This window comes from Serinicoccus sp. CUA-874 (genome assembly GCF_001942225.1).
GTDB classification, from domain to species: Bacteria; Actinomycetota; Actinomycetes; order Actinomycetales; family Dermatophilaceae; genus Ornithinicoccus; species Ornithinicoccus marinus.
In genome coordinates this window covers 169,033-224,202 of record NZ_MKJZ01000033.1, presented here as the reverse complement: position 1 = coordinate 224,202, position 55,170 = coordinate 169,033, and the positions used below count along the sequence as shown (strand labels likewise).

54 protein-coding genes and 8 pseudogenes (2 of these 62 cut by a window edge) are annotated in these 55,170 nt (G+C 70.9%); 45 read left to right on the top strand and 17 right to left on the bottom strand.

The genetic code is table 11. The features are described from left to right. On the top strand, positions 1–292 hold the end of the coding sequence (locus BJF80_RS09965; RefSeq protein WP_075813267.1) for a DUF5701 family protein. It extends 302 nt beyond the left edge of the window; 292 of the gene's 594 nt are visible here — the last part of the coding sequence; its start codon lies beyond the left edge, outside the window; it ends in the stop codon at positions 290–292. Between the two features lie 2 nt (positions 293–294). On the opposite strand, the gene BJF80_RS19320 is transcribed toward BJF80_RS09965, so the two are convergent. From BJF80_RS19320 to BJF80_RS09955, 3 genes are read right to left on the bottom strand one after another with little or no spacing between them, the layout of a single operon-like run. Next, positions 295–603 (bottom strand): sigma-70 family RNA polymerase sigma factor family protein, encoded by a 309-nt coding sequence (locus BJF80_RS19320; protein WP_202817187.1) that lies wholly within the window; start codon positions 601–603, stop codon positions 295–297. Beyond that, on the bottom strand, positions 600–1,298 hold the full coding sequence (locus tag BJF80_RS09960; RefSeq protein WP_202817186.1) for an RNA polymerase subunit sigma-70: 699 nt from the start codon (positions 1,296–1,298) through the stop codon (positions 600–602). Before BJF80_RS09960 ends, BJF80_RS19320 begins: the two co-directional genes overlap by 4 nt. After that, the gene (locus tag BJF80_RS09955; RefSeq protein WP_187344359.1) at positions 1,295–1,714 is read right to left on the bottom strand and encodes a VOC family protein; all 420 of its coding nucleotides are present in this window, start codon (positions 1,712–1,714) and stop codon (positions 1,295–1,297) included. The genes BJF80_RS09960 and BJF80_RS09955 overlap by 4 nt, the downstream gene beginning before the upstream one ends. A 110-nt stretch (positions 1,715–1,824) precedes the next feature. On the opposite strand from BJF80_RS09955, the gene BJF80_RS09950 reads away from it, so the two are divergent. The 3 genes from BJF80_RS09950 (at position 1,825) to BJF80_RS20140 (ending at position 3,927) form a co-directional block, all read left to right on the top strand. After that, positions 1,825–2,265 (top strand): MarR family winged helix-turn-helix transcriptional regulator, encoded by a 441-nt coding sequence (locus BJF80_RS09950; protein WP_158068514.1) that lies wholly within the window; start codon positions 1,825–1,827, stop codon positions 2,263–2,265. A gap of 67 nt (positions 2,266–2,332) precedes the next feature. Beyond that, positions 2,333–3,409, top strand: coding sequence for an MFS transporter (locus tag BJF80_RS09945; RefSeq protein WP_075813263.1), 1,077 nt, complete (start codon positions 2,333–2,335; stop codon positions 3,407–3,409). Further along, complete coding sequence (locus BJF80_RS20140; RefSeq protein WP_075813261.1) at positions 3,409–3,927, top strand: MFS transporter; 519 nt, start codon at positions 3,409–3,411, stop codon at positions 3,925–3,927. The genes BJF80_RS09945 and BJF80_RS20140 overlap by 1 nt, the downstream gene beginning before the upstream one ends. 143 nt (positions 3,928–4,070) lie before the next feature. On the opposite strand, the pseudogene BJF80_RS09935 reads toward BJF80_RS20140, so the two are convergent. Beyond that, a pseudogene (locus tag BJF80_RS09935) lies at positions 4,071–4,777 on the bottom strand (IclR family transcriptional regulator). A gap of 213 nt (positions 4,778–4,990) precedes the next feature. Here BJF80_RS09935 and BJF80_RS09930 point away from each other — a divergent pair. The 5 genes and pseudogenes from BJF80_RS09930 (at position 4,991) to BJF80_RS19070 (ending at position 9,886) form a co-directional block, all read left to right on the top strand. Continuing rightward, the gene (locus BJF80_RS09930) at positions 4,991–6,379 is read left to right on the top strand and encodes an NAD-dependent malic enzyme (protein WP_075813259.1); all 1,389 of its coding nucleotides are present in this window, start codon (positions 4,991–4,993) and stop codon (positions 6,377–6,379) included. After that, positions 6,265–7,435, top strand: a pseudogene (locus BJF80_RS21590) (DUF6986 family protein). The gene BJF80_RS09930 and the pseudogene BJF80_RS21590 overlap by 115 nt, the downstream one beginning before the upstream one ends. A gap of 114 nt (positions 7,436–7,549) precedes the next feature. Next, positions 7,550–8,368, top strand: a complete 819-nt coding sequence (locus BJF80_RS09920) for a hydroxypyruvate isomerase family protein (RefSeq protein WP_202817198.1) — start codon at positions 7,550–7,552, stop codon at positions 8,366–8,368. Then, on the top strand, positions 8,365–9,315 hold the full coding sequence (locus BJF80_RS09915; protein WP_269087400.1) for a 2-hydroxy-3-oxopropionate reductase: 951 nt from the start codon (positions 8,365–8,367) through the stop codon (positions 9,313–9,315). Before BJF80_RS09920 ends, BJF80_RS09915 begins: the two co-directional genes overlap by 4 nt. Before the next feature lie 316 nt (positions 9,316–9,631). Next, a complete protein-coding gene (locus tag BJF80_RS19070) occupies positions 9,632–9,886 on the top strand; it encodes a hypothetical protein (RefSeq protein WP_075813253.1) in 255 nt (84 codons plus the stop codon). Here BJF80_RS19070 and BJF80_RS09905 read toward each other — a convergent pair. Both BJF80_RS09905 and BJF80_RS19315 read right to left on the bottom strand, forming a co-directional pair. Next, positions 9,855–10,436: a dihydrofolate reductase family protein gene (locus tag BJF80_RS09905; RefSeq protein ID WP_075813251.1), complete on the bottom strand. Its 582-nt coding sequence runs from the start codon at positions 10,434–10,436 to the stop codon at positions 9,855–9,857. The two genes, BJF80_RS19070 and BJF80_RS09905, sit on opposite strands and share 32 nt — an antisense overlap. Before the next feature lie 93 nt (positions 10,437–10,529). Continuing rightward, positions 10,530–11,057 carry a glycosyltransferase gene (locus tag BJF80_RS19315; RefSeq protein WP_202817185.1) on the bottom strand — a complete coding sequence of 176 codons (528 nt, stop codon included), beginning with the start codon at positions 11,055–11,057 and terminating at the stop codon, positions 10,530–10,532. 993 nt (positions 11,058–12,050) lie between these two features. On the opposite strand from BJF80_RS19315, the gene BJF80_RS09895 reads away from it, so the two are divergent. From BJF80_RS09895 to BJF80_RS09870, 6 genes are all read left to right on the top strand, one after another. Next, positions 12,051–12,368, top strand: coding sequence for a helix-turn-helix domain-containing protein (locus BJF80_RS09895; RefSeq protein ID WP_075813249.1), 318 nt, complete (start codon positions 12,051–12,053; stop codon positions 12,366–12,368). Positions 12,369–12,730: 362 nt separating this feature from the next. Then, positions 12,731–13,027, top strand: coding sequence for a hypothetical protein (locus BJF80_RS20130; protein WP_237767534.1), 297 nt, complete (start codon positions 12,731–12,733; stop codon positions 13,025–13,027). Positions 13,028–13,089: 62 nt separating this feature from the next. Next, positions 13,090–13,314 (top strand): integrase core domain-containing protein, encoded by a 225-nt coding sequence (locus BJF80_RS20125; protein WP_237767533.1) that lies wholly within the window; start codon positions 13,090–13,092, stop codon positions 13,312–13,314. A 697-nt stretch (positions 13,315–14,011) separates the two neighbouring features. Then, positions 14,012–14,227 (top strand): hypothetical protein, encoded by a 216-nt coding sequence (locus tag BJF80_RS09880; RefSeq protein WP_075813245.1) that lies wholly within the window; start codon positions 14,012–14,014, stop codon positions 14,225–14,227. Positions 14,228–14,329: 102 nt separating this feature from the next. Continuing rightward, a complete protein-coding gene (locus tag BJF80_RS09875; protein WP_075813243.1) occupies positions 14,330–15,025 on the top strand; it encodes an HAD family hydrolase in 696 nt (231 codons plus the stop codon). 367 nt (positions 15,026–15,392) lie between these two features. Then, positions 15,393–15,662, top strand: coding sequence for a hypothetical protein (locus tag BJF80_RS09870; protein WP_075812975.1), 270 nt, complete (start codon positions 15,393–15,395; stop codon positions 15,660–15,662). 1,080 nt (positions 15,663–16,742) lie between these two features. Here BJF80_RS09870 and BJF80_RS09865 read toward each other — a convergent pair. Continuing rightward, positions 16,743–17,246, bottom strand: a pseudogene (locus BJF80_RS09865) (ISL3 family transposase); the annotation flags it as partial. A 466-nt stretch (positions 17,247–17,712) separates the two neighbouring features. Here BJF80_RS09865 and BJF80_RS09860 point away from each other — a divergent pair. From BJF80_RS09860 to BJF80_RS09815, 10 genes and pseudogenes are all read left to right on the top strand, one after another. Beyond that, the gene (locus BJF80_RS09860; protein ID WP_321166379.1) at positions 17,713–18,588 is read left to right on the top strand and encodes an ATP-binding cassette domain-containing protein; all 876 of its coding nucleotides are present in this window, start codon (positions 17,713–17,715) and stop codon (positions 18,586–18,588) included. Then, positions 18,585–19,838, top strand: coding sequence for a DUF7224 domain-containing protein (locus tag BJF80_RS21795; protein WP_527251117.1), 1,254 nt, complete (start codon positions 18,585–18,587; stop codon positions 19,836–19,838). Before BJF80_RS09860 ends, BJF80_RS21795 begins: the two co-directional genes overlap by 4 nt. Before the next feature lie 1,400 nt (positions 19,839–21,238). Further along, positions 21,239–22,297: pseudogene (locus BJF80_RS09850) on the top strand (guanine deaminase); the annotation flags it as partial. Beyond that, positions 22,278–23,828 (top strand): NCS2 family permease, encoded by a 1,551-nt coding sequence (locus BJF80_RS09845; protein WP_083673590.1) that lies wholly within the window; start codon positions 22,278–22,280, stop codon positions 23,826–23,828. The pseudogene BJF80_RS09850 and the gene BJF80_RS09845, both read left to right, overlap by 20 nt. A gap of 90 nt (positions 23,829–23,918) precedes the next feature. Continuing rightward, entirely contained in the window at positions 23,919–25,133 is a 1,215-nt protein-coding gene (locus tag BJF80_RS09840; RefSeq protein ID WP_022925869.1) for a histidine kinase, read from the top strand. Between the two features lie 39 nt (positions 25,134–25,172). Next, positions 25,173–25,355, top strand: coding sequence for a type II toxin-antitoxin system Phd/YefM family antitoxin (locus BJF80_RS09835; RefSeq protein WP_083673589.1), 183 nt, complete (start codon positions 25,173–25,175; stop codon positions 25,353–25,355). Positions 25,356–25,382: 27 nt separating this feature from the next. Further along, positions 25,383–25,778 (top strand): type II toxin-antitoxin system VapC family toxin, encoded by a 396-nt coding sequence (locus BJF80_RS09830; RefSeq protein ID WP_075813235.1) that lies wholly within the window; start codon positions 25,383–25,385, stop codon positions 25,776–25,778. 40 nt (positions 25,779–25,818) lie between these two features. Then, on the top strand, positions 25,819–26,580 hold the full coding sequence (locus BJF80_RS09825) for a LytR/AlgR family response regulator transcription factor (RefSeq protein WP_083673615.1): 762 nt from the start codon (positions 25,819–25,821) through the stop codon (positions 26,578–26,580). After that, positions 26,577–26,951 (top strand): hypothetical protein, encoded by a 375-nt coding sequence (locus BJF80_RS09820; RefSeq protein WP_075813231.1) that lies wholly within the window; start codon positions 26,577–26,579, stop codon positions 26,949–26,951. The genes BJF80_RS09825 and BJF80_RS09820 overlap by 4 nt, the downstream gene beginning before the upstream one ends. 3 nt (positions 26,952–26,954) lie before the next feature. Continuing rightward, the gene (locus BJF80_RS09815; protein ID WP_022925864.1) at positions 26,955–28,466 is read left to right on the top strand and encodes a sodium/solute symporter; all 1,512 of its coding nucleotides are present in this window, start codon (positions 26,955–26,957) and stop codon (positions 28,464–28,466) included. Between the two features lie 9 nt (positions 28,467–28,475). On the opposite strand, the gene BJF80_RS09810 is transcribed toward BJF80_RS09815, so the two are convergent. Then, a complete protein-coding gene (locus BJF80_RS09810) occupies positions 28,476–29,303 on the bottom strand; it encodes a SurA N-terminal domain-containing protein (protein WP_075813229.1) in 828 nt (275 codons plus the stop codon). Positions 29,304–29,534: 231 nt separating this feature from the next. Here BJF80_RS09810 and acs point away from each other — a divergent pair, with 231 nt between their 5' ends. Further along, positions 29,535–31,508 carry an acetate--CoA ligase gene (acs, locus tag BJF80_RS09805; protein WP_075813227.1) on the top strand — a complete coding sequence of 658 codons (1,974 nt, stop codon included), beginning with the start codon at positions 29,535–29,537 and terminating at the stop codon, positions 31,506–31,508. A 202-nt stretch (positions 31,509–31,710) separates the two neighbouring features. After that, positions 31,711–31,842, top strand: a pseudogene (locus BJF80_RS20120) (sulfite exporter TauE/SafE family protein); the annotation flags it as partial. A gap of 14 nt (positions 31,843–31,856) precedes the next feature. On the opposite strand, the gene BJF80_RS09800 reads toward BJF80_RS20120, so the two are convergent. Together BJF80_RS09800 and BJF80_RS09795 are read right to left on the bottom strand one after the other, a co-directional pair. Beyond that, on the bottom strand, positions 31,857–32,288 hold the full coding sequence (locus tag BJF80_RS09800) for a pyridoxamine 5'-phosphate oxidase family protein (protein WP_083673614.1): 432 nt from the start codon (positions 32,286–32,288) through the stop codon (positions 31,857–31,859). Positions 32,289–32,426: 138 nt separating this feature from the next. Next, entirely contained in the window at positions 32,427–33,695 is a 1,269-nt protein-coding gene (locus BJF80_RS09795; protein WP_075813223.1) for an Nramp family divalent metal transporter, read from the bottom strand. Positions 33,696–33,755: 60 nt separating this feature from the next. Between BJF80_RS09795 and BJF80_RS09790 the strand changes: the two genes are divergently transcribed. Further along, positions 33,756–34,568, top strand: coding sequence for an MOSC domain-containing protein (locus BJF80_RS09790; protein WP_075813221.1), 813 nt, complete (start codon positions 33,756–33,758; stop codon positions 34,566–34,568). Positions 34,569–34,601: 33 nt separating this feature from the next. Here BJF80_RS09790 and BJF80_RS18840 read toward each other — a convergent pair whose 3' ends face one another. Next, positions 34,602–34,763 carry a hypothetical protein gene (locus tag BJF80_RS18840; protein ID WP_158068512.1) on the bottom strand — a complete coding sequence of 54 codons (162 nt, stop codon included), beginning with the start codon at positions 34,761–34,763 and terminating at the stop codon, positions 34,602–34,604. 464 nt (positions 34,764–35,227) lie between these two features. Between BJF80_RS18840 and BJF80_RS20115 the strand changes: the two genes are divergently transcribed. From BJF80_RS20115 to BJF80_RS09765, 6 genes and pseudogenes are all read left to right on the top strand, one after another. Further along, complete coding sequence (locus tag BJF80_RS20115; RefSeq protein ID WP_237767532.1) at positions 35,228–35,494, top strand: NAD(P)H-dependent oxidoreductase subunit E; 267 nt, start codon at positions 35,228–35,230, stop codon at positions 35,492–35,494. Continuing rightward, positions 35,491–35,787: a thioredoxin domain-containing protein gene (locus BJF80_RS20110; protein WP_237767531.1), complete on the top strand. Its 297-nt coding sequence runs from the start codon at positions 35,491–35,493 to the stop codon at positions 35,785–35,787. Before BJF80_RS20115 ends, BJF80_RS20110 begins: the two co-directional genes overlap by 4 nt. Then, positions 35,709–36,197, top strand: a pseudogene (locus BJF80_RS20105) (formate dehydrogenase); the annotation flags it as partial. The gene BJF80_RS20110 and the pseudogene BJF80_RS20105, both read left to right, overlap by 79 nt. A gap of 98 nt (positions 36,198–36,295) precedes the next feature. After that, positions 36,296–40,012 carry a formate dehydrogenase subunit alpha gene (gene fdhF / locus BJF80_RS09775; RefSeq protein ID WP_237767530.1) on the top strand — a complete coding sequence of 1,239 codons (3,717 nt, stop codon included), beginning with the start codon at positions 36,296–36,298 and terminating at the stop codon, positions 40,010–40,012. Continuing rightward, the gene (locus BJF80_RS09770) at positions 40,009–40,356 is read left to right on the top strand and encodes a formate dehydrogenase subunit delta (RefSeq protein ID WP_075813219.1); all 348 of its coding nucleotides are present in this window, start codon (positions 40,009–40,011) and stop codon (positions 40,354–40,356) included. The genes fdhF and BJF80_RS09770 overlap by 4 nt, the downstream gene beginning before the upstream one ends. Before the next feature lie 37 nt (positions 40,357–40,393). Continuing rightward, positions 40,394–40,843: a hypothetical protein gene (locus tag BJF80_RS09765; protein WP_075813217.1), complete on the top strand. Its 450-nt coding sequence runs from the start codon at positions 40,394–40,396 to the stop codon at positions 40,841–40,843. Between the two features lie 99 nt (positions 40,844–40,942). Here the strand turns inward: BJF80_RS09765 and BJF80_RS09760 are convergent, their stop codons facing one another. Further along, entirely contained in the window at positions 40,943–42,184 is a 1,242-nt protein-coding gene (locus tag BJF80_RS09760) for a multidrug effflux MFS transporter (RefSeq protein ID WP_075813215.1), read from the bottom strand. Between the two features lie 100 nt (positions 42,185–42,284). Here BJF80_RS09760 and BJF80_RS21585 point away from each other — a divergent pair, with 100 nt between their 5' ends. Both BJF80_RS21585 and BJF80_RS09755 read left to right on the top strand, forming a co-directional pair. Then, positions 42,285–42,401 (top strand): VOC family protein, encoded by a 117-nt coding sequence (locus tag BJF80_RS21585; RefSeq protein ID WP_414899290.1) that lies wholly within the window; start codon positions 42,285–42,287, stop codon positions 42,399–42,401. A 79-nt stretch (positions 42,402–42,480) separates the two neighbouring features. Then, positions 42,481–44,220, top strand: coding sequence for an alpha-amylase family glycosyl hydrolase (locus tag BJF80_RS09755; RefSeq protein WP_237767529.1), 1,740 nt, complete (start codon positions 42,481–42,483; stop codon positions 44,218–44,220). A gap of 7 nt (positions 44,221–44,227) precedes the next feature. On the opposite strand, the gene BJF80_RS09750 is transcribed toward BJF80_RS09755, so the two are convergent. Next, positions 44,228–44,899 carry a response regulator transcription factor gene (locus tag BJF80_RS09750; RefSeq protein ID WP_075813213.1) on the bottom strand — a complete coding sequence of 224 codons (672 nt, stop codon included), beginning with the start codon at positions 44,897–44,899 and terminating at the stop codon, positions 44,228–44,230. 309 nt (positions 44,900–45,208) lie between these two features. Here BJF80_RS09750 and BJF80_RS09745 point away from each other — a divergent pair, with 309 nt between their 5' ends. The 3 genes from BJF80_RS09745 to mobA are packed head-to-tail and all read left to right on the top strand — an operon-like array spanning position 45,209 to position 47,725. Next, a complete protein-coding gene (locus BJF80_RS09745; RefSeq protein ID WP_143554067.1) occupies positions 45,209–45,907 on the top strand; it encodes a glycosyltransferase family 2 protein in 699 nt (232 codons plus the stop codon). Between the two features lie 43 nt (positions 45,908–45,950). After that, on the top strand, positions 45,951–47,096 hold the full coding sequence (locus BJF80_RS09740; RefSeq protein ID WP_075813209.1) for a ThiF family adenylyltransferase: 1,146 nt from the start codon (positions 45,951–45,953) through the stop codon (positions 47,094–47,096). Positions 47,097–47,101: 5 nt separating this feature from the next. Beyond that, the gene (mobA, locus tag BJF80_RS09735) at positions 47,102–47,725 is read left to right on the top strand and encodes a molybdenum cofactor guanylyltransferase (RefSeq protein ID WP_075813207.1); all 624 of its coding nucleotides are present in this window, start codon (positions 47,102–47,104) and stop codon (positions 47,723–47,725) included. Here the strand turns inward: mobA and BJF80_RS09730 are convergent. Continuing rightward, positions 47,708–48,073 carry a hypothetical protein gene (locus BJF80_RS09730; protein WP_075813205.1) on the bottom strand — a complete coding sequence of 122 codons (366 nt, stop codon included), beginning with the start codon at positions 48,071–48,073 and terminating at the stop codon, positions 47,708–47,710. The genes mobA and BJF80_RS09730 overlap by 18 nt on opposite strands. A 172-nt stretch (positions 48,074–48,245) precedes the next feature. Here BJF80_RS09730 and BJF80_RS17775 point away from each other — a divergent pair. The 6 genes and pseudogenes from BJF80_RS17775 to BJF80_RS20100 all read left to right on the top strand — a co-directional run. Further along, positions 48,246–48,590: pseudogene (locus tag BJF80_RS17775) on the top strand (GNAT family N-acetyltransferase); the annotation flags it as partial. Positions 48,591–48,633: 43 nt separating this feature from the next. Further along, positions 48,634–48,873, top strand: coding sequence for a MoaD/ThiS family protein (locus BJF80_RS09720; protein ID WP_075813201.1), 240 nt, complete (start codon positions 48,634–48,636; stop codon positions 48,871–48,873). 126 nt (positions 48,874–48,999) lie between these two features. Beyond that, a pseudogene (locus tag BJF80_RS19305) lies at positions 49,000–50,402 on the top strand (ABC transporter substrate-binding protein). A gap of 11 nt (positions 50,403–50,413) precedes the next feature. Then, entirely contained in the window at positions 50,414–51,496 is a 1,083-nt protein-coding gene (locus BJF80_RS19300) for a hypothetical protein (RefSeq protein ID WP_075813199.1), read from the top strand. Further along, on the top strand, positions 51,433–52,215 hold the full coding sequence (locus BJF80_RS19295) for a purine-cytosine permease family protein (protein WP_202817182.1): 783 nt from the start codon (positions 51,433–51,435) through the stop codon (positions 52,213–52,215). The genes BJF80_RS19300 and BJF80_RS19295 overlap by 64 nt, the downstream gene beginning before the upstream one ends. Positions 52,216–52,748: 533 nt before the next feature. Then, complete coding sequence (locus BJF80_RS20100) at positions 52,749–53,177, top strand: GNAT family N-acetyltransferase (RefSeq protein ID WP_237767528.1); 429 nt, start codon at positions 52,749–52,751, stop codon at positions 53,175–53,177. 51 nt (positions 53,178–53,228) lie between these two features. On the opposite strand, the gene moaA is transcribed toward BJF80_RS20100, so the two are convergent. The 3 genes from moaA to BJF80_RS09685 all read right to left on the bottom strand — a co-directional run. After that, on the bottom strand, positions 53,229–54,260 hold the full coding sequence (gene moaA, locus BJF80_RS09695) for a GTP 3',8-cyclase MoaA (RefSeq protein ID WP_083673587.1): 1,032 nt from the start codon (positions 54,258–54,260) through the stop codon (positions 53,229–53,231). Then, complete coding sequence (locus tag BJF80_RS09690) at positions 54,254–54,787, bottom strand: MogA/MoaB family molybdenum cofactor biosynthesis protein (RefSeq protein ID WP_075813195.1); 534 nt, start codon at positions 54,785–54,787, stop codon at positions 54,254–54,256. Before BJF80_RS09690 ends, moaA begins: the two co-directional genes overlap by 7 nt. 152 nt (positions 54,788–54,939) lie before the next feature. Beyond that, on the bottom strand, positions 54,940–55,170 hold the final stretch of the coding sequence (locus BJF80_RS09685) for a MarR family winged helix-turn-helix transcriptional regulator (protein WP_083673586.1). Its footprint extends 237 nt past the window's final position; the window shows 231 of its 468 coding nt (coding positions 238–468); its start codon lies beyond the right edge, outside the window — the gene reads right to left on this strand; its stop codon occupies positions 54,940–54,942.

Here is a 55,170-nt window from a genome sequence, read left to right as displayed (position 1 = left end):
CGAGGTGGACCCGCGGATCAGGGCGGCGGGTCGGGACCTCATGACGGTCGCCGAGGGCGTCTGCTGGGCACTGCAGAGCCCGGAGGTGATCGAGCGCAACCACTGCTTCATGACGACGGGCTCCCGCCGGCCCAAGGCGTCTGGACTGGACGCACGGGTCCCCGCGCTGTGGATCAGCAACGGCACCGGCCGCGACGGTCGGGACCGCAAGGACGCGCCCAAGCTGGGGTGGTGCTGGGCCGGCAACCGGCATACCTGGCTCGGCATCGCCTCCGTCGGCGGTCGCTCCTGAGCTCAGCCGGCCGCGGGCAGCTGCTCGGGCAGCCCGGCGTGCGCGAAGGCGTCACCGTCGAAGAAGCCGACCACGCCGGTGATCACCCCGTCGCGGAGGTCGACCACGCACAGCTGGAACTGCTGGTATGCCCCGTCCGGGCCGCGGAGGTACATCCCGACCGCGGGCTGCCCGTTGGCGACCACCGGCAGCATCCGCAGGTCGCCACCCACGCGGGCGGGGCACTGGTGCTCGATGAGAGCGGCGATGTCCTCGCGGCCGACGTAGTAGCGGTCGAAGGGCGGCATCTGCCACACGGCCTGCTCGGTCATGACCCCCACGACGCGTCGATGTCGTGCCGCTCGAAGGCGTCGCAGAAGGCGGCGAAGACCTCGCGGTCGTGCGCGGTCAGCTCGCTCACCCGACGGCCCGCCCGGTCCAGTCCCTCGCCGATGGTCGCCCGGGAGCGCTGCAGCGCGGAGTTGACCGAGGCGACGGTGGTATCGAGGGCGGCGGCGGTCTCGGCGGCGGAGAACTGCAGCACGTCGCGCAGCACGAGCACCGCCCGCTGCAGCGGCGGCAGCTCCTGCAGCGCGGCCATGAACGCGAGCTGGGTGCCCTCGGCCGCCTCGGTCGCGTCGGCCGGGTCCACCGGCACCGCGTCCCGCCCCCAGACGAGCTGGTCCGGCAGCGGCTCCAGCCAGTCGTGGGAGCGGTCCTCGACCACCGGCTGGCGGGGGTCGCCGGGCGGGCCGCCGAGCCCGCTGGGCAGCGGGCGCCGACCCTGCTGCTTCAGCGCGGTGAGGCAGGCGTTGGTGGCGATGGTGTACATCCACGTCCGCACCGTGGAGCGCCCCTCGAAGCGGTGGTAGGCCTTCCACGCGCGTAGGTAGGTCTCCTGCACCAGGTCCTCGGCCTCGCTGGCCGACCCCAGCATCCGGTAGCAGTGGGCGATGAGCTCCCCGCGCAGCGGCGCGGTGGTCTCCTCGAAGTCGGCCTGCCCGGTCTGCTCCAGCTGCGTGCTCATGCTCGCTCCCTCGTCGCGCCACGGTCCGTCCAGTCGCGATCCATCCACATGACCTCCCACACGTGCCCGTCCAGGTCCGCGTAGGTCCTGCCGTACATCATGCCGTGGTCCGCCCGGCGCACGTCGGTGCCGCCGGCCGCGACGGCCCGGTCGACCACGGCGTCCACCGCCTCCCGGCTCGCGGCGGACAGGCACACCAGCGTCTCGACGGTGCCCGGCTCGGCGACGCGCGAGTCGTGGAACGAGGCGAAGTGCTCCCGGTCGAGCAGCATCGCGTGAAGGGTCGGACCGAGCTCGAGGCAGAGCGCCGAGCCGTCGCAGAAGTCGTCGTTGAAGGTGTAGCCGACCTCGGTGAAGAAGGAGCGGGAGCGCCCCAGGTCCTCCACCGGCAGGTTGACGAACATCAGCTGGTGCACGCGCGGTCCTCTCCCTCGGTATGCCCCATGCCGGCCGGCCCGGTCGGCGGGTCGTGCGAGGTGTGACGACCGACGGGGACAGAACTCATCGGTGCTATGATGTGTGCAGCATGCAACTATCTGATGAGCTGGCCCGCACCTTCACCGCGATGGGCCGTCTGCTGCGCGAGCGCGAGGGGGAGCTGTCGCGCAGCGACGTCGGGGTGCTCGTCCGGTTGGCCGGGCAGGAGTGCACCCGCTCCCGGGACCTGGCCCGGGCCGAGGGGCTGGACCCCTCGACGATGAGCCGCCGGCTCGCCTCGCTCGCCGAGCGCGGTCTCGTGCAGCGGCACCCGGATCCGGAGGACCGCCGCGCCCAGGTGCTCGGCCTCACCGCGGCGGGCCGCGCCGCCCTCGCAGCCGAGCGCTCCCGCCGCGTCGAGCTCGTGACCGCGACCCTCGCCGACTGGCCGGCGCACGACCAGCAGCGCCTCGCCGACATGCTCGCGCGCCTCGCCGACTCGATCGAGCAGGCGCAGGAGCACGCCACCCCGCCACGCACCACCCCCTGACCGCACCACCCCCTGACCGCAGCACTCCCTGACCGCAACCCCCCAGCACACCCGAGCAAGGAACCAGATGGCCACCCCCAGCACCACCGCGCCCACCAGCCGCAGCACCGGCGGCGACACCGCCGCCACCCCGTTCCGGCTGGGGCGGGAGCACAAGATCGTCTTCGCCAGCCTCATGCTCGGCATGTTCGTGGCCTCGATCAGCCAGACGATCGTGGGCCCGGCGCTGCCGCAGATCGTCGCCGACCTCGGCGGCATGGACCACTACTCCTGGGTGGCGACCGCGGCGATGCTCGTCTCGGCCGTGGTCGTGCCGGTGGTCGGCAAGCTGTCCGACCTCTACGGGCGCAAGACCTTCTACCTGGCCGGCCTCGTGATCTTCATGGTCGGCTCGGTCGTCTCCGGTCTCGCGGGCAGCTTCTGGGTGCTGGTCGCCGGACGCGCCATCCAGGGCGCGGGCATGGGCACCCTCATGCCGCTGTCGCAGACGATCATCGGCGACATCATCCCTGCCCGGCAGCGCGGGAAGTACCAAGGCCTCATGGGTGCCGTCTTCGGCGTCACCTCCGTCGCGGGACCGCTGGCCGGCGGGCTCATCACCGACCACCTGGGCTGGCGCTGGCTGTTCTTCGCCACCCTCCCCGTCGGCCTGGTCGCGCTGGCCTTCGTCGCCCGCTACATGCGGCTGCCGCACCAGCGCCGGGAGGCGCGGATCGACGTCGCGGGGATCGTCACGCTCTCGGTGGCGATGGTCGCGATCCTGCTCGCGACGAGCTGGGGCGGGACGGCATACCCCTGGGTCTCGGCGCAGGTCCTCGGTCTGTATGCCCTCGGCCTGGCCTTCGCGCTCGCCTTCGTCGTCGTCGAGCTGCGGGCGGCCGAGCCGCTGCTGCCGCTGCGGCTGTTCCGCAACAGCATCTTCAGCTGGGCCAACCTCGCCGGGCTCGGGCTGGCCATGGTGATGTTCGGCTCAATCATCTACATCCCGGTCTTCGCGCAGGGGGTCATCGGCGTCGACGCCACGCAGTCCGGCCTGATCCTCATGCCGATGATGCTCGGCCTCATCGTCATGGGCATCCTCACCGGGCTGCTGGTCACCCGCACCGGGCACTACAAGCCCTTCATGCTCACCGGCGTCGCGTGATGGCCCTCGGTGTGTGGCTGCTCACGCTGCTCTCCGAGACCTCGACGGCCTGGCAGCTCTTCGGCGCGATGGCCGTGGTGGGCGTCGGGCTGGGCATGGCGATGCAGCAGTTCACCCTCGTGGTGCAGAACGCCGTCGCCCGCCGCGACCTCGGCGTCGCCACCGCCACGACACAGTTCAGCCGCAACATCGGCTCCACGGTGGGGATCGCGGTCTACGGCTCGATCATGACCGGTGGGCTCGGCGCGGCGGTGGCCGCGCACCTGCCGGCGTCGATGCGGGACGCGGCGGCCGAGCGGGCCGCCGACCTCGACGTGGGCGCGGTGCTGGACCCCTCCGCGCTGGGTGACGTGCCGCCGGTCGTCGAGCAGGCGCTGCGGGCGGGTCTGGCCGACCAGCTCCACGACGCCTTCCTCGTCGGCCTGCCGATCCTCGCTGTCGTCTTCGTCGCCACCGCGATGATCCGGCACGTGCCGCTGCGCGAGACCCTCGAGGACGCCCCGCGCGACCACGGCTGAGCCCGGCCACCGGTCGAGCGGCGCGTGCCGCTGACGCGGCGCGTCAGTCGGTCGCCGTCGCGGGCACCCGCAGGAAGGCCGCGAGCAGGAACAGGCAGCATCCCGCCGCACTGGTTGCCGGCGAGGTCCCCACGATGGCGGGCTCAGCCAGCGGAGAAGTCCGCGGCGAGCTGGTCGGCCGCCTCGTGCAGACGGGGGAGCGCCCGGCCGATGAGCGCATCGGTCATCCGCGTGGCCGGCCCGGACATCGACAGCGCGAGGTTGAGGCGGGCCTCGGGCAGCGGCACGGCGACGCAGCGCACGCCCAGCTCCATCTCCTCGTTGTCCAGGGCGTGGCCGACACGACGCGCCTCGCGCACCTTCTCGAGGAAGCCTCCGGCGTGGTGATGGTGTGGGGGGTGCGGGCGGGCATACCGGTCCGGCGGAGCAGCGCCAGCACCTGGTCGTCGGGCAGCCGGCCGAGCAGGGCCTTGCCTACGCCCGTGGCGTGCGGCTTGATGCGGCGGCCGATCTCGGTGAACATCCGCACCGCGTGCGGGGAGGGCGACTGGCCGATGTAGACCACGTCGTCCCCGTCGAGCACGGCGAGGTTGACGGTCTCGCCGAACTCGCCGACCAGCTCGTGCAGGACCGGCGTGCTCCAGCTGCCGAAGGAGGAGCGCGCGGCCTGGCCCAGCACGATGAGCTCGGTGCCGAGGGCATACCGGCGGTTGGGGAGCTGGCGCAGGAAGCCGCGGTCGAGCAGGGTGCGCACGAGCCGGTGCACGGTGGGCATCGGCTGCCCGGTCGCGGCGGTGATGTCGCTCAGGGACAGCTCGCCGGTGGGGGAGGTGGTGAGGATCTCGAGCACGTCGATGGCCTTGCCGACCGACTGCACACCCGTGGCGCGCTTGGGGGCGGGGGACTCGCTGTCTGGGCTCACGGGGAGGAGTCTATCGGGCGCGTTCTCGCGATGCGGAAACACCACTCCGCACGAACTTTCGCAGATTGAGAGGTGTACTCCGCATCATAGAAGTGCAAGAGTATGCCTCGCACCCTGCCCCGACGTCACCCAGGAGCGCCCATGGCGACACCCAGCCCCGGATACTCCATCACCCTGCGGGTGGACGGCCCGCCCGACTTCGGCGCGACGACCCGGCTGGCCCACGTCGTCGCCGAGGCCGGTGCCGCCGTCCAGGCGCTCGACGTCGCCGAGTCCAGCGGCGACCACGTCACGGTGGACGTCACCGTCCATGGGACGAGCGAGGAGCACGGGGAGCAGATCCGGGCGGCGGTGGACGCCGCGGAGGGCTTCACCGTCCGGCACGTCTCCGACCGGACCTTCCTGCTGCACCTCGGCGGCAAGCTCGAGGTCGTGCCCAAGGTGCCGCTGGTGCACCGCGACGACCTCAGCCGGGCCTACACCCCCGGCGTCGCCCGGATCAGCCGGGCCATCGCCGCCGACGTCAGCGACGCCCGCCGGCTCACCATCAAGCGCAACACCGTCGCGGTCGTCACCGACGGCTCGGCCGTGCTCGGCCTGGGCAACATCGGCCCGGAGGCGGCGCTGCCCGTCATGGAGGGCAAGGCCGCGCTCTTCAAGCAGTTCGCCGGCGTGGACGCCTGGCCGGTCTGCCTCGCCACGCAGGACACCGAGGAGATCATCTCGGTGGTCAAGGCGATCGCGCCGGTGTATGCCGGGGTCAACCTCGAGGACATCGCTGCGCCGCAGTGTTTCGAGATCGAGCGCCGGCTGCGGGACGAGCTCGACATCCCGGTCTTCCACGACGACCAGCACGGCACGGCGATCGTCGTCTACGCCGCGCTCATCAACGCGCTGCGGATCATCGACAAGGAGATGGCCGACCTGCGGGTCGTCGTCTCCGGGGTCGGCGCCGCCGGCAGCGCCATCATCCGGCTGCTGCTGCGGGCCGGGGTGACCGACATCGTCGGCGTGGGGCGGACCGGGCCCGTGCACCGCGGCGCGGAGCTGCCCGACCCCATGCGGGTCTGGCTCGCCGAGCACACCAACCCGCGGCAGGTCACCGGCTCGCTCCAGGACGTGCTCGCGGGCGCCGACGTCTTCATCGGGGTCTCCGCCCCGGGCATCCTCACCGGGGACGACATCGCCACCATGGCCGACCGGGCCATCGTCTTCGCGCTGGCCAACCCCGACCCGGAGGTGGACCCGGTCGAGGCCCTGGCGCATGCCGCGATCGTCGCCACCGGACGCAGCGACTACCCCAACCAGATCAACAACGTGCTGGCCTTCCCCGGCTTCTTCCGCGGGCTCCTGGACGCCCAGACGACGTCGATCTCGGACGCCATGCTCAGCGCGGCGGCCGAGGCGATCGCCGGGTGCGTCGCCGACGGCGAGCTCAACTCCAGCTTCATCATCCCCAGCGTCTTCCACCCCGACGTCGCGCCTGCCGTGGCCCAGGCCGTGGCGCGGGTGGCCGAGGAGGAGCGGTGAGCGCCGGCCTGGCGCAGCTCGTCGCCGCGGTGCAGGCGGAGGCGGACGAGCGGCTCGCGTTGGCCGACGCCGACCTGGCCCGCCTCTACCCGGGCGACCCGGCCACGCGGCAGCCGGTGCACACCGTCTACGTCCCGGCCGACGCCTTCGAGCAGCAGACGCCCTGGCGCTGGGGGGCCACCGCGCTGGAGCTCATGGACGACCACCTCCCCGACGCCGCCGCGGTCACCCGGGTCACCGGGATGGACGCGGCGCTCGCCGACGAGGTCCTCCCGCGCGACCGGGGGCTGCGCGCGCTCGTCGACGCGGTCGCCGGGATGGCCAGCGGGCCGGCGCTGCCGCCAGGGCTGGTCGTGACGCTGCCCAAGGTCACCTCGACCGACCAGGTCGAGGCCATGGTCGCCGCCTGCGCGCGCATCGAGGAGGCGCTCCGGCTAGCGGAGCGCGCTCGGGTTCGAGATCCAGGTCGAGACGCCGCAGGCGATCCTCGGGGCCGACGGGCGGGCCACCGTCGCCCCTCTCGTGCACGCCTCCGCGGGCAGGTGCACCGGCCTGCACTAGGGCACCTTCGACTACTCCGCGGGGCTCGGCATCGCGGCCGCGCACCAGACGCTGGAGCACCCGGCCTCCGACCACGCCAAGGCCACGATGCAGCTCGCCGCGGCGCAGACCGGGGTGCGTTGCTCGGACGGCTCGACCAACGTCGTCGCCTTCGGCAGCGCGGACAACGCGGCGTCGACCTGGGCGCTGCACCACCGGCTGGTCGCCCGGGCGCTGGAGCGCGGCTACTACCAGGGTTGGGACATGCACCCCGGGCACCTGCCGACCCGCTACCTCGCGACATATGTCTTCTTCCGGGCGGCCCTGCCCGCGTCGGCCAGGCGGCTGCGCGCCTACGTCGACCAGGCGGGCGGCGACGTCATGGACGAGCCGGCCACCGCCCGCATGCTCGCCTCGGCGGTGTTGCGCGGGCTGCACTGCGGGGCGCTCGACGAGGCCGAGGTGCGCTCCGCCTCGGGGCTGGACCGGGACGGGCTGGTCACGCTACTGGGCTGACGGCCCGATCTCATGACAGGTGTTGACGCCTCGCCGGGTGGCGGCCGGACGTATCGCATAACGGAATAAAACTACCAACATACGGAATTGCGAGGAGGCGACATGGGTCACGACCTGCCCTACCTGGTCAACTGCTCGATCCTGTTCACCGAGGTGCCGCTGCTGGAGCGTCCGGCGGCCGCACGCGCTGCGGGCTTCGACGCCGTCGAGTTCTGGTGGCCCTTCGCCACCGCGGTGCCCACGGACCGGGAGGCCGAGGACTTCGTCTCGGCCGTCCGGGACGCGGGCGTGCAGCTGGTCGGCCTCAACTTCTTCGCTGGCGACATGCCGGGCGGGGACCGCGGTCTGGTGTGCTGGACCGAGCGGCGCCAGGAGTTCCTCGACACCATCGACGCCACCGTCGGGATCGGCGAGCAGCTCGGCTGCCGCGCCTTCAACGCGCTCTACGGCAACCGCCCGGAGGGCGCCGACGTGGAGCAGTCGGAGGAGGTCGCCACGGAGAACCTCGCGTCCGCCGGTCGGGCCGCCGCGAGGATCGGCGGCACCGTGCTGATCGAGCCGGTCAGCGGCGCACCGGCATACCCCCTCACGACCGCCGCCGACGCGGTCGCCGTCATTGACCGCGTCGCCGAGGAGACCGGTGTCACCAACCTCGGCCTGCTGCTCGACCTCTACCACCTCGCCGCCAACGGCGACGACCCCGCAGCGGCGGTGGAGGTCTACACCGACCGGACCGCCCACGTGCAGATCGCCGACCACCCCGGCCGCGGCGAGCCGGGCACCGGTGACCTGCCCCTGGACACCTGGCTGGAGCGGATCCAGGATCTCGGCTACCGCGGCCACGTGGGGCTGGAGTACAAGACCGCCGCCCAGGACACCGTCACCGGCCTCGACGGCTGGCTGCCGCGCGAGCGGCGCGCCGGCACACCCTGACCTCACCCCCTGACACCCTCCCCGGACATCGACACCAAGGAGACACGATGAGCACCATCGCCTTCATCGGCCTGGGCATCATGGGCAGCCCGATGGCCGTCCACCTCGCCACCGCCGGCCACCAGGTGGTCGGCTTCAACCGCTCGCCGGACGCCTACGGCCCGCTCGAGGAGGCCGGTGGACGCTCCGCCGGCAGCCTGGCGGAGGCCGTGGCCGAGGCGGACGTCATCTGCGTCATGGTCCCGGACAGCCCGGACGTGGAGCAGGTCCTCACCGCCGAGGACGGCGTGCTGGCGCACGCCCGCCGCGGCGCCCTGGTCATCGACTTCTCCTCGATCCGCCCCGACGTCGCGCGCTCGCTCGCCGAGCGGGCCACCGACGCCGGGCTGCGGATGATCGACGCCCCGGTGTCCGGTGGTCAGAAGGGCGCGGTCGACGCCGTGCTGTCGATCATGGTCGGCGGCGAGGCGGAGGACGTCGAGCGCGCCCGCCCGGTCCTGGAGACCGTCGGCCGCACCGTCGTGCACGTCGGTCCGGCCGGTGCGGGGCAGACGGTCAAGGCGGCCAACCAGCTCATCGTCGCCGGCAATATCCAGCTCGTCGCCGAGGCGCTCGTCTTCCTCGAGGCCTACGGCGTCGACACCGCCGCCGCGATGGAGGTCCTCGGCGGCGGCCTGGCCGGGTCCAAGGTGCTGGAGCAGAAGCGGGACAACATGCTGAACCGCTCCTTCGACCCCGGCTTCCGCATCGACCTGCACCACAAGGACCTCGGCATCGTCACCTCCGCCGCCCGCGAGGCCGGGGTCGTCATCCCGCTCGGTGCGGTCGTGGCCCAGCTCATGGCCTCCGCCCGCGCCCAGGGCGACGGCGGCCTGGACCACTCCGCGCTGCTGCGCGGCGTCGAGCGCCTGTCCGGCCGCGGCGACGCCTCCCCGGAAAGAAACTGACATGGCACGCATGCGCGCGGCCGACGCCGCCGTCCTCATCCTGGAGAAGGAGGGGGCGACCCAGACCTTCGGGGTCCCCGGCGCCGCGATCAACCCGTTCTGCCGACCGCATCGGTGACAAGCAGCTGCTCCGGGGCGGTTTCGCCGTGGTCGGGCTCGGCGCCCTCCTGCTCCTCTGCCCGTCGGGACGAACCTGCTGGCACTCGTCGGCCTCGACGTCGCGGGGCTCGGATGCGCGCCCATCTACCCGGCGATCATCCACTCCACGCCGGCCAACTTCGGGCACCGCAACTCGCAGGCCATCATCGGCATCCAGATGGCCGCCGCCTACACCGGCTCCACCCTGGCCCCACCTCTCTTCGGCCTGCTCTCGACGTGGGTCGGCACCTGGACCCTCCCGCTGTTCCTCCTCGCGCTGGTCGCCCTCGGCCTGCTCATGTCCGAGCGCCTCAACCGGCTCATGGCTCACCGGGCACGAGCGGACCGGCTGGCCGCGCTCGTAGCCCGCGGGGACCATCCGCCCGAGCGCCGGGTCCTGACTAGCGCCGGACCCGGTACTTCAGATGGGTGACGCCGACCCCTTCGAGCGTCCGCACGGGCTCCAGCTCGATCGGCAGGTCCCCGATGTCCTCCCACAGCCAGCGCCCCTGCGTCAGCAGGACAGGGACGACGTGCAGCTGCAGCTCGTCGAGGACGCCGGCGCGCAGGCCCTGCTGGATCGACGTGCCGCCGTGCAGCATGACGTCCTTCTCGCCTGCCGCTGCGCGTGCTCGTTCGATGGCAGCGTCGAACCCGTCGGTCACGAAGGTGAAGGTCGAGCCCTCGCGGACATCGTCCTCCGTGGGTCGGTGCGTGAGCACGAAGATCGGGTTCTCGAACGGCGGATGCGGCCCCCATGCGGCCTCCGCGGTCTCGTAGCTGTCGCGGCCCATGACGAGGGCGCCGGCGCGCTCGAGCTCCGGACGGAGCACGTCTGCAGCGCTGAGCTGGTCCCGGTCGGCGACGTCGTGGGCGAACCATCCGTGGAGCACCTCCCCGCCCTGGCCCAGGGTCTGCTGCGGCCCGGCTCCCGGGCCGGTGAAGTAGCCATCGACCGAGACGCTGAGGTTTGCTGCGATCATCGTGCTGCCTCCAGAGGTTGCATCGAGAAGGTCTCTGTCGTGGAGGTAGACCCGTCCGGGTCCACCAACTCATCTCGCCACCCGCAGGCCGCCTCAGGTCGGCTCCGGTCCGCAGATCAGCGCGACGACCTCGTCCGTGCTCGGTCCGGCGGCGATCTGGTCGGCGAGCTCCCGGGCCTTGCTGCGGTATGCCGTGCCCGCCAGGACGCGGTCGACCGCGCGGCGGGCGGCGCGCGGGCTCAGCGCGGGTCGGGAGATGCCGACGCCCACCCCGGACCAGGTGACCCGGGCCGCGACGTCGCGCTTGTCCTCCGAGGCGCCCACGCAGACGAGGGGCACGGCATACCGCAGGGCGTGGTTGACCCCGCCGTAGCCGCCGTTGGTGACCATGACGTCGCAGCGCGGCAGCAGCTCGTCGTAGGGGAGGAAGTCGGCGACGCGGACGTTGTCGGGCAACGGGTCCATCTGCACCGTGCCGCCGCAGGTGGTGGCGACGACCAGGACGTCTGCGTCGGCGAGGCCGGCGATGGTGGGCTCGAGCAGCTGCCCGAGGTCGGCGTTGGCGATGGTGCCCTGGGTGACGTGGACGACGGGCCGGTCGCGTCGAGGTCCTCCCACCACGCGGGCAGCGGGTGGTCGGTGACGGCGCTGGTCGTGGTGGGACCGATGAAGTGGATCGGGGCGGAGACCTCGGCCGTGGTCCGCGGGTACTCGAAGCCGTGGGCAGTCATCTGCAGGATGCCCTCGCTCCTTGCCGGCCAGTCGAAGGGGATCAGGTCGGTGCTGACGCCGGTCAGCGTGCGCACCTGCTCGTGCGCCAGGCGGGTGATCGGCCGCAGGAAGCGGCGCGCCATGCGCCGGATCGCCGCGTTGCGCGCGGAGGCCAGCGGGTTGGTCGCTGGGGGAAGCGCAGGTAGCGGGGCCATGAGCGGCAGGAACCCCAGGGCCAGGGCCCGTGGCCGCTCGGTGCGCGGTCGCAGGACCAGAGGCATACCGGCGAGGAAGAGGGGGTCGCAGAGCACGACGTCGACCGGGCTGGCGTCGAGCTCCTCGTCCACGACCCGCAGCTGGTGCGGCATGGCCTCGACGAACCGGGTGAGGTCGAAGCGTGCGAGTTTGAGGCCGGACAGACCCGCGCGGCCGGGAATGGAGTCGTCGAGGTCGGTGTCGTCGAAATCGACCTCGGGTGGCAGGGGCGTCGTGCGCGCACCGAGCGAGTCGAAGGTATGCCGGTACCGCTGCCCCGTGATGACGGTGACCTCGTGACCACGATCCACCAAGGCACCGACCAGCGGTGCCGTCGGGCCCACGTGACCACGAGCGGGCTGGACACAGACGAGGATGCGAGACATGACGGCCTTTCGTCACCCTCGATGCTGCCACGCCGGCGCGAGCGCGGCCGTCACGGCTGCGTCGGTCCCGCCCCGCGCACACGGTCATACCCGTGTGTCTGCCCGCGATGCGTGCAAGGAAGTCGTGGCTCGGTGACCACCCCTTTCGAGCAGCCGGCAGGCGGGGTCATCTGCAGTTCTTTGCCTGATCTTGTCGCGTCTCAAACTTCTTGGCAGACCGTTTATGAGGGCATGATCGGCGTGACGGAGGAGGAGATGGCCTATGGGTCGACCACCTGTGATCCCGGCGGAGAAGAAGACCAGGATCGTGCTGAGTGTCCTGGCGGGCGAGATGAGCATCGCCGAAGCGGCGCGCAAGGAGAAGGTCTCCGAGCAGTCGATCGGCCGCTGGAAGGCTGAGTTCCTGGAGGCGGGACGAACCGCGCTGGCCTCGGGCCGAACCGGTCCCTCGACCCGGGAGGAGCAGCTGGAGGCGGAGATCGCCGAGCTGACCACCGCATTGGGTGAGGCCCATCTTGAGGCGCGGGTGTGGAAGAAGAGCGCTGAGGGCCGCCTGGGCCCTTCGAGGACCTCGAGGTAATCCGTACCGAGGCGGGGATGCCGACCACGAGGTTCTGCGCACTGGTCGGCATCCCCGAACGGACCTACCGTCGCTGGCAGGCACACGCCCGCGCCGGGCGCCCCGCCAAGGGCCCTGGCCGCAGCCGGCCCGCGAGGCATCCCGGGAGGTGATCACAGGCCTGGCGGCCAAGCACGCCGCGTGGGGGCACCGCAAGATCTGGGCCATGGCCCGCCACGGCGGCCACCGGGTGTCGATGTCGACCATGGCGCGGATCCTGGACGACGCCGGGTTGTTGCTGAAGGTGGACTACCAGCGGGAACGTCGTGACCTCGCCCAGCAGCGCAAGGCCGCGTTCGCCAAGACCCCGACGGGGTCCGAACATGGTCTGGCAGTTCGACTTCTCCGAGTACGAGACCGCCAAGGGCGGGACCTGGCGGGTCGCGGGGATCGCGGACTACTGGTCCAAGTACGAGTTCGGGTGGCACTGGTCACCGACCGCGAACAAGCACGACGCGGTCGCCGCGGTCGAGCTCGCGCTGGCGGAGGCGGCCTCGATGCTGCCCGAGGGCTTGGATTTGCTGGAGTACCTCACCGACCCCGTCACCGGGGAAGTCGTGCCCATCACGTTGGTGACCGACAAGGTGGCCCGTTCCGCTCAGCCACCTTCGCGGCCCTGATCGAGAACACCCCAGAGCTGGACCACGTCCGCACCCGGGTCCGCACTCCGGGCCAGAACGGGGTGCGCGAGCGGGCGTTCCAGTCGCTGAAGTACGAGCGGCTCTACCGCGAGCAGATCGACGACATCCACGACCTAGTCGAGCACGGAGTGGACTTCCGCGCCGAGTTCAACACCGTCCGGCCCCACGAGGCCCTGTCCTGGAACCGGCCCCGGGACGTGCACCTGCGCCAGGCCGACCCGTGCTCACCCAACTTTCCCGAGCCCGAAAACCTGCCAAGAACTTGACACGGGAAAATAAGCGGTGCCATCGTGACTGGGGCAGTTGGTGCATTCACGGGAGCCATCGGCTTTGCCGCCGTGTCTGCTGGTACGACGTGGTGGGCAGGTGCCCTCGCGGGTGTAGCAGTGGGAGCTATCGGTGGTCTCGCCTTTGGTGCTACCGGGGGTCTGATCACCTCGATGTGGAGATGCTGATGAGTGAAAGGTCCGGGAGGATCTCTTTCCTGCATGTTTTCTTGCTCTGGCTCCTTCCGGTATTAATTGCGATGATAGTCTACTTCATCCTTTTGAATCCCGAGTGGCCCAATTTGCTTCGTGCAACTGTTTCAGCGGCGCTGGCCTTGATTTTTAGTGGGGCTATGTTGGTTTTGCTGCGCGGGTTCGGGCAGTTCCCAACCAAACACCGCGACAGCTAGAGAGAATCAGCATGATCGATCAAACCCATTGTTTCCTGCGCCTCACGCGCTGTGGTGTCGGCGGCAGAGGGCCGCTCAGTGACGACCGTTCTCGAGCCACCGCCCTTCGCCGCTCGGAGCCCCGCGGCGGAACCTCTGTATGTCCACCACCGCCGACTTTCGGGCGGGGTCTTTGGCCCTTAGTGGGTGATTGCCTTGAGGCCCGCTTTGCTGGTCCCACGACACGGCCGTCCTCGCTTTTTTGCACCAAGCGTGCGCTGCGATAGATACTTGACGTAGCCACCGACATGGTCATTGCCGACTGGAGGGAGCTTGTCATGTCGAACCGTTCTAAGCTGTGGGGTGCCGCGGCTGCCGGATGCTTCGTGGTGCTCCTCATTGCCATCCTGGTTCAGCAGCGCTGGCTCGCCATTGTCGCGATGGTGCCGTTCCTTCCCCTCGCTGGCATGGCGGGCTGGACTGCCGGAGTGGACAGGCGTCAGGAAGTCAAACGCTCAAGCTAGTCTCAGCACAGTTGGTCCGTCACCACCTTCGCCGGAGATCCCATGAGCTAACGGACCGTCCGGGGTCCGGGATGGCTCGAGGGGCCTCATAGACTCCTTTCGATGACTCAGATTCGAGCCGTCATCTTCGACCTCGACGGCACCCTCATCGACCACGTTGGGTCCGCGACCAAGGCGCTCGAAGGGTGGCTCCCCGAGCTCGGCGCGGCTCTCACCCAAGAGCTGAGGGCCGCTTGGTTCGTCGCCGAGGAGAAGCACTTCCCCGCTTGGCGTGCCCGTGAGATCACGTTCGCGGAGCAGCGCCGCCGTCGCTTGCGCGACTTTCTGCCTCTCATCGACAGCCCGGTCGGAATTGACGCGGAACTGGATGACGTCTTCGCCCGCTACCTAAGTCATTACGAGGCTGCCTGGACGTGTTTCGACGACGCGCAGGAGACATTGGAGGAGATCTCCCGGCTGCCGATCAAGACAGCAGTCCTCACCAACGGCACAGATGAACAGCAGCACGCGAAGCTCAGAAAGGTCGGCCTGACGGGGCGCTTCAGTCACGTTTTCACGGCAGAAAGCCTGGGGGCGGCCAAGCCTGATCTATCTACGTATCGCAGCGTCTGCGAGGCCCTCAACGTCGAGGTCCATCGCGCGCTCCACGTGGGCGACGTGTACGCGCTGGACGTCACGGCTCCACGAGAGGCCGGTCTCCAGGCCGTTTACCTTGATCGTGATGACGCTGGTCCGTTGGATGAACCCGCACGAATTCGGTCTCTTCGCGAGTTACCCGCGCTTCTACGCTCCAGATAGCAGGAGGTGGTAGGACGCGGTTGTCGGCAGAGTCGGTCTGTCACGGACTCCGCGCCTCGGAGCAGTGCGCTGATCGGGCCATAACGTCCAGTTTCCGACGCCCGGGAGCCGAAAACGGCTCGGCACGGTGACGACCGTTTTCGAGTCACGCCCAGCACACCTTCTACATTGCCCGCACCAGCATCCTGAGCATGGATCCGGAGATCGAGCCGTGACGCAGCCCGGCCGTCACCGCTGGTGAGATGCGTCGTGTGGCTTGGTGGAGCGGGGCGTCCTCGAGCGTCGGTTGAGTTACGGGGTGGAGGAGTCCCACACCGGCATCCAGGTGGGTGATCCGCCGGACTCTGCGGCACCGTTCTAGATCTGGGTGGCCAACGCCGAACCCCCTCTTGACGAGGGCAGCACGCAGTCCGACTGTGGTGGCCTGTGGGTCGAGGTCTCCGACGTCCTCACGGGCATGGTGATCACCTCGCTGCTGAACCTGGACCCGCATGACCTGAGCGCCTGGCGCTGGAAACGCGACACCTACCAAGGAGCCGCCCTCTATGCCTGGCGCGCCCGGTCGTCCGTCTCGTCCGACGAACGCAGAGCTGGCGCCTCACCGGGGTCCACTTCCTGCCCTCCTCGCCTGCTGTGACACGAGCAACCCGAGTGAAGGCGTTATCGACAGGTTGGCCAGGTCCCTTGATGTGCCTCCGCCCACGCTGGGCCATATACAGTGGCGACGTGGACGCGACGACTTTGGTAACCATCGGCATTATTGGCTTGGTGGTGGGTATGGGATTGATAATCTTTTCTTTCAAAAGAAGACGCGGCGGGGGTGACTCCAAGGCTACAGCTATTCCCTTGTTTCTTGCCGCGGGCTGCCTATTCTTGGCTTCCATCCCTTTTCTCGTGGCGGCTTTTCAGTACTAGGCAAACAAATTTTCCGGCCAGCTTTCCTTGCGTCTCGGATTGACCCGTGCGAATTCAAGATCGTGCCGTGCCCAGAACACCGGCGGCTCGTAGTGCCACAACCGCAAGCTCCTGTTCGGCCCGGACGGTCTGCTCGTGACCGAGTGCGGCGTGAGCCGGAGTTGCTCACCGTGACCTTCCATTCGGCGTCGCGCCTGACCGGGAGTCCGACCTGCGGGACGGCGATCCCGACTCAAAGTCGACGCGCGGACGCGTCGGACGCCTTGCCGGCGGTGCTGGCCCAGTGACGACCGTTTTCGAGTCACGCCCAGCACACCTTCTACATTGCCCCGCACCAGCATCCTGAGCATGGATCCGGAGATCGAGCCGTGACGCAGCCTGGACGTCACCGCGTGGGATGCGTCGTGTGGCTTGGTGGAGCCGGGGCGTCCTCGAGCGTCGGTTCCCCTCTTGACGAGGGCAGCACGCAGTCCGACTGTGGTGGCCTGTGGGTCGAGGTCTCCGACGTCGTCACGGGCATGGTGATCACCTTGCTGCTGAACCTGGACCCGCATGACATGAGCGCCTGGCACTGGAAACGCGACACCTACCAAGGTGCCGCCCTCTATGCCTGGCGCGCCCGGTCGTCCGTCTCGTCCGACGAACACAGAGCTGGCGGCTCACCGGGGTCCACTTCCTGCCCTCCTCGCCCGCTGTGACACGAGCAACCCGAGTGAAGGCGTTATCGACAGGTTGGCCAGGTCCCTTGATGTGCCTCCGCCCACGCTGGGCCATATACGGCTCTTCGTCTTTGAGGGTGGGGTCATAGGTTCAGGCCTCCGCCGATGAGGAGCATGCGGAGGCGGTAGTTCTCGAAGTTGGTGAGTCCGCGGGCGATGCGGCGGTGGAGCTCGATGAGGCCGTTGATGGCCTCGGCGCCGCCGTTGGTGGCGCCGGTGTCGAAGTAGGCCAGGAACGCCTCCTTCCCCGTGTGCAGGGTCCGGCCGAGGCGGGCGATCTCGGGGATCGGGCAGGACGGGAACGACGCGACGATGCGCTCTGCGATCTTGCGGCCCTCTGCCTTGTCGGCCTGCTTGTACGCGGAGCGCAGCTGCTGGGCGCACTGCCAGGCCAGGTCGACGACCTCGTGCTCGGCGCGGGCCGCGAACGCCCGCTCGATCCGGGCGCGTTGCTTGTCGGTGAGGTTCTCCGCCCCGGCGCGCAGGATGGTCTGGATGCCGTACAGGGGGTCGCCCTTGCGGCCGCGGTGGCCGGTGGTGTTCTGCTGCACCCGCCGGCGGACCTCGTCCACGCACCGGGTGCCGAGCAGAGTCGCGGTGGAAGATATACGCCACTTTACCCATTCGTCATCTGAGTAACGATTGGGTAAGAACCCGCACTAGGGCTGTTGACAGACTGAACCTAGCGAGGTGACATGGGTTACCTCAAGGCCATCCCAGGGGGCGAGCAGCGCCCCCGAAGGCCATCTCAGGAAGGGAAACATGTTGAGGAGAAAAAAGGCCGAAGCGCCATCGCTCATCCGCTTGCCAGTTTGGGACTAGTTGCCGCGCTAGTGCTTTCGGGCGCTTCAGCTGCGCTCGCGGAAGGCAGCAGTGGCTGGCGGGGATTCTCGGGAATCACTCCTGGGTTCGACGCTAGCAATTTCTACGACAACGATTTCGACAACGCCGCTACCAGGTTCAGTCTCGACAACTGTTACCAAGACAACGGGAACTCTCATGGTGGGCTGCAGTGGAGGTTGATACGCCACCGTACAGCGCTTCCTGGCGTGGGTGTCGCCACGAACACACTTGCGTGCGGCTCGTCCGCAGCTACGACATCCTACGGAGCTCAAGGTCGGTCGTGGTATCACTTTGAGTTCCGCGGTGCGGCCAGTGGTACCGACTACTACTACTCGGGTCTCGCCAGGTGGCAGTGGTAAGTCAGCGTGTCTTCGCCAGGTGAGCAGCGTCTGGGCACAGAATGGAGTAGTGCTGACAGACCTCAGTTTCGCTTATCGACGCTCATCCCGGGCGCTGTTCACTGGCCTAAGTTGGGAGCCTCCCATAGGGACAACGCTGCTACTCGGTCCCAACGGTGCAGGGAAGAGCACGCTGCTTCGTCTCATCGGCGGCCTGCTTACTCCGACCTCCGGAACGGTTGACCTGTCCCAAGGGAAGCGTGCAGTGGGTTTCCTGCCACAGGCCACGCCACGTCTGCGAGGCTTCACCGCGCTAGAGCAAGTGGAGTACGCAGCGTGGCTGGCAGGTGTTTCCGCTGATCGGGCTGCCGCGGCGCAACGGGCGCTGAGCATGGTGAATATGCACCATCGTGCGAGAACCAAGATGCAGATTCTCAGCGGGGGCGAGGCTAGACGGGTGGCGCTTGCATGCGCCCTCGCGCATGGGCCAGCTGTACTCCTGCTGGATGAGCCCACGACCGGTTTGGACCCGGTGGAGAAGGAGAGTTTGGCTCAACTTATCGCCAGCGGACTGGGAACAGAGACGATCATCCTGGCCACCCATGAGGCGGACGCTCTGATCACGGTAGTCGACACGGTGGCGATCCTGGTTGCCGGTCAGATCCGTGACCAGTTCGTGGCCGGGGCCGGGGAGCAGACCAGGTGGATGAAGCGGTATAGGGCCGCGCTCATACAGGATGAGCTATGACTCCCAGAACCCTGCTACACCTCAGTGGATTGCCCTGGGTGTTTCCATTTCTGCTAATTGCTGTCGCGCTTACCTGGTCAACCACGTTCCCTGTTGAGCCGGGTTATCCACTGGCGGCACAAGTGCGAGCCAGCGAGTCAATGATACTCGTCTACCCCGTTCTCGCCTTGGGTGCGTGCGTAAGCGCTCGTCGTCTGCACATTTCCGGCATTCTCGATCGGCCACTTGGTCGGTCCCGCTTCGTCGCCGTCAGTGTTGGCCCTGCTGTCCTGGGTGGTGCGGCCCTAATCCTTGCGGGAGTTCTTCAACTAGTAGGGGCCGGTGGTGTCGGCCAATTCTCTTGGAGCCTTTTCGGAGTTGCGGTCGCCTGGGCCTCATTCTCGACCATTTTCGGATCTGTTGTTGGTCGACTGGGGCCTTTGCGAGGCACCGCACCACTGTCAGTTGTCGTCCCTTACGTCCTGGTCGGTTTCCCGCCGGCGTTCGACCCACCGTGGTTGAGGCACTTGTTCGGGCTGACCTCAGGATGCTGCCGCATTGACCAAGTGCTCGACCCCCGAATGGTCGTGAGTTCCCTGATGCTTATGCTAGCCCTGACACTACTCGTCCTGGCAGCCGGCGGGTCATTAACGGGTCACGCCCGCCTTGCGTTGGGAAGCAGCCTTGTCGCCCTGGTCCTAGGTGGCCTTTCGGTGGTGACGGTGGATTCGCTTGGATATGAGGCGACTCGCGCAAGAGGGGGGGACCCGGCCTGTCGAAATCTTGAGACAACCAATGTATGCGTGTGGCCGGAACACGAGGCGGCACTTCAAGACGCGATCCCCGCCGTGGAGGCGGTGCTAGCGGCAGCAGAGGATGCCGGCTTTGTACTACCGACTAGGTTCGTTGAGACCTCGGAAACTACGTCTTGGCCACTGGTGCCGCTAAACGTCCGTTCGGACCTGCCAAGCACTGCGCTTGCTTACTCGCTGGCCTCAAGCATCACGCCTGAGCCGACCTCCGAATGCCTCCGCAGAATCAGCGGCGACCTTGATGATGATGGCGCCTTGTTGCTCTACGAACTGCGGCCGGTTACGACCGCATGGCTCATGGAGCGAGCTAACGTCGGTGCGGCACCAATTGGCCCCGGGCCGGAGGCTGATAAGATCCTCGCTAAGCTTGAAGGGCTTGAGGACGGCGGGGAAGGCATTCTCCGACAGTGGCAGCGGGACCTGATCTCTTGTGAACCTCCTCGAACGTTGGTTGATTAGCCAATGGGTTTCTTGATCCGCGTCCGGCTCACGTCGGCAGTCGTTGCGTTATGGTGTGTTTCGATCCTGGCGGTGCAGTTTGCTGGAAACCTGGTGGCTCCATTGCCAAACCTGGCGGACGCGTCTCCTGCAGTGGCTTTAGTGGCCCCCAGCTTCGCTGCTGGAGCCATCACGGCGCTGGTCCGCGCGCCCCTGCTCGACTGGGAAGCTATGTCTTGGCGCCGTGTTTCGCTTCGCGCACATCTGATTGGCCTGGTGGTCTTGACTACGACAGCCGCAATCTTTCTGGGTGGCATCTGGTGGCATCCGGATGCAGCAATCTCAGCGGTCCGCAACCTTGCCGCCTACACGGGCATCGGACTGATCCTCGGGTCCGTGTTGGGATCCGCAGCCAGCGCAGCTCCAGTGGTTGCGTCGCTCGCTCTCGGAGCAGTCGTGACTCCCGCAAGTTCACCGTTGCTGGCATGGTCCGTGCTGATGTCGGCCGAGGCCGTGCTCTGGATAGGCCCTGTGCTGCTACTAGGCGGCGGTGCCATCCTATCCGCCAAAAAGGTGCCATAGTGGACGCTATAGCGATGGGCAGCGGCAACTGTTGGCCGCGCGGAAAGTTCCACTCAACGTATCAATACCAGCGGAGCCTTAGAGCAGTAGTGAGGCGCCCCGGGTTTCATGTCGCGTCCTCGTGACTTGGAAGGATGCAGTTTATGTTGAAAGAAGATCGATCCGAAGGTCAACGAACGGTGCGTGCGTCTGGTGCAGAAGCACCAGGCGCGTGGTCCTCGCTCATCGCTACCGCTGAGGCCGTCGCCCGCCGAGAAAGACTGGGGAAAGAGACCGTGCGCCGCTGGGTGGTCCAGGCCTCGTCAGTCCCTTGGGGTGCGTGCGTAGGCGCAGGTAGCCGGCGTCCCCGCTGGCGGCATCAACCCCGGTGGATCCATGCATAGGTCGGCGGATGACCTGGGTAGCCCTCCCATCGAGTTGCCCGGGATCGACTCATAACCTCTCGTTTACTCGCATGACGGATTCAAGTTCTGGCGGCGCGGTGACGACCGTTTTCGAGTCAGGCAACCCCGGTCCCGATCGGACGTCTTGTCTGTGAGCCGGTTCGTCAACGGACGGTCTGTCGAGTGACGAAGGGGCTCTCAGTTGACGAGTCGGCTCAGAGTGTCCCCGCTGCCGGCGTCGTGGACCGGCGCGCGGCTCAGCCGCGTGCTCCCGTCCCGCGACGACAGCATGTGCTCGAAAGCCCGGCCCGAAAGGGTCAGCGGCTCGGTACCCGTGAGCGGGGCGACTTTTGAGCAGCCCAACCGACCGCGCGACTCCACATGACGGAAAAGGATTTTCACAGACTTCTGTCCGTCAGGTCTTGAAAGGGCCGTTAGGAGTGCGCCCTCCCGGAGGAGGCCCGGCTGGCCGACCGCGACTACGCCGCGGCCGTCGCCGGTGAGTTCCTCGACGGGCTCGCGATGGCCGGGACGACCACCGCGCTCGTCTTCGGCTCGCACTTCGCGCCCGCCGTCGAAGCGCTCTTCGAGCGGGCTGAGCGCTCAGGGCTGCGGATCACCGCAGGCCAGGTGCTCTCCGACCGGCTCCTGCGCCCGGAGCTGCACACCGACCCCGCGACCGCCGCCGCCGAGGGCGCCGCCCTCATCGAGCGCTGGCACGGCGCGGGGCAGGGCCGGCTGCGGTATGCCGTGACCCCCCGCTTCTCGCTGTCCACCAGCGAGGCGATCCTGAGCGTCTGCGAGGACCTGCTGCGCAGCCGGGACGATCTGTGGTTCACCAGCCACATCAACGAGAACCTGCGCGAGATCAGCACCGTCGCCGAGCTCTTCCCGACCTGTCAGCACTACCTCGACACGTATGCCCGGCACGGGCTGGTCGGTCCCCGCTCGGTGCTGGCGCACAACGTCATCCCGGGCGAGGACGAGCTGCGTCTCCTGGCCGCCAGCGGTGCCGCGGTGTCGCACTGCCCGACGAGCAACGCCGCCCTCGGCAGCGGGATGTTCCCGCTGCGGCGCCACCTCGACGCCAGGGTGGCCGTCGCGCTGGGGTCCGACGTCGGTGCCGGTGCCGGGTTCAACATGCTCAAGGAGGGCCTGCAGGCCTTTTACCTCCAGCAGCTGCTCGGCGCCGACGGGGTGCCGCTCACCCCCGCGCACCTGCTCTACCTCGCCACCGCCGCCGGGGCCGGCGCGCTCGGTCTCGGGAAGCAGGTCGGCGACTTCGGCGTCGGCAAGGAGTTCGACGCGGCCTGGCTCGCACCGCCCGCCGGCAGCACGCTGGACACGGCACTGCGGCACGCGCCCGGAGACTCTGAGAGGCTGGCCCGGATCTTCGTCCTGGGCACCCCGGGAGACGTCGCCGCCACCTGGGTGGGGGGCCGGCTCGTGGCCGGCCACGCACCTGCCAGCACCACGCATACCCCAAGGAGCAGCCATGTCCACGCACGACCCTGACCGTCCGCCCACCGAGGGCGGCTCGCTGGCCGATCCGCACTCGGCCACCCCCGACCAGCTCGACACCGGCACCCACGACACCTCGCGGGCCGAGGTCGCCGCGCAGCAGGCCGACCACCGCGGCGGGCTCGTCCGGGGCAGCGACGCAGCACGTGCCGGCGCGCCCACCGAGCCCAAGAACGGGCTCGACCGCTTCTTCGGCATCAGCTCCTCGGGTTCCACCGTGCCGATCGAGCTGCGGGCGGGGCTGACGACCTTCCTGACGATGAGCTACATCATCTTCGTCAACCCCAACGTGCTCGGCAACGCCATCGACGTGGGCCCGACCACCTTCGTCCAGCTCCTCTCGGTGACCTGCATCGCCGCGATGTTCGGCTCGCTCGTCATGGGGCTTATCGCGCGCTACCCCTTCGCGCAGGCTCCCGGGATGGGGCTCAATGCCTTCTTCGCCTTCACCGTCGTCCTCGGGATGGGAGTGGCCTGGCAGACCGCGCTCGGCGCCGTCTTCATCTCCGGCGTCCTCTTCGTCATGCTCAGCGTGCTCGGTGTGCGGAAGGCGATCGTCCAGGGCATACCCATGGGGCTCAAGCTGGCGATCACCGCCGGCATCGGCTCCTTCCTGGCCCTGCTGGGGCTGCGCAGCGCCGGCATCGTCGTCGCCAACGAGGCCACCCTCGTCGGGCTCGGCGACCTGGGAGCCCCGAGCGCCTGGCTGGCGGTCATCGGCCTCATCTTCACCGCGGTGCTGCTGCAGCTGCGGGTCAAGGGCGCGATCCTCTGGGGCATCCTCGTGACCTCGCTGCTGGCGATCGTCACCCGGGCCGAGGTCTACACGGGAGCGGACGGGTCCCCGGCGGCCTTCGGCGGGTTCACCGACGGCATCGTCGGTGCGCCGGTGTGGCCCTCGGACCTCGTCGGTCAGATGGACATCATGGGCGCGCTCGGCCTCGGCCTGCTCAGCGTCGTCTTCACCTTCTTCTTCGTGGACTTCTTCGACGCCACCGGCACGCTGACCGGCCTGGCCCAGCGCTCGGGCTACCTGGACGAGAAGGGTGACATGCCGCGCGCCAAGACGGTCTTCTCCATGGACGGCCTGGCCTGCACATTCGGCGCCGCGATGGGGACGTCGACGACCACGGCGTACGTCGAGAGCGCGTCCGGCATCGAGGAGGGCGGGCGCACCGGCCTCACCGCCACCGTGACCGGGCTGCTCTTCGGCCTCTCGCTGTTCCTGTGGCCGCTCGCCGGGGTGGTCCCGGGGGCCGCGACGGCACCGGCCCTGGTGCTCGTCGGCGCGCTGATGATGGACGGTATCCGGCACATCGAGTGGGACCAGGTGGCCGAGGGCGTGCCTGCCTTCCTCACGATCATGGTGATGCCGCTGACCTTCTCCATCGCCAACGGCGTCTCGATGGGCATCATCAGCTACTGCGCGATCAAGGCCCTGACCGGCAAGGCCAAGGAGGTCCACTGGATCCTCTACATCGTCGCGGCGCTGCTGCTGGCCCGTTACGTCTGGCTCGGCGAGTAGCCCTCGTCGATGCCCGGCCGGGCGCAGCGGCGACCTGGCAGGCCCTGTGACCGGACCCTGCCGCCGATCCCTCGGCGAGTAGGTCCGGCCATGCCCGGCGACCTGCACCTGCCCACCGCCCTGCTGGTGCTCGCCGTGGTCGTGCTGGTGCACCTGGTCGCGTGGTGGTGGCGGCGCCGCACGGCCCGCGGCTTTCTCTCCGAGACCGACCAGCAGACCTACGAGACGCTGCGCTCCGGTGCCCAGGCCGGCCGAAGCCTGCGCGCCGGCTTCACCGAGAGCCACGCCGACCCCGCCGCCCGGCACCTGCGCACCATGCTCGGCGCGACCGCGCTCGCGGTCTGCGACAGCCAGCAGGCGCTGGCCTGGTCCGGCCTCGGGGACCATCACCGCGAGCAGGCCGCGGGTCACGCCGCCCGGGTCCTCGCCAGCGGTGACGTGGCCGTCCTGACCCGGGCCGACCTGCCGTGTGAGGTGCCGGAGTGCCCGGTCCGCGCCGGGGTCGTCGCCCCGCTCGTGGTCGACGACCGCGTCATCGGCGCGCTCGCGGCATACTCCCCGCGCCCTTCCGCGGGCCTGGCCCGGGCGACCGAGCAGCTCGCCACCTGGGTGAGCGGCCAGCTCGAGCTGGGCGAGCTCGACCGCGAGCGGACCCGGGCGATGGAGGCCGAGCTGCGCAGCCTGCGCGCCCAGATCAGCCCCCACTTCATCTACAACTCGCTCGGCGCGATCGCCTCCTTCGTGCGCACCGACCCCGACCGCGCGCGCGAGCTGCTGCTCGAGTTCGCCGACTTCACCCGGTATGCCCTGCGCCGCGGCGGCGTCTACACGACCCTCGCCGACGAGCTGCGCAACGTCGAGCGCTACCTCGTGCTGGAGCAGGCGCGCTTCGGTGAGCGGCTGCGGGTCAATCTGCTCATCGCTCCGGAGGTGCTGCCGGTCGCGGTGCCCTATCTCGCGGTGCAGCCGCTGGTGGAGAACGCCGTGCGGCACGGGTTGGCCGGCAAGGAGGGGGTCGGCACGGTGACGATCACCGGCACCGACCTCGGCGACCTGGCCGAGATCGCCGTGGAGGACGACGGCGTCGGCTCCGACCCCGAGCTGGTCCGGCGCGCCCTGGACGGGGAGTCCGCGGCGGCGGACGGCAGCGGCGGCGAGGGGATGGGCCTGGGCAACGTCGACGCCCGGCTGCGCCAGGTCTACGGCGACGACCACGGCCTCGTCGTCGAGACCGCTCCCGGCCTGGGCACCAAGGTGACGTTCCGGGTGCCGAAGTATGCCCCCGGCGTCCACCCGGACGCATGAGCTCTTGACCACGTTGACCAGACCAACCAGACTAGAAGCATGAAGACTGTCAATGTCCAAGAGGCCAAGACGCATCTGTCGCGGCTCCTGGCCCGAGTGGAGGCGGGAGAGCGGGTGACCATCTCCCGGGCGGGAGTCCCGATCGCCGAGCTGCGACCGGTCGTCGCTGCGCCGCCGCGCGCTCGGCCCCATGGAGATCACCGTTCCGGCGGACTTCGATGACTCGCTCCCTGAGGAGGAGCTCGACCGGTGGGAGTGACGTACCTGCTGGACACCCACGTACTGCTGTGGCTGATCGGGGATCCTGGACAGCTGGACGAGGAGCAGCGAAGCCACCTCGCCGACCGTCGCAACGTCCTGCTCGTCTCCGCAGTGTCGGCCCTGGAGGTAGCGACGAAGGTGCGACTCGGCAAGCTGGTCGCCCCGGGGCTGGTGGACGCCTGGGCGCGCCGCCTGGCCGACATCGGTGCCGAAGAGCTTCCCATCACCGGGACGCATGCATTGCTGGCGGGGTCCATGAGCTGGCAGCACCGTGACCCATTCGATCGGCTGCTCGTGGCCCAGGGCATCGTCGAGTCCGCGACCCTGGTGACCCGGGACAGCGCGATGAGGCAACTGCCCGCACCCCGCCTCTGGATGGTGTGACCCGACGCCGCCCCGTGTGCGCCGCCCTACGATGGCCGGCATGCGCGCTCTCGTCGTCGACGACGAACCGCCTGCCCTCTCCGAGCTGACCTTCCTGCTCGAGCGGGACGGGCGGTGCGAGAGCGTGCAGCCGGTCGGCTCCGGTGCCGACGCTCTGCGGGTGCTGGAGGGCGGGAAGGTCGAGGTCGTCTTCTCCGACATCTCCATGCCGGGTCTCGACGGCATGGAGCTGGCCCGGGTGGTCGCCCGGTCCGAGCACCCGCCCCTCGTCGTCTTCGTCACCGCCCACGAGGAGCACGCCGTGGACGCCTTCGCGGTGCAGGCGGTCGACTACGTCATGAAGCCGGTCCCCCCGGCGCGGCTCGCGCAGGCGGTCGACCGGGTCGTCGCGGCGCTGGCCCAGCGCAGCGCGACCGGATCCGCGCAGGCTCCCGACCCCGCGTCAGGCGGGCCCGGTGATCCGGCCGAGGAGCGGATCGCGGTCGAGCTCGGTGGCGTCACGCGGTTCGTCCGCCGCTCCGCGGTCCGCTACGTCCAGGCCCAGGGCGACTACGTGCGGCTCTTCACCGGCTCAGCCTCGCACCTGCTCCGGGTGCCGCTCACCACGCTGGAGACCCGCTGGGCCGACGCCGGCTTCGTCCGCATCCACCGCTCCACCCTCGTCAACCTCGCCCACGTCGGGCAGGTCCGCCAGGGGCAGGGCCGGCTCGCGCTCCGGTTGCTGCCCGACGGCCCCGAGCTGCCGGTCGCCCGCCGGCACGCACGGGCGGTGCGCGAGCGGGTGCTCGCGACCGGCGGATGAGCGGGCAGCACGGCGCGCGGGTCCGCGTCACCTCCTCCCGCCGGGGCGCCACCACCGCACGCCGCCGTCCGCTCGCCGCGTCCCTCGTCGAGCAGACCGGGGCCGGTGAGCTCTACCTGCGTGGTCTGCTGCGGGCCCAGCTCCGGCTCGCGCTGCTCGTGCTGGCCGGGCTCGCGCTGGTCCTGGGAGGCATACCCGTCCTGTATGCCGTCCTGCCTGCCGCGCGGGACGTCCGGCTCGCCGGGGTCCCCGTCGTCTGGCCGGTGCTCGCGGTCCTCGTCTATCCCGTCCTCGTCGCGCTCGCCGCGTGGTACACCCGGGCGGCGACCCGGGTCGAGCGCCGGCTCTCCGCGACCGCGCAGGAGCGCTGAGCCGTGGCCGCCAGCCTCGCCGGTGGCGCCGTGCTGCTCGTCTGCCTGGTCACGGTCGCGCTGAGCGCTTTCGCGCTGCGGCTGTCTCGGCGGACCAGCGACTTCTACGTCGCCGGCCGCGCGGTCTCGCCGCAGCGCAACGCCGCCGCGATCGGCGGGGAGTACCTCTCCGCCGCCAGCTTCCTCGGCGTCGCCGGGCTGATCTACGACCAGGGCGTGGACGCGTTGTGGTACCCGATCGGCTACACCGTCGGCTACCTCGTGCTGCTCGTGCTCGTCGCCGCCCCGCTGCGCCGCTCGGGGGCCTACACGCTGCCCGACTTCGCCGAGGCCCGGCTCGAGTCCCGCCTGGTGCGCCACCTGTGCTCGGTCCTGGTCGTCTTCATCGGCTGGCTCTACCTCGTGCCGCAGCTGCAGGGCGCCGGCTTCACGCTCCGGCTGGTGTCCGGCGCGCCGCTGTGGCTGGGTCCGGTCGTCGTCGTGGTCGTCGTGGTGCTGTCCGTCGCGGCAGGGGGTATGCGCTCGATCACCCTGGTGCAGGCGGTGCAGTACTGGATCAAGCTCACCGCGCTCGCGGTCCCCGCGGGCATCCTGCTCGCCGTGTGGTGGGGCAGCCAGGGGCCCGGCCTGGACGTCGCGCAGAGCTGGGTGCTGCCGGGCGGCGGCCCCGCGGGCGGTGGGCACGCGCTCTACCGCACCCTGTCGCTGGTGCTCGCGCTGGCGCTCGGGACGATGGGGCTGCCGCACGTCGTCGTGCGCTACTACACCAACCCCGACGGCACCGCCGCCCGCCGCACCACGGTGCGGGTGCTCGTGCTGCTCGGCCTGTTCTACGTCGTCACCGTCGTGTATGCCCTCCTCGGGCGGGCCTACCTGCCCACCCTGGGAGCGGGGGAGCGGCCGGACACGGTGGTGCTGCGGCTCCCCGCGGAGGTGCTGCCCGGGCTGGGCGCGGAGCTCCTCCTCGCCGCCCTGGCCGGCGGGGCCTTCGCGGCCTTCCTCTCCACCTCCTCCGGGCTGGCTCTCGCCGTGACCGGCGTGCTCAACCAGGACGTCGTGCGGCCGGTCCTGGCCCGGGTGGTGCCGGGCGACGCCTCGGAGGTCGCCGGCTTCCGGATCGCCGCGGTGCTGGCCGTGCTCGTGCCGGTGGCCGGGGTCGGGGTCTTCCCCGAGGTGCCGCTGGCGGCCTTCGTGACGCTGGCCTTCGTCATCGCGGCCTCGACGTTCTTCCCGCTCCTGGCGCTCGGCGTGTGGTGGCCCCGGCTGTCGGTGCAGGGTGCGACCGCCGGGCTCGTGACGGGCACGGTGCTGGCGACCGGTGCGGTCGCCAGCACCGTGCTGGCCGAGGGGTCGCAGGGGTGGGCCTCGGCCCTGCTGGCCCAGCCGGCGGCCTGGATCGTGCCGCTGGTCTGCGGGGTGATGGTCGGGGTCTCGCTGCTCACCCCGTCCGGGATCCCCCCGGGAGCGGCGCGCACGCTGGTGCGGCTGCACACCCCGGAGGACCTCACGGTCTGACCTGGCGGGTCAGAGGTGGCTGGTGATCTCCGCGTCCTCGCGCAGGGCCGCGATGAGCTCGTCGGTGGCGGCGGCCTGCTCCTCGGCCCGGAGCTGCTCGGCGAGCTGGTCCTTGACCTCGTCGAACTCGGGGATCTCGGGCTCCGGGGCAGCGGTGCCGCTCGCGCCCGACTCACCCTCGGGGGCCGCCTCCTCCTGCTGGGCGACGAGCTCGTCGTAGTAGTCCCGCAGCTCCTCATCCGAGGGGTCCTCGACCTGCGCCTCCTCCTCGACGTAGGCCTGGATCGCGAGCTGGGCGCTGGCCTCCCGGCGCGCCGTCTCCTCGTCCATGCCCTGCTCCTCGAGGACGCCGAGGAACTCCTCGACGGACTCCAGGCCGTTGCCGGTCGCGAGCTCCTCGAGCAGCCCGTCGACCTCCTCCTCGGTGGGCTCGAGGCCGGCCTCCTCCGCCGCCTGCCGCAGCAGCACGCTGTCGACGACGGTGTCGAGGGTGTCGGCCTGGAGCTGCTCGGTGTCCAGCTCCTCGCCGCTCATCTGCGCCTGCCCGGAGGCGCTGGCGAACTGGCTCTCGTAGTAGGTGGCGAACTCGTCCTTGGCCACGTCCTCCCCGTTGACCGTGGCGACCGGGTCCGGGACCTCGCTCAGGTCCGGCTCGGGCATGGCCTCTGGGAGCTCCGGCGCTGCGCTGCTGCTGGCGGCGTCGTCCGGCGCGGGGCTGCTGCTGCTCGCGGCGGCAGCGTCGCCGTCGCCACCGCCGTCGGTGCTGCACGCGGTGAGGCCGGCGAGGCTGATGGTCAGGCCTAGGCTGATCGTGGCGAGCTTCCGTCGAGCGGACATCGTCCATCTCCCTGGTCGGGTGCGGGTGTGCAAGCCGCGGAAACTAGCACGCCCGCATGGGTGACCCACCCGGGATTCTCCCAGGCTTCACGCAGGTGCGGAGGATGCCGGCCGCCGGGCGCGCGTCGGGCGCCGCTCGCCGCAGGATCAGCACCCGGTGACCGGCCGGACCTGCGCCCCGGGGGTGGGGCACGGCATACTCGGGACCGACCCCGAGCGCGAGGAGCACCGATGTCCGACGAGGGACTGTCCAACCTGCTGCACGAGGAGCGCACCTTCGCCCCGAGCGATGAGTTCGCCGCCCAGGCCAACGGCTCGAGCGAGCTGTTCGACCGGGCCCGGGAGGACCGGGAGGGCTTCTGGGCCGAGCAGGCGCGGACCTACCTGGACTGGGAGACCGACTTCGACCAGGTGCTCGACTGGTCCGAGGCGCCCTTCGCCAAGTGGTTCGTCGGCGGCCGGCTCAACGCCTGCGTCAACGCGGTCGACCGGCACGTCGAGGCCGGGCACGGCGACCGGGTCGCGATCCACTGGGTCGGCGAGCCCGAGGACGACACCCGCGACATCACGTATGCCGAGCTGCACGAGCAGGTGCAGCGGGCCGCCAACGCGCTCACCGACCTCGGCGTGGGCGAGGGCGACACGGTGATGATCTACCTGCCGATGGTGCCCGAGGCCGCCGTCGCCATGCTGGCCTGCGCCCGGCTCGGCGCGCCGCACTCCGTCGTCTTCGGCGGCTTCTCCTCCGACGCCCTGCGCAGCCGCATCGCCGACGCCGACAGCAAGGTCGTCATCACCGCCGACGGCGGCTACCGCCGCGGCACGCCCTCCGGGCTCAAGTCCGTGGTCGACGGCGCGCTGGAGGGGGACACCCCCGTCGAGCACGTCCTCGTGGTGCGACGCACCGAGCAGGACGTCGAGTGGACCGAGGGCCGCGACGTCTGGTGGCACGAGGCGCTCGAGGCGGCCGACGCGACCCACGAGGCGCAGGCCTTCGACGCCGAGCACCCGCTGTTCATCCTCTACACCTCCGGCACGACCGGGAAGCCCAAGGGCATCGTGCACACCACCGGGGGTTACCTGCTGCAGACGGCCTACACCTCGCACGTCGTGCACGACATCCACCCGGAGACCGACGTCTACTGGTGCACCGCCGACGTCGGCTGGGTGACGGGGCACTCCTACATCGTCTACGGGCCGATGACGCTGGGCGCGACCCAGGTGATGTACGAGGGCACGCCGGACACCCCGCACCAGGGCCGGTTCTGGGAGATCGTCCAGGACAAGAAGGTGACGATCCTCTACACCGCGCCCACGGCCATCCGGACCTTCATGAAGTGGGGCAAGGAGATCCCGGAGAAGTTCGACCTCTCCAGCCTCAAGCTGCTCGGGTCGGTCGGTGAGCCGATCAACCCCGAGGCGTGGATGTGGTACCGGGAGGTCATCGGCGGGGGCCGCTGCCCGATCGTCGACACGTGGTGGCAGACCGAGACCGGCGGCATCATGATCTCCCCGATCCCCGGCGTCACCGAGACCCGGCCCGGCTCGGCCCAGCACCCCATCCCGGGCATCAACGCCGTGGTCGTCGACGACATGGGGCAGCCGGTGGAGAAGGGGTCCGGCGGCTACCTCGTGGTCACCGACCCCTGGCCGTCGATGCTGCGCGGGATCTGGGGCGACCCGGAGCGCTACAAGGAGACCTACTGGAGCCGGTTCGAGGACATGTACTTCGCCGGGGACGGTGCCAAGCTGGACGAGGACGGCAACATCTGGGTGCTCGGCCGGGTCGACGACGTCATGAACGTCTCCGGCCACCGGATGTCGACCGCTGAGATCGAGTCGGCGCTGGTCAGCCACCCGAAGGTCGCCGAGGCGGCGGTCGTCGGTGCGGCGGACGAGACGACCGGTCAGGCGATCTGCGCCTTCGTCATCCTGCGGCAGGAGGCTGTCGAGGAGGCCGACGAGGCCGGCGAGGGGCAGGACCTCGTGGCCGAGCTGCGCCAGCACGTCGCCAAGGAGATCGGCGCCATCGCCAAGCCGCGTCAGATCATGGTCGTGCCCGAGCTGCCCAAGACCCGCTCGGGCAAGATCATGCGCCGCTTGCTCAAGGACGTCGCCGAGAACCGCGAGGTGGGCGACGTCACCACGTTGGCCGACTCCTCGGTCATGGACCTCATCAGCAAGGGCATGGACTCCGGCGACTGAGGAGCCTCGCACGCACTGAGCGCCGGCATGACACAGGAGAGCCTCCGCGAGGAGGCTCTCCCGTGACGTGGAGGCTCCCGGTCGCCGCGCCTCAGCGGCTCTCCCAGGCGTCCGGCTGGTCCAGCAGCGCGGACACCGGGGGAGCGAACGTGCCGTCGACGGCGCGGATGACGTCGCCGACGGCGATCTGGTCGGCGGCCGGGGCCAGCCGTTGCGCCGTCGCTTCCTCGCCTCGCTCGGGCTCGTCGCCGGCTTCCCCGACGCCACCGGAGGGGGCGGGTGGGGTCCGGCCGGTGGTCGTCGCGGTCTGGCTGGGCGCGGTGAGCTACGTCGTGGCGGCGCTGCGCGTCAGCCGTGCCGCCGCAGATGCCTCCACGGCCGGCTCAGAGCGAAGCTGCGCCCGCTGACCTCCGTCACGGTGATCGCGACGACGTTGAACTTCTCCGTGCCGACCCACGGCCGCAGCCGCAGGTTGTCGACCTCGCGGGCCTCCTGCCCCTCGAGGATGCCCGCGGTGCCGCGGGCGACGACGCTCCAGGCGGTCTCCGCGTCGTCGTCGACCTGGTCGATCTCGAAGGCGACGTCGGAGTCCATCACCACACCGAGCAGCTTGGAGCCCTCCGCGGTGCGGAAGACGAGGCGGTCCCGGTCGACGGCGTAGTTGACCGGGGCGATGTGCACCTCGTCGGTGAGGTGGTGGGCCAGGCGGCCGAACTCGTGCTGGCCGAGGAGGTCCCAGCACTCCCGCTCGGAGAGGGTGGTCGTGGGCGAGTCGCTCATCATCTGCTCCTGTCGTCCGACTACGACCATGCTACTACTTGAGGTCGTACATCGCCCCGGCCGTAGGTCCCGGACCTCACACCCTGGCCGGGCCCCCGGCCGGCGACCGGACGGCCCCCCGGCCGGTCGCTTGCGGGGTCACCCTCCGAGGGCCCGTTCGACGGCGCCCTGCACCTGGGTGACCGCGAGCCAGGCGAACAGCAGGGCGCAGACGCCCATGAGGACGTTGACGACCGGGCCGTTGCGCCACTCCTTCGGGGTCCGGGCCGTGTTGAGGATCCAGAGCAGGGTGACGGCGAGGAACGGCATGAAGAAGGCGCCGAGCACGCCGTACGCCAGGATGAGCCACACCGGGCGGCCGAGGAAGAGCATGATCATCGGCGGGAAGGTCAGCCAGAGGATGTAGGCCTTGTACCAGGTCCCGCCGAGGCGCACGCTCGGGTCGTCCTTGGGCAGCTTGCGCGCGTGGCCGACGAAGTCGGCGAACATCATCGAGACGCCGTTCCACACGCCGACCAGCGAGCTCATCGCGGCGGCCCAGAAGCCGACGAGGAAGACGGTGCCGGCCCACGCGCCATAGCGGTCCCGGAGCACCTCGGAGAGGTCGAGCAGACCCTCGTCGCCGGTCTCGACCGCGATGCCGGCGGAGTAGAGCAGCTCGGCGCCGACGATCAGGGTCGAGATGACGAAGATGCCGGTCACGGTGTAGGCGACGGCGTTGTCGAGCCGCATGACCCGCATGTGCCCCGGGGTGGTCCACCCCTTCTCCCGGATCCAGTAGCCGTAGGCGGCCAGCGTGATCGTGCCGCCCACCCCGCCCGCGACGGACAGGACGTTGATGAGCCCGCCCTCGGGGATCCGGGGGACGAGGCCGGTCACGAGCTCGGGGATGTTGGGGAGCGTGAGCAGCGCGGCGACGAACATCGTCACGAACATCAGGCCGACCAGCGCCGCACAGACCTTCTCGAAGAGGGCATACCGGCCGAACCACACCAGCGCCGCACCGACGAGGCCGGACAGGATGCCCCACCAGGTGACGGACAGCGCCGGGAAGAGGCTCGCGAGCGGCAGTCCCGTCCCTGCCATGGCGGCGGCGCCGTAGACGAAGCCCCAGATGACGATGTAGGGCGCGAAGTACCACGTCGTCCAGCGGCCGAGCGTCGCCCAGCCCTCGTAGATCGTGTTGCCGGTGGCGAGCGAGTAGCGGCCGGCGCCCTCCACCAGGACCACCTTCATCAGGCAGCCGACGATGACCGCCCAGAGGAGGGCATACCCGAACCGCTGCCCGGCGATGACCGTCGCCACCAGGTCGGCGGCGCCGACACCGGTCGCGGCGACGATGAGGCCGGGGCCGACCAGGCTCCACCCGGCGCGGGAGTCGGGGGCGGTCTGAGACTGCGTCGTCATGGGTCCTGTACACCGGGTGCGCGTCGACCAGCGCAGGACGGGCGCGTGGCAGGCTGAGGTATGCGCGTGACCGAGCTGTGGAGGTATCCCGTCAAGTCCTTCGCCGGGGAGGCGGTGGACACCTCGGGCGTCGAGCCGTGGGGGCTGGCGGGGGACCGGCGCTGGGGCGTGGTTGGTCCCGACGGCTTCCCGGTGACCGCGCGCGAGTGCCACGGGCTGCTGGGGCTGACCGCGCGACAGGTCGACGAGGAGACGATCCGGATCGCCGCGCGTGACGGTGACTCGATCCTGGTGGAGACCCCGCTCGGGGTGCCGGTGGTGGCGGTCGGCCACTCGCGGCAGGGCTTCGCGCCGCCCGCGGACGCGGACGTCAGCGAGTGGATCTCCGAGAAGGTCGGGCGGGAGCTGCGGCTGGTCTGGCAGGAGGACCCGGCCGTGCGGCGCATCTCCGGCGCGCACGGTGGGCAGGAGGGTGAGGCCATGTCGCTCGCCGACGCCGGGCCGATCCTGCTGACCAGCGAGGTGTCGCTGACGCGGGTGGGCGACTGGATCCTCGGGGGAGGTGGCGAGCCGGTGCCGATGTCGCGGTTCCGGCCCAACGTCGTGATCGACGGGGAGAGCGCCTTCGCCGAGGACGACTGGGAGTTCGTGACGATCGGGGAGGTCCGCTACCGCCGCACCGAGCTGTGCGACCGGTGCGTCATGACGCAGATCGACGGCGAGACGCTGGAGACCGGCAAGGAGCCGATCCGGACGCTGGCCCAGCACCGCCGGTGGGACGGCAAGACGTGGTTCGGCATCAGGCTCGTGCCGGTCGGGCTGGACGACGCGCCGGCGCAGGTGACGGTCGGCGACGAGGTCGCTCCCGGCTGAGTCGTCGCGGGACGCCGTCCCGCAGCGTCACCGTCAGGCTCGCCCGCTCCGCTCCTGCCCCGGCGCCATGAGCTCGATCCGGTTGTCGAAACCGTCCCGGCAGTGGAACCGCTCGTAGCCCTCGAAGCTGTGGCGCTCGGACCAGTCCACCTCGAAGCGGGCACTCCGAAGATTCGCGGCGGAAAGGGAAGGCATCACACGGATTCATGAGAGCTTTGGCGCGCCCGCCTGCGCTGATGACCAGCCAGAGTGCCCACGCGGAGGCCCCCGTCCAGAGGACTATCCCGACGCCAAGACACATCGTGGGTCCAGCTCGACTACCGAACGCTCTCTTGTCGATCCGGTTCTCAGTGACGTGGACGGTGCGGGCGTCTCGGCCGTTTGTGGCACGCCAGGAACGAGGCGACGTAGAGTTGGGGCATACCCAACGACGGGAGGCACGACGTGCCACGTGCTGGTCGGCAGCAGACCGAGGAGATGACGCCCCGGTCGGCCCGGGCGGAGTCAGTCCGGGAGATCGCGGCGCGACAGGCGGGGGAGCGGGGGCCGCTCCTGGAGATCCTGCACGCCGTGCAGGCCGCGCACGGCTACGTCGCGACGAGGACGTCGCCGAGATCGCCGACGTCCTCAACCTCTCGGTCGCCGAGGTCCACGGGACGGTGAGCTTCTACCACGACTTCCGGCGCACCCCACCGCCCGAGCACACCGTGCAGGTATGCCGTGCCGAGGCCTGTCAGGCGGTCGGTGCCGCGGACCTCTACACCGCGGCGCAGGAGCGCTTCGCCGGGCGGGACGACGTCGAGGTGCGCGAGGTCTTCTGCTTCGGCAACTGCGCGCTCGGACCCAGCGCCAGCGTCGACGGGCGCCTCCGGGGTCGTGTCACCGCCGACGACCTGGCCGCCGCGGAGTCGGGGTGGTCCCCATGACCACCGTCTGGGTGCCGCAGGATTCCTCGGCCCGCGCCGTCGGTGCCGACGAGGTCGCCGCGGCCCTCGCGCAGGTCGAGGGAGTCACCGTCCGGCGCAACGGCACCCGGGGCATGCTCTGGCGCGAGCCGCTCGTCGAGGTCGAGACCGAGCGCGGGCGGGTGGCTACGCCGCGGTCACGGCCGACGGCATACCCGACCTGGTCGGGGCGGGGATGCTCACCGGCGCCGATCACGAGACCTGCATCGGGGTGGTCGACGACGACCCGTGGCTCACCGGGCAGGACCGGGTGAGCCTGGCGCGGATCGGGCTGGCCGAGCCGACCGACCTCGGCGCCTACGAGGCCCAGGGCGGCTGGGCCGGGCTCCGGCGGGCGCTCGAGCTCGACCCGGCCGAGGTCGTCGAGGAAGTGCTCACCTCGGGCCTGCGCGGCCGCGGCGGCGCGGGCTTCCCCACCGGCATCAAGTGGCGCACCGTCCTGGAGGCGGACAGCGACCAGAAGTTCGTCGCCTGCAACCTCGACGAGGGCGACTCCGGCACCTTCGCCGACCGGATCCTCGCCGAAGCCGACCCGTTCACCCTCGTCGAGGGCATGACCATCGCGGCGGTCACGGTCGGCGCGACCGAGGGCTACATCTACTGCCGCAGCGAGTACCCCGACGCCATCGCCCGGCTCCGTGACGCCATCGCGGTCGCTGCCGAGCACGGCTACCTCGGCGACGACGTCGCCGGCAGCGGCCGGGCATTCCGCCTCCAGGTGCGCGTCGCGCCGGCGCCTACATCTGCGGCGAGGAGACCTCCATGCTGGAGTCCCTCGAGGGCCGTCGCGGCGAGGTCCGCGCCAAGCCGCCGATCCCCGCGCTGCACGGCCTCTGGGGCAGTCCGACCGTGGTCAACAACCTGCTCTCCTTCGCGGCGATCCCGACGATCCTCGCCGACGGCGGCAGGGCGTATGCCGACCGCGGTGTCGGCCGCTCGCGCGGCACCCAGATCTTCCAGCTGGCCGGCAACATCGCCCGCGGCGGCGTCTTCGAGGCGCCGCTCGGTATCACGCTGCGCGAGCTCGTCGAGGACATCGGCGGCGGCACCCGAACCGGCCGTCCGGTCCGCGCGGTGCAGGTCGGCGGGCCGCTGGGGGCCTACCTGCCGGCCGACAGGCTGGACGTCCCGATGGGCTACGAGGAGCTCGCCGAGGCCGGCGGCATGCTCGGCCACGGCGGCGTCGTCGTCTTCGACGCCACCGTCGACATGGGGCGGATGGCCCGCTTCGCCATGGAGTTCTGCGCCAAGGAGTCGTGCGGCAAGTGCACCCCCTGCCGGGTCGGCTCCACCCGCGGCGTCGAGACGATCGACAAGATCACCAGCACGCCCGCCGGCGCCGAGGGGCGCGACCAGCTCTTCGTCCTCCTCGAGGACCTCTGCGCCACCATGACCACCGGCTCGCTGTGCGCCATGGGCGGCCTCACGCCCGTCCCGGTCCGCAGCGCGCTCACCCACTTCCCGGAGGACTTCGGAGAGCCCGCGATGACCGCCACCATCCCCACCGCCGAGCAGGTCGCGAGCCGGCTCGGGCAGGCCAGCCGCGAGGGCGACATCACCGGTATGCCGGGGGTCACCCCTGGTGCCACCGACGGGGCGACGGGCGCGGCATACCTGCCCGAGCCCGACTTCGGCACCCCCGAAATGCGCAGCGGGACGACCGTCACCCTGACCATCGACGGCCGCGAGGTCACCGTGCCCCAGGGCACCTCGGTCATGCGCGCGGCCCGCGAGGCCGGCGTCGAGATCCCCAGCCTGTGCGCCACCGACTCGCTCAAGGCCTTCGGCTCGTGCCGCCTCTGCCTCGTCGACATCGAGGACGGCAAGGGCAAGCCCGCGTCCTGCACCACGCCGTGCTCCGACGGGGCCGTCGTCCGGACCGACACCGACGAGGTCCGCCAGCTGCGGCGCGGGGTCATGGAGCTCTATCTCTCCGACCACCCGACCGACTGCGCCGGCTGCGCCCGCGGCTCCTGCGAGGTCGCGGCGCTCGCCCGCCAGACCGGGGTCGCCGAGGTGCGCTACGGGCTGCCCGACCCGCTCGACCGCGGCGAGCGCGACACCTCCAACCCCTACTTCGACTACGAGCCGGACGCCTGCATCGCCTGCTCGCGCTGCGTGCGCGCCTGCTCCGACATCCAGGGCACCTTCGCGCTCACCGTGGAGGGCCGCGGGCCCGCCTCGCGCATCGCGCCCGGGCCGACCGACTTCTTCGGCTCGGAGTGCGTCTCCTGCGGCGCCTGCGTCCAGGCCTGCCCCACCGACGCGCTCACCGAGAAGTCGGTCATCTCCCTCGGTATGCCCAAGCGCGTCGTGGAGACGACCTGCGCCTACTGCGGGGTGGGCTGCTCCTTCCGCGCCGAGGTCACCGACTCGCGCGACCAGGAGACCGGCGAGACCCGCACCGAGGTCGTGCGGATGATGCCGCTCAAGGCGGGCAAGGCCAACGAGGGCCACTCCTGCGTCAAGGGCCGCTTCGCCTACGGCTACACCGACCACGCCGACCGGCAGATGTCGCCGATGGTCCGCGACACGATCGAGGACGAGTGGCGGGTGGTGAGCTGGGAGGAGGCGATCGCGCGGGTCGCCGACGGCTTCCGCGCGATCCAGGACCGTCATGGGGCCGGCAGCATCGGAGCCATCTCGTCCTCCCGTTGCACCAACGAGGAGGTCTACGTCGTCCAGAAGATGGTGCGTGCCGCCTTCGGCAACAACAACGTCGACACCTGCGCCCGGGTCTGCCACAGCCCGACCGGCTACGGCCTCAACCAGACCTTCGGCACCTCCGCCGGCACGCAGGACTTCGCCTCGGTCGAGGAGACCGACGTCGTCCTGCTCATCGGTGCCAACCCCACCGACGCGCACCCCGTCTTCGCCTCACGGATGAAGCAGCGGCTGCGCGAGGGCGCGCAGATCATCGTCGCCGACCCGCGCCAGATCGACCTCGTGCGCACCCCGCACGTCGAGGCGTCGGCACACCTGCCGCTGCGGCCCGGCTCCAACGTCGCCTTCGTCAACGCGATGGCGCACACCGTCGTCACCGAGGGCCTGCACGACAAGGGCTTCCTGGAGGAACGCTGCGAGGATGTCGAGGCCTACCTCGACTTCATCCGCTCGCCGGAGAACTCACCGGAGGCGACCGCCGAGGCGACCGGGCTGGACCCCGAGCAGGTCCGCGCCGCCGCGCGCCTCTACGCCGACGCCCCCAACGGCTCGATCTACTACGGCCTCGGCGTCACCGAGCACAGCCAGGGCTCGACGATGGTCATGGGCATGGCCAACCTCGCGATGGTCACCGGCAACATCGGCCGCCCCGGCGTCGGCATCAACCCGCTGCGCGGCCAGAACAACGTCCAGGGTTCCTGCGACATGGGCTCCTTCCCGCACGAGCTGCCCGGCTACCGGCACATCTCGCTGCCCGAGGTCCGCTCGATCTTCGAGGACCGGTGGGGCGTCACCCTCGACCCCGAGCCGGGGCTGCGGATCCCCAACATGTTCGACGCCGCGATCGGCGGCAGTTTCAAGGGGCTCTTCGTGCACGGCGAGGACATCGCCCAGTCCGACCCCAACCTGCAGCACGTCCGCGCCGCGCTGACCAGCATGGACATGGTCGTGGTCCAGGACCTCTTCCGCAACGAGACCGCGCGCTACGCCCACGTCTTCCTGCCGGGCTCGAGCTTCCTGGAGAAGGACGGCACGTTCACCAACGCCGAGCGGCGGCTCGGGCGGGTGCGTCCGGTCATGCCGAGCCGGGTCGGCAAGGACGAGTGGAAGGTCGTGTGCGAGATCGCGACGGCGATGGGCTATCCGATGGAGTATGCCTCCGCCTCGGAGATCATGGACGAGATCGCCTCGACGACACCCACCTTCGCCGGGGTCAGCTTCGCCCGGCTCGACGCCGAGGGCTCGATGCAGTGGCCGGTCAACGACAGCGCACCGCAGGGCACGCCCACGATGCACGTCGACGCCTTCGTGCGCGGCAAGGGCAAGCTCGTCCCGACCGTCTTCGTGCCCACGACCGAGACGACCAACCGGCGGTTCCCGCTCATCCTCACCACCGGGCGGATCCTGTCGCAGTACAACGTCGGGGCGCAGACCCGCCGCACCGCCAACTCCTCCTGGCACCCCGAGGACGTGCTCGAGGTGCACCCCGCGGACGCCGAGATGCGGGGGATCAGGACCGGCGACCGGGTCGAGCTCGCGAGCCGGGTCGGGGCGACGACGCTCACCGCGCTGGTGTCGGAGCGGATGCAGCCCGGTGTGGTCTACACGACCTTCCACCACCCGGTGACCGGCGCCAACGTCGTGACGACGGAGAACTCCGACTGGGCCACCAACTGCCCGGAGTACAAGGTGACGGCGGTGCAGGTCGGGGTCGCCAACGCGGGCCGGGAGCACGATGCGGCGGAGGCGGCCGAGGTCAGCGACGGGCACGAGCCGGTCGACCCGGCGGTCGACGTGGTGGGGGCGCGCCGGTGAGCCGGCGCGAGCCGGACCTCGACGCCCCGACCGACGCCGACCCGAGCCCGGACCAGGGCCCGCCGACAGGGGAAGACGTCGACGTGCATACCCGTCAGCACCAGCCCGCCGAGGTGCGGATGGGCGAGGACATCGCGCGGGCGATGGCGCACCACCCGCCGGAGCGCGCCGCCGAGGAGATCGCCACCCACATCCGCAAGTTCTGGGACCCGCGCATGCGGGCCTCGATCGTCGGGCGGATGGAGCGGGGCGAGTCGATGGACGAGCTGCTGCGCGCCGGCGTCGCGCTCTACCGCCAGGGTGAGATCGACCGCGGCGAGGTCGCCGAGCCCTCCGGCGGGTGATCCCGGTGCTGACACGGGCGCGCGGGCAGACTGCCCCATGACCGAAGCGGTGCGGCGGCAGTGGTTCGAGCCGAGATATGCCTTCGCCGGGCTGGGCTGGGGCGTCCTCGTAGGGATGGTCACCGGTGCCGTGCTGGCGATCCTCGTGCTGGTCGAGTCTCGCGGCGAGGACCCCGACGTCGGGCTGACCGTCTTCGGGATGCTGTACGGAGCGGCGGTGTATGCGCTGCTGGGGGCGATCTCGGGCCTGCTCTGTGCGGTCGTGCTGCCGGCCGTGTCGGGCCGGCGTGCCCACTGGTGGGCGGCGCTGGTGCTGACAGCCGGGATCTGGGCGCTCGCGACGGTCCTGCTCTTCACCTATCTGGTCCAGGCGGGGGGCGTAGAGGTCGCGGGCACGTCCTGGATGCTCGTCCCGCTGGCACTGGCTACCCTGCCCGGGCTGGCTGCCGGTGTGCTCGTGGCTCGGTCGACCCGGAACCTGCGCTGACTGGCAGCCGCTTCGTCCACTGACATCCTCTTCGTCGCATCAGAGCCTCCTCGAAGAGGCTCCGGTGTGACGAACCGGCTCTCAGTGCGAGAGGCCACCTCAGCCGGCGGGCGGACCCCCCGCCGTGGCGCGGCGGTGCCAGGCCCACAGGCCCGCGCCGAGCAGCGCGAAGCAGGTGCTGGTCACGGCGGTGCTGAGCAGGGTGCCCGTGACCAGCGGCGAGATCAGCCCGGCCAGCAGCGCGTTGAAGACCAGCGCCGCGAAGGAGGCCATCGACGCGGCGGCGCCGCGCTGCTCCGGGAAGAGGTCGAGCATCGCCAGTTGCTGCACCGGGAAGGCCACGCCGATCGCCGCGCCCATCAGCGCCGGCCCGACGACGGCCCACGGCAGGCCCGGCGCGAGCCAGCAGAGCACGACGTTGACCAGCGTCCCGCCGAGCAGGACCACCATCGTCACGTCCACCATCGGCCCGGGGTCCACCCGCCCGGCCAGCCGGTTGGTGAGCATCGAGCCGGTCACCATGCCGCCGATCATCGGCACGAAGAGCATCCAGAAGTCCTGCTCGCCGCGCCCCAGGAGGTCGACGACGATGATCGGGGCGGCGACGACATACAGGAAGTAGGAGGCGAAGACGAAGGCGGCCGAGAAGGCCAGCCGCTCAAAGCGTCCGGACCGTGCCACGCCCCACAGCGACCCGAGCACCGAGCCCACCCGCAGCGAACTGCGTCGCTCCGGCGGGTGCGTCTCCGGCAGCACCACCGCGGTGAGCACCGCCGCCGCGATCCCGTAGGCCGCGACGAACCAGAAGATCCAGTGCCACGGCCCGAAGCGCAGGATCTCGCCCCCGATGACCGGCGCGATCGCGGGCGCGATGGCGAAGATCATCATCACCCGCGCCATGAGCTTCTGCGCCTCGGCGCCGGAGAAGAGGTCGCGGATCACCGCCCGGCTCACGATGGTCGCCGCCCCGGCGAAGAGGCCCTGCATCACCCGGGCCGCGAGCAGCACCCCGAAGCTGGGCGCGAGCGCGCAGACGACGGAGGCGACGACATACCCGAGCAGCCCGCCGATCATCACCGGTTTGCGCCCGAGCGCGTCCGAGATCGGGCCGTGGAAGACGCTCATCACCGCGAAGCTGATGAGGTAGATCGAGGTGATCTGCTGCAGCGCGGTCGCGTCGACCTCGTAGTCCCGCCCGATCGCCTCGAAGCCGGGGAAGACCGTGTCGATGGTGAACGGACCGATCATCGCCAGCGCGGCGAGCGTCGTCGTGACCAAGAGCGTGGCGCGCCGAGGGTATGCCGTCGCGCCGGTCTGCGGCTGCGGCGGACTGGTGGTCACCCGGTCACGGTAGTGCCGGGACTGTGGACGGGTGTCGGCGGCACGGTCATGATGCCGCCGACGCCGCGATCGAGCGGGTCGCCGAGCTCGGCGGAGCCTCGTGCACGGCCCCGACGACATGCCCGGTGTCGGTCGTCTCGCCACGGTCGCCGACCCGCAGGGCGCCGCCTTCATGGTCATGCAGGCCGCCCCGCAGGAGGGGTCCGCGAGGGCCTGAGGGGTACCATCATGGCTCGAGGGCGCGGCCACGACGGCTCCGCGCCCTCTCGTCATGACCCCAGCAGCAAGGAGAGTCCGTGAGCGTCGCCGGCATGGGAGCCATCCCGATCGAGGGCGGCTACGCCTTCCGCGTCTGGGCACCGAACGCCACCGGCGTGAGCGTCATCGGTGACTTCAACGGGTGGGACCCCGAGGCTCACGGGATGGAGCACGAGGGCAACGGCCACTGGTATGCCGAGGTCCCGGGCGCGCAGATGTGGCAGGAGTACCAGCTGCTCGTGAGCAACGGCGAGCACAGCTTCCACCGCATCGACCCGCGGGCGCTGGCGGTGACGAACTCCGTCGGCAACGGCCTGCTCTACGACCACGGCGCCTTCGACTGGGAGGGCGACGACTTCACGCCGCCGCGTCAGCACGAGACGGTCATCTACGAGACCCACATCGGGTCCTTCGTCGCCACCGAGGACGGCCGGCCGGCGAACCTCGGCGACCTCATGGGCAAGCTCGACTACCTCGTCGGGCTCGGGGTCAACGCCATCGAGCTGATGCCGCTCATGGAGTTCGCCGGCGACTACTCCTGGGGCTACAACCCGGCCCACGTCTTCGCCGTCGAGTCCAGCTACGGCGGGCCCGAGGCCCTCAAGACCTTCGTGCGGGAGGCGCACAAGCGCGGCCTCGCGGTCTACGTCGACGTGGTCTACAACCACTTCGGCCCCTCGGACCTGCCGACCTGGCAGTTCGACGGCTGGTCCGAGAACGGCAAGGGCGGCATCTACTTCTACAACGACCACCGCTCCTCGACGCCGTGGGGCGACACCCGGCCCGACTACGGGCGGCAGGAGGTCCGCGACTTCATCCTCGACAACGCCCGCATGTGGCTGCGCGACTACCACGCGGACGGGCTGCGGCTGGACATGACGCCCTACATGCGTCGGGTCGACGGGACGCACGGCGACGAGATCCCCGAGGGCTGGGAGATGATGCGCCGGATCGGTGAGATGGTCCGCGCTGAGTTCCCCCGGCACCTCGTCATCGCCGAGGACCTCCACGGGGTCGCGGCGGTCACCTCCACCGAGCCCGGTGGCGCGGCCATGCACGCCCAGTGGGACACCAAGTTCGTGCACCCGGTGCGCGAGGCCCTCATCACCCAGGACGACGCGCACCGCTCGATCGCCGCGGTCGCGGCCGCCGTGACGCATACCTATCAGCACGCCTTCGACCGGGTGATCTACACCGAGTCGCACGACGAGGTGTCCAACGGCAAGGCGCGGATCACCTCCGAGGTCCAGGGCGACAACCCCAGCGGGTGGAACGCCCAGAAGCGCGCCACCCTCGGCGCGGCCCTGGTGCTCACCGCGCCGGGCCTGCCCATGCTGTTCCAGGGGCAGGAGTTCCTCGAGGACGAGTGGTTCCGCGACAACGTGCCGCTGGACTGGGAGCGAGCGTGGGCCTTCCGCGACATCACCCAGATGTTCCGGGACCTGATCCGGCTGCGGCTCGACGCCGACGGGGTCAGCGCCGGCCTCGCCGGACCGCACACCAACGTCGTCGCCGCCGACGAGGACGCCAACGTGCTGGCCTACGTCCGGTCCACGGGCGACGGGCAGCACGTCCTGGTCGCGATCAACCTCTCCGCGCACGCCGTCCAGCGCCCGGTCGAGCTGCCGGGCGGGCACTGGCGCGTGCGCTTCAACAGCGACGCCCGGGCCTACAGCCAGCTCTTCGGCGACCACGCGACACCGGACATCGACGCAGGTGACGGGCACGGCACACTGGACCTCGGGCCCTACTCGGTCGTGATCTACTCGCTCGCCTGAGGCCTGCTCAGGGCGACTGGTCGGGGACCTGGCGGCGCATCTCGTCCGGGGTCATCCCGTGCTCCAGGCCCCAGCGCACCGCCTGCGAGCGCCGGGTCACGCCCATCTTGCGGTAGGCCGTGCGGATGTAGGTCTTGACCGAGTTGATCGACAGATAGCTGCGCAGCGCGATGTCGTTGTTGGTCAGGCCCTGGGTGATGAGGCTGACGATCTCCGCCTCCCGGGCGGAGAGCCCCTCGGCCCGGCCGGGCCAGTCGCCGGGGGAGTGCGGCTCAGGCTCGGGCTGCTGGCTCGTGACCGGCTCGACCACGACCTCGCCGGACGCCACCCGCTCCAGGGCGGTGACCAGCTCGGCGCCGCTCACGGTCTTGCCGATGTATCCCCGGCACCCCTTGGCCATGGCGACCTCGATCAGTGCCGGGTCGAGGTGCCAGGTGTAGACGACGACGGCTCCCGGGTTGGGGCTCTCCAGGACGCCGTCGAAGTCCTCGCCGTCCACCTGGGGCTCGGAGAAGGTGTCGTAGAGCGTGACGTCGACGGACTGCCTCACGTCGACCTGGGCGCCGATCTCGACGACGGAGACCCGGTCCTCGAAGGGTGCCAGCATGGCCTGGAGGCCCCGGACGACCACCTCGAAGTCGTTCATCAGGGCCACCCGCAGCGGGGAACCGGCGACCATGGCCCAGACTGTACGCCGCCGCCCCCGGGCGGGCGCGGTGAGCCGTCACCGGGGCCCCCGTCGTCGGAGGTCAGCGCGCCTCCCGCGCATCTCACCCTTTCGGATGTGGTGGCTAGGTGGCGGCAATGCCTATGATTCGGCCGTGCCCGATACCGTTGCTGCACTGACGATGTCGCGCGGACATCACGACCACCTGCTGGCGCAGGTCGACGGACTCTCCGTCGGCACCACGCCACCTGCGGTGCACGTCGTGATCTCCATGGGGGACCGCGATCTCACCCGTGGACGACTGCCGCTGGGCACCGACCGGTGGCAGACCGTCGTCAAGCCTGTGCAGACCGACCGTCGCGCCCTGCCCTACGCGGCAGCACGCAACCTCGCGGCCGAGCTGGCCGTCGACGCGGGCGCGACATCCTCGTCTTCCTGCACTCCTCCGTCATCCCCGGCCCCCGGACCCTGGAGCGGTATGCCCGGGCCGTCGCCGAGCGCGACACCTCCGGCATACCCGACGGCCCGGTCGTCTGGTGCTCGCCGGTGCTCCGTCTGCCGCCGGTCGCCAACCCGGCCGTCGGCTACCCCTTGCAGAAGCTGGACGAGCTGAGCCGGCGGGCTCCCGGCGCGCCGGTGCTCGCTCCCGGCGAGATCCGGGTCGAGGAGCGGTCCCACCTGTTCTCCCCGGGCAGCTTCGCGATGAGCGCTGACGACTACGCCGAGGTCGGCGGGTTCTGCGCCGACTACGCCGGGCCCGGCCTGGAGACCGCGGACTTCGCCCGGGTCCTGGACCGGGCTGGCGGCTCGCTGGCATGGGTCGGCGGGGCCGAGTCCTACCGTCAGCCGACCGAGCCGCTCACCCCCGAGGAGGAGGCTCGGTATGCCCGCCGGCACGCCGCGACCTGGCGCGAGCGGTGGGACGAGGAGCCGGACCACCCGTGGCTGACCCGGCTGGTCGCCGAGGGCATCATCCAGCGGGACGGGTCGGGCCGCATCCCCGACCCGCCGCGCCGCTGAGACCGGCATCGGCCGTCCTGGCAGCAGCGGGCACACTGGAGCCATGACCAGCCTCCCGCCCCTCGTCGGGCCCGGTCCCGCGCTGCGGCCCGACCAGGTGTCGCGCTACTCCCGGCACCTGCTGGTGCCGGGGATGGGCATGGCGGCGCAGCGCCGGCTCCTCGCCGCACGGGTGGCGGTGGTCGGGGCCGGGGGGCTGGGCAGCCCGGTGCTGGCCTACCTCGCCGCCGCCGGGGTCGGTCACCTCACGATCATCGACGACGACGACGTCGACGCCACCAACCTGCAGCGGCAGGTCATCCACCGCGCCGACGCCGTCGGCACCCCCAAGGGCGAGTCCGCCGCCGCCTTCGTGCGGGGGCTGAACCCGGACGTCTCGGTGGAGGTCCGGCACACCCGCGTCGACGCGGACACCGCGGTGGACCTGCTGCGCGGCCACCACGTGGTGCTCGACGGCGCCGACAACTTCCCCACGCGGTATGCCGTCTCCGACGCCTGCGGCGCGCTCGGGATCCCCCTGGTCTGGGCAGCCGTCCTGCGCTTCGACGCGCAGGTGTCCACCTTCGTGCCGGGGATCGAGGACGCGGTCTCGTTGCGCGACCTCTTCCCGGTGCCGCCCCGGCCGCAGGACGTGCCGAGCTGCTCCGAGGCCGGCGTGCTGGGCGCGCTGGTGGGACAGGTGGGCTCGATCATGGCGGCCGAGGTGGTCAAGCTGCTCTGCGGCTTCGGTGAGCCGCTGGTCGGGCGGGTGCTGCTGATCGACGCGCTGTCCCAGCGCACCCGTGAGGTGCCGCTGCGCCCGGTCGGGGCGGTCGTGCAGCCGGTGGAGCGCGAGCACGTCCGCGAGATCGTGCCGCTGCCCGAGGTCTCGCCGCGCGAGGTCGAAGGCCTCCTCGCGCCGGATCTCCGCTCCGGCGCGCCGACCCTCCTCGACGTCCGCGAGCCTGCCGAGCACGAGCTGGGCACGCTGCCCGGCGCGCTCCTGGTGCCGGTGGGGGAGGTGCTCAACTGGGACGATCTCGACCACCACCTGCCGGAGGGCCCGGTCGTCGTCTACTGCAAGGCGGGCCCCCGCGCGCAGCGGGCCGCGGCGCACCTCGTCCGCCTCGGCCGGGAGGACGTCAGCGTCATGAGCGGCGGCATCCTCGGCTGGATCGAGCAGGTCGACCCGAGCCTGCCGAGCTATTGAGCGACATGCCCGCGCTGCCTCCCGTCGACCTCGTCGTCCTCGCCGGCGGTCGCGGGACCAGGATGGGCGGCCGGGACAAGGCCTCGATCGAGCTGGGCGGGCGGACCTTGCTCGAGCGCGTCCTGACGGCCGACCTGGGTGGCCGGGTCGTCGTGGTGGGGGAGACCGCCGTCCCGGACGGCGTGCGGCGCACCGTGGAGGACCCCCCGGGGGGAGGACCGGTCGCGGGCATCGGCGCGGGTCTCGACGCCCTGTCCTGGTCGCAGCGATCCTCTTCTGCGGCCGGTGACCCGTCGCGTCCGGACTGGGTCGCCGTGTGTGCCGTCGACCAGCCGGGCGCGGCGCAGGTCCTTGCGGCGCTGCGGCACACGCTCGCCGGGCTGGGGGAGGAGATCGACGCGGTATGCCCGCGCCACGACGGGCGGGTGCAGTGGCTGCTCGCGGTCTACCGCCGGGCCGCGCTCGACGCGGCGCGGGCGCGGCTGGCCGGGGTCGGCGAGACCGGGGCCTCGGTGCGCTCGCTGGTGGCGCCGTTGCGCTGGCAGGAGCTCGAGCTCGACGGGGTGCACCTGGGGGACGTCGACACCCCGGCGGACCTGGAGCGGTGGTCCTCAGCCCTCGACGGATGACCCCGGTGGCCACGGCGCGCCGGTCAGGGCGGCCCAGCCCGCGGCACACGTGCCGGACGACACGTCGCCGATGACCAGCCGCTGCAGCACGAAGCCGGGGATCGTGCCGAAGGTCGCCTGCGCCACCGCCACGGGGTCGGCCTCGGGGTCCAGCCGCCCCGCGTCCTGGAGGCGCTCGAGGTAGGCCACGAGGTGACCCCGGTGCTGCGGATCGCCCTGGCGATCAGCGCGCTGCTCGCCGTGCTGGTCACGGCCTTCGCGTGGCCGGCCGTCAGCCCGGCCCCCCGGGGTGACGTGCTCCTCGGCGTCCTCGCCCCCGCCCCGGCGCTCGCCCAGCTCGAGGGTCAAGCTGGTGGGCCAACTCCGGCGCGATGGCCCTGGGGATCGGCGCCATCGGCGCAAGTCTGGTGGGCCTGCAGCGTGGGTTCGTCACATCGGAGCCTGTTCGAGGAGGCTCTCAGATGACGAACCGGCTCTCGGTTGACCAACCGGCGGTCGGTGGCGCCGACCACGTCCGGGACGCTCTGGCAGGCTGGAGGTCGACGGTCTCGTCTGCGGCTGGGCGGTCGCCGGCCACTCCCGCGACCCGGAGCGGCCGCAGGACGGCGAGCTCTACGGGCTCTACGTCATCCCCCGACTCTGGTCGGCCGGGATCGGGCACCGGCTGATGGTCGCCGTCGAGGAGCACCTGCGTGCCCAGGGGTATACCCGTGCCCACCTCTGGGTGCTCGACGGCAACGAGCGGGCGGCCGAGTTCTACGACCAGCACGGGTGGGTCGAGGACGGCGGGACCCAGCTCGACCGGCGTGGTGAGCACGAGCTGCGGGAGAACCGTCGGGTGCGGGACCTGGCCCGGCCGGGGTGAGCGGCGAGCGGCGGCATACCCGATCGTCTGCGAGACTGGCGTCATGGCGACGGTGAGGTACTTCGCCGGGGCCGCCGAGGCCGCCGGCACCGAGAGCGAGCGGGTGGACGCCGACGATCTGGGCGCGCTGCTCGCCGACCTGCGGGAGCGGCACGGCGCCGAGCTGACGCGGGTCCTCGCGCTGAGCTCGGTGCTGCACGAGGGGCAGTACGTCTCCGACCCGCATCTGCCGCTCGCGCACGACGCCGTGCTCGACGTGCTGCCACCCTTCGCCGGGGGCTGAGCCCCGACCCTCTGATTGACGCCGCGTCAACCCTTGACAGGGCGCAGGCGGAGAGTTTCACTGGGACTCTCATATGTGCACCGACGCCGCGCTCGTTTGTGCGGCGAGCCCGACGGGGTGGGTGCCATGACGAAGGAGTCACACATGCGAGGAGTCCGGGTCACGCGGACGACGCCCCGACGGGGCGCACGCTCGAGGGCGGTGGCGCTCACCGGTGCCGGGGCGTTGCTCCTGCTCACCGGGTGCGGCGGGGGCGACGACGAGTCCGCGAGCGGTGACACGCTCACCATCGCCGTCGTCGACAACGGCGACCTCGACACGCTGCAGGAGATGAGCGACGCCTTCCTCGCCGAGCACCCCGAGGTCGAGATCGAGTGGGTGCGGGAGGGGGAGAACGAGCTCCGCGAGACCGTCACGACCGACGTCGGCACCGGTGCGGGCCGCTTCGACGTGGCCACGGTGGGGACCTACGAGGCCCAGGTGTGGGCCGACCAGGAGCTGCTGACCCCGCTCACCGACATGCCCGAGGGCTTCGACGCCGGCGCCTTCATCCCCGAGGTGGCCGACGCGCTGACCCACGAGGGCACCCTGCGGGCGGCGCCGTTCTACGGCGAGTCGACGTTCACGATGTACCGCACCGACCTGCTCGACGAGGTCGGCGCCGAGATGCCCGAACGACCCACCTGGGACGACGTCGTCGCGGCGGCGACCGCGATCGAGGAGCAGACCGACACCGCCGGCGCTGCGTGCGCGGCAAGCCGGGCTGGGGCGAGAACGCCGCCGTCGTCACCGCCATGGCGCACTCCTACGGCGCCCGGTGGTATGACGAGGAGTGGAGCCCCGAGCTCGACAGTGACGCCTGGCGGCAGGCGAGCGAGACCTACCTCGCGCTCGCCGGGATGGCGCCCGAGGGTGTCGCCGACGCCGGGTATGCCGAGAACCTCGCCCTCTTCCAGGACGGGCAGTGCGGCATCTGGGTCGACGCCACCACGGCCGCGAGCTTCGTCACCGACGGCGAGGCCTCGAGCGTCGCCGACGACGTGGACTTCGCCTTCGCGCCGGGCACCGAGTCCGGCCGCGCGAGCAACTGGCTGTGGGCCTGGGCGCTGGCGGTCCCCGCCAGCTCGGACCAGCCCGAGCTCGCCAAGGAGTTCGTCACCTGGGCGACCTCCTCGGAGTATGCCCAGCTCGTCGCCGACGAGCAGGGCTGGGCCGCGGTCCCCGCGGGCAACCGCACCGACCTCTACGAGAACCCCGACTACACCGAGGCCGCGCCCTTCGCCGACCTCGCGCTGGAGTCGATCCAGACCTCCCAGATCGGGGAGCCGACGACCCAGCCGGTGCCCTACGTCGGGATGCAGTACGTCGACGTGCCCGCCTTCCAGAGCCTCGGCAACGCCGTGGGGCAGCAGTACACCACCGCGATCGAGGGCGAGCTGAGCCTGGACGAGGTGCTCGAACGATCGCAGTGGGTCGCCGACCAGACGATCGAGCAGACCCGTCTGCTCGCCGAGCAGGACCAGGACTGAGGGAGATCGCCATGGCACGCAGCGTGGAGCAGATCGACAAGCAGATCGCCAACACCGACCCCGAGCTCCTCCCGGTCGGCGAGCACGAGAAGCACGGGGCCAAGCACTTCGCCGGCCTCTACGCCGCGGAGAACGTCGCGGGCACCGAGTTCGTCTTCGGCGCCACCTTCGTCATCCTCGGCGCCGGGATCTGGGACGTCCTCATCGGGCTGCTCATCGGCAACGCCCTGGCCGTCCTGACCTTCTGGCTGGTCACGACGCCGGTCGCGCGGGAGGTCGGGCTCAGCGTCTACACCTACCTGCTGCGCTTCGGCGGCAGCTCGATCTCCAAGATCTACAACCTCGCCAACGCGATCGTCTTCGCGGTGATCTCGGCGGCGATGCTCACCGTCTCGGCGACCGCCGTCCAACGGGTGATCGGCATCCCGACGCAGGAGCAGGCATACCCCACCCATCTCGGGTTCATCATCCTCGTGGTGGCCTTCAGCATCGTGGCGGTGCTCGTGGCGGTCTTCGGCTTCAACGCACTCGCCGAGTTCGCCACGATCTGCGGGCCGTGGCTGGCGACGATGTTCACCGTCGGCGGGCTGGTGCTGCTGCCGGCCGTGGCCGAGTCGGTCACCGGCGTCACCGAGATCGGCAGCTTCGGCGAGTTCGTCGACATCGCCGGTGCCACCGTCTTCACCGGGGTCACGCCCGGCGGCGAGGAGGGCATCGGGATGATCGAGGTCGCGGGTCTGGCGTGGGCCGCCAACAGCTTCGCGCACGCAGGGATGATCGACATGGCGCTGCTGCGGTATGCCAAGAAGGGCTGGCACGGTCTGATGACCTCGACCGGCATGCTCTTCGGCCACTACGTCGCGTGGTTCTCCGCCGGCCTCATGGGCGCCGCCACCGCCGCGCTGACGCTGACCAGCATCACGGTCCTCTCGCCCGGCGACGTCTCCTGGGTGGCTCTGGCTGGGCCGGCTACGTCACCGTCGTGGTCGCCGGGTGGACGACGGCCAACGCCAACCTCTACCGCGCCGGCTTGGCGACGCAGGGTGTCTTCCCCTCGATCTCGCGGGCGCGGGCCACGCTCATCGTCGGCGTGATCGTGGTGGTGGTCGCGTGCTTCCCGTTCGTCTACCGCAACTACGCCCCGCTCGTGACCTGGGCCGGCGTGCTGCTGGCCCCGGTCGGCGGCATCGTCTGGGCCGAGCACAAGCTGCTCCCGCGCTTCGGGCTGACGGAGTACTGGGCGCGCTTCAAGGGCGTCACCAACACGCCGGCCATCGTCGCCTGGGCGGTCGCCTTCGGCCTCGGGATCGTGCTCAACCTCACGCAGATCATCTCGCCCTACTTCGCCTTCGTGCCGGCCTGGATCGTGGCGGCGCTGCTCTACGTCGCGCTCGCGAAGCAAGCGGGTGCCGGGGAGGACTACACCGAGGAGAAGCGAGACCACGAGCTCTTCCTCGAGCGGGCGCAGGACTTCAAGCGCAAGCAGGCCGAGTCGCTGCCCGGTCACGTCAAGGACACGACGCCGATCAGCCGGGCGCTGCGGGTGGTGTGGATGCTCGCGCTCGCGGTGATCCTCGTCTACGCGCTCATCGTGTTCTTCGACAGCCCGGACATCTACACCTACCTCACGCAGCGCAACACCTTCTACACCATCGCCATCACCGGCACGATCGTCTACTTCGTCTGCGCCTACTGGGAGCTGCAGCGCGGCAAGGCGGTCTCGAAGCGGGCGCACGAGAAGGCCCGGGCCGAGGCCGACGCCGGCAGCTCCGGCGACGACGGCGAGAAGGAGACGGTCGGCACGCGCGCCTGAGGGGTATGCCACGGGCCGCGGCCCGGTCGGCGTGCGGCCATCGGCGCAAACCCGTTGCGGTGCAGCGGCCCGAGGCGGTCGGATGGGCCGATGAGCATCAGCCTCGCCACCCCCGGCGTCGACGACCTCGGCGCGATCGTGGCCGTGCTGGCCTCGTGGCAGGTGCCGGAGGCGCCGGTGCAGCTGCACCCCGGTGACGTCGGGTGGTTCTGGAGCCGTGGACCGGAGGCGACGGCTGCGGCGCTGCGGGTCTGGAGCAGCCGGGACGGCATCCTGGCCGTCGGCCTGCTCGACGGGCCGGACCTGCTGCGCGTCGGCCTCCGACCCGACCACCAGCGTGACCCTGCGCTCGCGGAGCAGGTGGTCGCCGACGCGGCCGACCCCGGCCACGGGGTCCTGCCCGAGGGCGGGGTCGCGGTCGAGACGCCCAGCGGTGCGCTCGCGCACGACTGCTGGGGGAGCAGGGGTGGGGCGAGGACGAGCCCTGGGCGGTCCTGCGGCGCGACCTCGACCGGCCGGTGGAGGACCCCGGTATGCCGGTCGAGACCGTCGACACGTCCACCGCGGGCGACTGGGCGCAGGTGCACCGGGCGGCGTTCGGCGGTCGGCTCGGCATGGCGGAGATGCGCTCGCGGTGGGAGGCCCTCGCGGCGGGCACGCCCTTCCGCGAGGCGCGTGGCCTCCTGCTGCGGAGCGACCGGGGCGAGCCGGCGGCGACGATCATCGTCTGGGCGACCGGTGCCGGGCGCGTCGGCGTGATCGAGCCGATGGGCGTGCACCCGGACCACCGTGGTCAGGGTTACGGCCGGGCTGTCACGCTCGCCGGTGCGGCGGCGCTGCGAGACCTGGGCGCCGCGGCCGCCGTCGTGGCGACGACCGCGGCGAACACGGGGGCGGTGGCGACGTATACCTCGGCTGGCTTCGAGCGGCTGCCCGACCGCCGCGACCGCTGCCGCCGCTGAGCGAGCGCCGGCACGCACCTGACCCCGGGTGGTGCGGGGATGGGAGCGGGGTCAGCCGCCGATGGCGCTCATGGGGCGCGGGGGCTGCAGGAAGGTCGGCTGGTTGATGCCGTGCCCGGGCAGCTTGGCGGTGATCGAGGAGCGCAGCAGGGCGGCGAGCTCGTCGTCCGAGGCACCGTCGCGCAGCGGCGTGCGCAGGTCGGTCTCGCCGGTGGCGAAGAGGCAGTTGCGGATCATGCCGTCCGCGGTGAGCCGGACCCGGTCGCAGCTGCCGCAGAAAGGCATGGTCACCGAGGCGATGGCCCCGACCGTGCCCAGCGGCCGGGTCTCCACGTCCGCGCCGAGCGGGCGCACGTCGAAGAGCTCGGCCGGGGCGCTGCCCCGTGTCTCGTCCGGCTGCGCGGTGAGGTCGTAGCCGGTGCGCAGCTTGTCGAGGATCTCCTCGCCGGTGATCATCTGCCGCCGGTCCCAGCCGTGCTGGGCGTCCAGCGGCATCTGCTCGATGAAGCGCAGCTCGTAGCCGTGCTCCAGCGCGAAGGTCAGCAGCCCGACGACGTCCTCGGCGTCGTCGTTGACCCCCCGCATGAGCACGGTGTTGATCTTGACCGGCACCAGCCCGGCCTCCGCGGCGGCGCGCACCCCGTCGAGGGTGTCCTTGAGCCGGTCGCGCTTCGCGAGCTCGATGAAGACGTCGCGGCGCAGCGTGTCCAGGCTGACGTTGACCCGGGTGAGGCCGGCCTCGCGCAGCGCCGAGGCGTTCTTGGCCAGCCCGACCGCGTTGGTCGTCATGCTGATCTCGGGTGCCGGGTCCAGCGCGGCCAGCCCGGCGACGACGTCGACGAGGTCGCGGCGCAGCAGCGGCTCGCCGCCGGTGAGCCGGATCTCCTCGATCCCCATCGAGACGGCCACGTCGGCGAGCCGGACGACCTCCTCGGTGCTGAGCATGGTCGCCCGGGGCAACCAGGGCACGCCGTCCTCGGGCATGCAGTAGGTGCAGCGCAGCGAGCACCGGTCGGTCACGGAGATCCGCAGGTCCCGGTGGACCCGGCCGTAGCCGTCGACGAGCGGCTCACGGGTCACCACGTGTGGTCGCCCCCGCTCACCTGGGAGAGCACGTGCCCGAGCAGCGGGCTGATGATGTCCATCCCCTCGGTCACCGCGGCGGGCCGTCCGGGCAGGTTGACGACGAGGGTGCCCCCGACGCCGCGCTCGGCCGGCCAGTCGACGACACCGACGACGCCGCGGGAGACCGCGGCGTAGGGCGTCTGCCGGGAGCCCTCCCGGCGGATGAGCTCGGCGAGGCCGGGGTTCTCCCGCGTGATGACCTGCCTGGTGCCCTCGGGCGTGAGGTCGCGCGGTCCCATCCCGGTGCCGCCGGTGGTGACGACCAGGCGCGCGCCCTGCCCGACCGCCTCGCGCAGCGCGCCGGCCACGCTGTCCACTCCGTCCGGCACGACGACCGGCTCGGTGACGGCATACCCGATCGCGCGCAGCGCCTGCACGAGCAGGCGGCCGGACTCGTCCTCGCGCCGACCATCGGAGCTGCGGTCGGACACGGTGATCGCGACCGCCCCCTCGCGGAGCGGCTCGGTCTGCGGGTCCACGCTCATCACCTCAGTCTAGGAGCCGCCGGCGACGCCGGCTCGCGCGGCCGACCCGCCCTCGGCAGGCCTCCCCCCGGTCCGGACGGCAGCCGCGGTGTCGCGGGGCAGGGACCAGGGCGCGTGGCCGAGCGCTCCCCTGCTCATGGAGGGGCCGAGCCTCAGAGCAGCCGACCCACCGCGCGGTCCGCCGCGAGCAGGAAGCGCAGCACGATGTCGCGCTCGTCCTCGCTGAGACCCTGCGCGACGTGCTGGAGCTCGGCGAACATCGGCACGAGGTGTCCCATGAGCTCCTCACGCCCGCTCTCGGTCGCCACCACCGCGGTGCGGCGGCGGTCGGTCGGGTGTGCCTGCCGCTCGACGTGCCCACGAGCGACCAGCCGGTCGACGAT

What these genes read in the sequence shown, in the direction of transcription:
- BJF80_RS20140 (WP_075813261.1), top strand. Translation starts at nt 3,409, where the DNA reads ATGGCCCTCGGTGTGTGGCTGCTCACGCTGCTCTCCGAGACCTCGACG.
- BJF80_RS09820 (WP_075813231.1), top strand. Translation starts at nt 26,577, where the DNA reads ATGAGCGGGCAGCACGGCGCGCGGGTCCGCGTCACCTCCTCCCGCCGG.
- BJF80_RS09880 (WP_075813245.1), top strand. Translation starts at nt 14,012, where the DNA reads ATGGTCATTGCCGACTGGAGGGAGCTTGTCATGTCGAACCGTTCTAAG.
- BJF80_RS19300 (WP_075813199.1), top strand. Translation starts at nt 50,414, where the DNA reads ATGGCACGCAGCGTGGAGCAGATCGACAAGCAGATCGCCAACACCGAC.
- BJF80_RS18840 (WP_158068512.1), bottom strand. Translation starts at nt 34,763, where the DNA reads ATGCCTTCCCTTTCCGCCGCGAATCTTCGGAGTGCCCGCTTCGAGGTG.
- BJF80_RS09875 (WP_075813243.1), top strand. Translation starts at nt 14,330, where the DNA reads ATGACTCAGATTCGAGCCGTCATCTTCGACCTCGACGGCACCCTCATC.
- BJF80_RS09960 (WP_202817186.1), bottom strand. Translation starts at nt 1,298, where the DNA reads ATGAGCACGCAGCTGGAGCAGACCGGGCAGGCCGACTTCGAGGAGACC.
- BJF80_RS09930 (WP_075813259.1), top strand. Translation starts at nt 4,991, where the DNA reads ATGGCGACACCCAGCCCCGGATACTCCATCACCCTGCGGGTGGACGGC.
- mobA (WP_075813207.1), top strand. Translation starts at nt 47,102, where the DNA reads ATGCCCGCGCTGCCTCCCGTCGACCTCGTCGTCCTCGCCGGCGGTCGC.
- BJF80_RS09845 (WP_083673590.1), top strand. Translation starts at nt 22,278, where the DNA reads ATGTCCACGCACGACCCTGACCGTCCGCCCACCGAGGGCGGCTCGCTG.
- BJF80_RS19320 (WP_202817187.1), bottom strand. Translation starts at nt 603, where the DNA reads ATGACCGAGCAGGCCGTGTGGCAGATGCCGCCCTTCGACCGCTACTAC.
- BJF80_RS09895 (WP_075813249.1), top strand. Translation starts at nt 12,051, where the DNA reads ATGGGTCGACCACCTGTGATCCCGGCGGAGAAGAAGACCAGGATCGTG.
- BJF80_RS09945 (WP_075813263.1), top strand. Translation starts at nt 2,333, where the DNA reads ATGGCCACCCCCAGCACCACCGCGCCCACCAGCCGCAGCACCGGCGGC.
- BJF80_RS09950 (WP_158068514.1), top strand. Translation starts at nt 1,825, where the DNA reads ATGCAACTATCTGATGAGCTGGCCCGCACCTTCACCGCGATGGGCCGT.
- BJF80_RS09825 (WP_083673615.1), top strand. Translation starts at nt 25,819, where the DNA reads ATGCGCGCTCTCGTCGTCGACGACGAACCGCCTGCCCTCTCCGAGCTG.
- BJF80_RS19070 (WP_075813253.1), top strand. Translation starts at nt 9,632, where the DNA reads ATGGCCGCCGCCTACACCGGCTCCACCCTGGCCCCACCTCTCTTCGGC.
- fdhF (WP_237767530.1), top strand. Translation starts at nt 36,296, where the DNA reads ATGCTGGAGTCCCTCGAGGGCCGTCGCGGCGAGGTCCGCGCCAAGCCG.
- BJF80_RS09840 (WP_022925869.1), top strand. Translation starts at nt 23,919, where the DNA reads ATGCCCGGCGACCTGCACCTGCCCACCGCCCTGCTGGTGCTCGCCGTG.
- BJF80_RS20100 (WP_237767528.1), top strand. Translation starts at nt 52,749, where the DNA reads ATGCCGGTCGAGACCGTCGACACGTCCACCGCGGGCGACTGGGCGCAG.
- BJF80_RS09905 (WP_075813251.1), bottom strand. Translation starts at nt 10,436, where the DNA reads ATGATCGCAGCAAACCTCAGCGTCTCGGTCGATGGCTACTTCACCGGC.
- BJF80_RS09790 (WP_075813221.1), top strand. Translation starts at nt 33,756, where the DNA reads ATGCGCGTGACCGAGCTGTGGAGGTATCCCGTCAAGTCCTTCGCCGGG.
- BJF80_RS09795 (WP_075813223.1), bottom strand. Translation starts at nt 33,695, where the DNA reads ATGACGACGCAGTCTCAGACCGCCCCCGACTCCCGCGCCGGGTGGAGC.
- BJF80_RS21795 (WP_527251117.1), top strand. Translation starts at nt 18,585, where the DNA reads ATGACTCCCAGAACCCTGCTACACCTCAGTGGATTGCCCTGGGTGTTT.
- acs (WP_075813227.1), top strand. Translation starts at nt 29,535, where the DNA reads ATGTCCGACGAGGGACTGTCCAACCTGCTGCACGAGGAGCGCACCTTC.
- BJF80_RS09720 (WP_075813201.1), top strand. Translation starts at nt 48,634, where the DNA reads ATGGCGACGGTGAGGTACTTCGCCGGGGCCGCCGAGGCCGCCGGCACC.
- BJF80_RS09765 (WP_075813217.1), top strand. Translation starts at nt 40,394, where the DNA reads ATGACCGAAGCGGTGCGGCGGCAGTGGTTCGAGCCGAGATATGCCTTC.
- BJF80_RS09690 (WP_075813195.1), bottom strand. Translation starts at nt 54,787, where the DNA reads ATGAGCGTGGACCCGCAGACCGAGCCGCTCCGCGAGGGGGCGGTCGCG.
- BJF80_RS20110 (WP_237767531.1), top strand. Translation starts at nt 35,491, where the DNA reads ATGACCACCGTCTGGGTGCCGCAGGATTCCTCGGCCCGCGCCGTCGGT.
- BJF80_RS09810 (WP_075813229.1), bottom strand. Translation starts at nt 29,303, where the DNA reads ATGTCCGCTCGACGGAAGCTCGCCACGATCAGCCTAGGCCTGACCATC.
- BJF80_RS09750 (WP_075813213.1), bottom strand. Translation starts at nt 44,899, where the DNA reads ATGGTCGCCGGTTCCCCGCTGCGGGTGGCCCTGATGAACGACTTCGAG.
- BJF80_RS20130 (WP_237767534.1), top strand. Translation starts at nt 12,731, where the DNA reads ATGGTCTGGCAGTTCGACTTCTCCGAGTACGAGACCGCCAAGGGCGGG.
- BJF80_RS09800 (WP_083673614.1), bottom strand. Translation starts at nt 32,288, where the DNA reads ATGAGCGACTCGCCCACGACCACCCTCTCCGAGCGGGAGTGCTGGGAC.
- BJF80_RS09740 (WP_075813209.1), top strand. Translation starts at nt 45,951, where the DNA reads ATGACCAGCCTCCCGCCCCTCGTCGGGCCCGGTCCCGCGCTGCGGCCC.
- BJF80_RS09835 (WP_083673589.1), top strand. Translation starts at nt 25,173, where the DNA reads ATGAAGACTGTCAATGTCCAAGAGGCCAAGACGCATCTGTCGCGGCTC.